The following is a 55,398-nucleotide window of genomic DNA, read 5'->3' as shown; positions in this document are numbered from 1 at the left end:
CGCGCGTCTACGACCAGCTCGCCCTCAGCGGCAAGGGCACGGCGACCATCTCCAACCCGGTCTCCACCAAGGGCCTGCGCAACCTCGACGGCTTCGGCGGCTACAAGGTGGTCGACGGCAAGCTCGTGAGCACGCTCAGCGTCGACGGCGAGCGCCGCGAGCGCTCCGTGAGCACGTACGACAAGGACCTCCCCCTCACGGTCGAGGTCACGTACACGCTCGACGGCAAGGCGGTCCAGCCGGGCGCCGTCGTCGGCAAGTCCGGCACGCTCGGCGTCCACTACAAGGTGACCAACACGACCGGCAAGACCCAGGACGTCACGTACGACGACGGCACGGGCACGCAGGCGACCGCCTCGGCCGAGACCGTCATCCCCATGATCGGGCAGCTGGTCACGGTCCTGCCGTCGACCTTCACCGACGTGCAGTCCGACGAGGCCGGCATGGCCGGCGACGGGCACGGCGGCACGCGGATGCAGTTCCAGATGACGCTCTTCCCGCCCATCGGCTCGGACACCGCGGAGTTCGGCTACACCGCGAAGGTCAGCCACGCAGTCGTGCCGAAGGCCAACCTCACGTCCATGCCGGTCTCGCCGCTGGACTACCCCTCGTTCAAGGGCGGCGCGCAGAGCTACCAGTCCGGCGCGCAGAAGGGCGTCGACCTCACCGGGGCCGGCCTGCTGCTCGACGACAGCGTGCTGCAGCTCCACGACGGCGCGGCCCAGCTGCTGGCGGGCCTGCTCCAGCTCCGCGACGGCGCGGCCCAGCTGGAGTCCGGGCTCAACGACTCCGCGGCTCCCGGCGCGGCCGAGCTCGCTGCCGGCCTGACCGGCGAGGCCGCACCCGGTGCCGCGCAGCTGGCGGCAGGCGCCAAGCAGCTCGACGACGGCCTCGCGCAGGCCCGCGCCAAGGCGCCGCAGCTGCTCGACGGCCTCGTGCAGGTGGACGGCGGGCTCGCCCTCGTCGATGCCGGCCTGGCCAAGCTGTACGGCGACATCGGCAACCTCGACAAGGACCCGGGCGTCGCCAAGCTCCACGCCGGCATCGCCAAGCTGCGCGACGGGATCGGCTCGACCACCACGCCGAACACCCTGCTCGCCGGCGTGGACCAGCTCCGGCAGCAGGTCGGCACCGGAGCACCGCAGCTGTTGAGCGTGCTCGCGGCAGGCATCTACAGCACCAGCCCCACGGCGCCCGGCGCCTACCAGCAGCTCGACTGTGCGATCGCGGTGCTGACCGACGTGCGTGACGGCGCGAGCGCGCTGGCTCCGGGCCTCCACCCGTGCTACCCCGGCGGGCGTCCCGCGATGCCGCCCGCCGGACAGCCCAATGCGACCGTGATCGGCGGCCTGATCACACAGCTCACGGCCGGCAAGGCCAAGTTCGCCGACCCGGCCAACCTCGGCAACCCGAGCTCGGCGGCGTTCTACGGCTCGGCGCTGCCCGCGACCGCCAACCTCCAGCAGGGCCTGACGTACCTGCAGGGTCGGCTCGCGAACATCGCGGGCCCCGGGCTGGCCACGGTCGAGTGCGGGCTGAGCTCCAAGTCTCTGCCGGGAGTCTGCGACCTCACGAAGCCGGGTCTGCTCGAAGGGCTCACGGCCACCGCGGCTGTCGACGGTTTCGACGGCGTCGACGCCGGCGTCTCGCTGCTGGTCAGCGGCGTGACCGCCAAGGTTCAGGCGGGAGTGGGTACGGCGACCGACACGAAGGCGAACGGCACGCTGCGCGGTGGCGTCCACTCGCTGCAGTCGGGCACCGACCAGCTCAGCGCGGGCGGCGACACCCTCTCCTCCGGCCTCGCCCAGCTCGGTGCGGGCGCCACGCGGCTCAACGACGGTGCGGGCAAGCTCTCGGCCGGCGTCTCCCGTGCGGCCGCCGGCTCGCGGGCGCTGTCCGAGGGCCTCGCCGCCGCGGCCGACGGGTCCACGCAGCTGTCCGACGGCCTCGACACGGCGGCCGAGGGTGCGCCGAAGCTGGTCGACGGCACGCAGCAGCTGTCCGACGAGGGCACCTCGCAGGTGGTGGTCAGCGGGCAGGACACCGCCGAGGACTTCGGCGTGAAGTACGCGGTGCTCAGCGCCGGCGCCGAGCGGGCGTCGACCGAGGGCATGGCGTACGGCGCACCGGAGGGTGCGGTGGGTGCGACGGCCTACTCGATCGACATCGCCGGGGCGGACGGCTCCGGGGTCAGCTCGCTGGGTCGGTTCATCGCGGCGATCGTCCTGTTCGCCGGCGGCGTCGGCCTGGCAGGGCTCGCGCGGCGGCGCTTCGCCTGACCTCACCCGAAGGACGCCGAAGGCGTGCGGCCCCACCCCCGGGCCGCACGCCTTCGGGCTGTCTAGCCTCCGAAGCCCTCCGCGAGGGTCGCGTCGATGGCGTCCTCCACCTGCTGGCGGTGCGGGGTGTCGAACAGCTCGACCCCGTGCGCGCGCCCGCTGAGCTCCAGGAACGTGCTCGGGTCGTCCTTGCGGGACACCGCCCGCGACGAGGACACGCCGACGTTCGGGTCGTCGGTCGACGCGATGACCAGCAACGGCCCGGTGTAGTCGCTCGACGCGGGCATGGCGTTGAGCCCCTCGAAGCTGGAGGGCGGCCCGAGGGCCACCACCGCTACGGGGTCGACGTCGTCGGCGAGGGCCGCCGCGTAGGTGCCGCCCTTGGAGGCCCCGACGAGCGCGACGTCCGTGGCGCCCAGGCTGCGCAGCACGTCGACGGCCGCGAGGAAGGACGCCTTGTCGTCGGCGGACCAGCTGAACGTGGCGACCACGTAGCCCTCGTCCGCGAGCCGCGGCAGCTGGCCGGCCCACTGGCACGGACCGCCCTCGCTCTGCGGCGCCAGCACCACGCCCTTGGTGCCGGTGCCCGCGTACGCGACGAGGGTGGCGTCGTCCTCGGGCCCCGTGGTCACGGCGGACGTGCCGTCCGGGAGGCAGGCCGGGGTGTCGGCCGGGCGCAGCTCGATCGACGCCCCGCTCGCCGTGGGGGTCGCAGGTGACGTCGACCCGGCGTCGTCGGAGCCCGACCCGGTGCAGGCGGCGAGGGAGAGCACGAGGACCGCGGCGGCCGCGGACGAGCGCAGTGTCGGCATCCCCCGTTCCTAGGGGTACGGAGCGACCCGGGGCAAGCCCCGTCCTCAGGTGGCGGCGTCGTACCGGTCGAGCACGATGTCGACCAGCCGGCCGTCGGGCGCGAGCGGCGCCGTCACGACGTCCGCGCCCGCCTCGAGCACGCGGTCGTAGAAGTAGCCGGGCGCCAGCAGGTAGGAGGCCACGACCACGCGGCCACCGGGCGGCAGGTCCGCGCGCGCGGTCGCCACCGCCGCCGGGACCCGCGGCTCGGCGCCGGCGCCGTACCCGATGGTCACGGGCTGCTCCAGCCGGTCGGCCAGGCCGGCCGCGACGGACTCCACCGCGAGCGCGGCAGCCGGGTCGGACGACCCGGCGGCGGCCAGCACCACCGAGTCGTCGTCGCCGAGCCCCGCCGTCCGCAGGCGGTCCACGAGGATGTCGACCAGCCGCAGGTCGGGGCCGAGCGGGGAGGCCGCCGTGGCGCCGGGCTGGTCCACGGCCTCGGCGATGTCGACCTTGACGTGGAAGCCGATCGACAGCAGCAGCGGCACCACCACGGCGCCGGACGCGTCGCTCTCCAGCGCGTGCGCGACGACGTCGGCGACCTCCGGCTGCTGGACGTCCACGAAGGCCTCGCGCACGTCGAGCTCGGGCCGGGCGGTGGCCACGCCGGTGAGGATCGACCGGACGGCCGCGCGGCCGGCCGGGTCGTCCGTGCCGTGGGAGCAGCCGACCAGAACGGGACCCTCGAGGTCCAGCGGCGGCACCGGACCACGGGCGTGCAGGGCGTTCGTCATCCGACCTCCTCCAGCTGGAGACGGTATCCCCTCTTGACCACCGTGCGGATGAGAAGCCGGCTCCCCGTGGCCTCGCGCAGGCGCGCGATGGCCACCTCGGCCGCGTGCGGGTCGCGCGAGTCGCCGGGCAGCGCGGCCAGCACCTGGTCGCGCGGCACCACCGCGCCGCCGGCCGCGGCGAGCAGCCGCAGGACCTCGAGTCCCGTCGGGGTGAGCGCGAGCACGTGACCGTCGAGCACGGCGGTGCCGCGGTGCACCTGCAGCGGGCCGGCCACGGTCTGCAGCGCCTGCAGCCCGCCGTAGTGGCCGACGAGCGCGCGGACCAGGGAGCCCAGCCGGCCGCGGTCGGGCACCAGCGGCTCGATCCCCCGCTCCTGCAGCGGCTTGGCGGTGATCGGGCCGACCGCGGCCATCACCACGCTGCCCCGCCGGGCGAGCGCGACGATCCGGTCGGTGACGCCGGCGCCGTCGGCGGCCGTGAGCCAGGCGGCCGCACCCGGCGCGGACGTGAACACGACGGCGTCGACCTCCCCGGCCGCGACCGCCCGGACGGACGCCTCCACGACACCCGGGTCGGGCGGCGGTCCCCAGCGGTAGACGACGAGGCTGCGCACGCGGGCGCCCGCCGCGGCGAACGCCTCGTCGAGCCCGTCGGCGCCGGCGCCGTGGTGCTGGACCGCGATGTCCCGCCCGGCGACGCCCTCGTCCAGCAGCACCTCGGCGATCTCCGCGCTGGTCTCCGACTCGGCCACCCAGTCGGCGGTCAGGCCCGCGGCCTGGATGGCGCCGCGCGCCTTGGGCCCGCGGGCGACGATCCGCGTGCCGCGCAGCATCTCGACCAGGGGCTCGTCGAGACCCGCGGCGTCCGCGGCCTCGATCCAGCCGCGGAACCCGATGCCCGTGGTGACGACGACGGTGTCCGGCGGGTCGGCGAGCAGGGAGCGCGTGCCCTCGAGCAGGGCCGCGTCGTCGGTGTGCGGCACCATCCCCAGCGCCGGCGCGTGGCGCACGGTGGCCCCGCGGCGACCGAGGGCTGCCGCGAGCTCGGCCGACCGGCGGTCGGCGGTGATGAGCACGACGAGGCCCGCGAGGGTCTGGTCGATGGGTTCGCTCACGGCGCCATTGTGACGGTCCCGGGGGCCGTTCGGTCGGCCGGACCGGTGGTGTGAGCCGCGTCACCAGGCTCGAGCAGGCCCGCGGCGGCCACCGCGCCCAGCACGATCACGGCGGGAGCGCGCACGCCGGCCGCCGCCGCGACGTCGACGACGTCGTCGAGCCGCGCGCGCGTCACGCGCTGGCCCGGCAGCGTCCCCTCCTCGACCAGCGCGACCGGCGTGGCCGGGTCGGCGCCGGCCTCGAGCGCCTCCGCCGCCAGGGCGGCCAGCGCGCTCACGCCCATGAGGACGACGACCGTGCACGACGCGTCCCGCAGGCCGGTGAGCGCTGCGGACGACCAGCCGTCGTGCCCGTTCATCACGTGCACCGCGCCGACGGTGCCGCGGTGCGTCAGCGGGATGCCCGCCGCGGCGGGCGCGGCGAACGCGCTGCTCACCCCGGGGACCACCTCGACGGCCACGCCGGCCTCCCGGCACGCGAGCACCTCCTCGCCGCCGCGGCCGTACACGAACGGGTCGCCGCCCTTGAGCCTGACGACCGTGCGACCGCGCTGCGCCTGCTCGACCAGGATCCGGCCGATCTCGTGCTGCGGCACCGGGTGGTGGCCCGGGGTCTTCCCGACGTCGATCACCTCGACGTCGGGCGCCAGCTCGTCCAGCACGGCGACGGGACCCAGGCGGTCGGTCACCACGACGTCGGCCTCGGCGAGCGCCCGGCGCCCGGCCAGCGTGAGCAGGCCGACGTCGCCCGGGCCGCCGCCGACCAGCACGACGCGCCCCTGACTGCTCCGGCGCCGGCGCAGGTCGACGCGCCCCTCGCGCAGCTGCTCGGCGAGGGCGTCGCGAACGGCGACGGTCCGGCGCGGGTCGGGCGCGCCGCTGGAGACCACCCCCACCAGCACGTCGCCCTGCTGGGTGGTCGCCGGCGTGCGGGCGGACCCGTCGGCGCCCGCGCCCGCGTCCACGCAGAACGTCTGCCGCGCCTCGGACCAGGCGACCACCGCGGCGTCCGTGGCCCGGTCGCCGGTGGCGGTGTGCACCAGCCACACGCCGTCGAGGTCGCCCTCGACCACCTCGCGCGGCCGCCACTCGACCAGCCCCCAGCGGTGCAGGTCGAGCAGGACCTCGCACAGCTGCGGCGCGACGACCACCACCCGCGCGGCGTCGGCCAGCAGCGACTGCACCCGCCGCGCGGCCACCGGGCCGCCGCCCACGACGAGCACGCGGCGGCCCGTGAGCTGGAGCCCGAGCATCGTGGTCATCGTCCGACCTCCACGAGCCCGTCGCGCACGCGGACCGGCCAGGAGCGCAGGTCGGGCGCCAGCCCCCGGGCGGGGACCTTGCCCGCGACGTCCAGGCAGCGCCCCGTCGTCAGGTCGAACACCTGCTTGTACATCGGGGAGGCGACCGTGGGTACCTCGGCGCCGTCGACGGACCGGGAGCCGACGATGCCGCGGGAGATCACGTGCGCGTCGCTGAACGGGTCGTGCTGCTGGACCGCCAGCACGCGGCCGTCGAGCAGCCGGAACAGCGCGACCTGCTCGCCGTCCAGCAGCGCGGCGGCCCCGCGCTCGGGGGCCAGGTCCTCCAGCCGGCAGACCGTGGTCCACACGGCCGTGTCGACGGCGGTCATGAGCGGACCTCCAGGGTGGTGCCGGCGACCAGGACGGGCTCCCCGCGCAGGGCGGCCGCCCGCTCGTCCGCCGTGGCGGGGCGGGACTGGCCCCGCTCCGGCACGTACGCCAGCGACGGGTCGGGGGTGTCGGGGGCGTTGACGAAGCTGGCGAACCGGCGCAGCTTCTCGGGGTCGTCGAGGGTGGCGCGCCACTCGTCTTCGTACTCGTCGACGTGCCGCGCCATCTGCTCGTCGAGGTCCGCCGCGATGCCGAGCGAGTCCTCGAGGACGACCGCGCGGACGCCGTCGAGGCCGCCCTCGACCTCCTCGATCCACGGCGCGGTCCGCTGCAGCCGGTCGGCCGTGCGCACGTAGTAGAGGAGGAACCGGTCGATGGTCCGCACCAGCGTCTCGGTGTCGAGGTCCTCGGCCAGCAGCTGCGCGTGCCGCGGCGTGAACCCGCCGTTGCCGCCCACGTAGACGTTCCAGCCCTTGTCGGTGGCGATCACGCCGACGTCCTTGCCGCGGGCCTCGGCGCACTCGCGCGCGCAGCCCGAGACGCCCAGCTTGATCTTGTGCGGCGAGCGCAGCCCGCGGTAGCGCAGCTCGAGCATGACCGCGAGCGCCACCGAGTCCTGCACGCCGAACCGGCACCACGTCGAGCCGACGCACGACTTCACGGTCCGCAGCGACTTGCCGTAGGCGTGGCCGGACTCGAACCCCGCGTCCACCAGGCGCTGCCAGATGAGCGGCAGCTGGTCGATGCGGGCGCCGAACATGTCGATCCGCTGGCCGCCCGTGATCTTGGTGTACAGCCCGAAGTCCTTGGCCACGGCCCCGATGGCGATGAGCCCCTCGGGCGTCACCTCGCCGCCGGCGATCCGCGGGACCACCGAGTACGAGCCGTCCTTCTGCAGGTTGGCCATCACGTGGTCGTTGGTGTCCTGCAGCGCGGCGCGCTCGCCCTCCAGCACGTGCGCGGGCGACGTCGTCGACAGGATCGAGGCCACCGTCGGCCGGCAGATGTCGCAGCCTCGCCCCTCGGCGCGCGTGCCGAACCGCTCGATGACCTGCGTGAACGACGAGACGCCCGACACCCGCACGGCGTCGTAGAGCTGCGCGCGGGACAGGGCGAAGTGCTCGCACAGCGCGGTGCTCACGGCGATGCCCTGCGCGGCCAGCTCGGTGGTCACCAGCTTCTTGACCAGCGGGAGGCACGAGCCGCAGCTGGTGCCGGCCTTGGTGCAGGCCTTGACCGCGCCGAGGTCCGTGCACGCATGCTCGGTGACCGCCCTGCGGATGGTGCCCGCCGAGACGTTGTTGCACGAGCACACGGCGGCGTCGTCGGGCAGCTCGAGGTCGGGTGCTCCCCCGCCGCCCTCCGGCAGCAGGTACGCGGCGGGGTCGCCCGGCAGCTCGCGGCCGAGCATCGGGCGCAGCCCGGCGTAGGCGCTGGCGTCGCCGACGAGCACGCCGCCGAGCAGCGTGCGGGCGTCGTCGGACATCACGAGCTTCTTGTAGACGCCGCCCACCGGGTCCGCCCAGACGATCTCGAGGGCGCCCGGCGTGACGCCGAACGCGTCGCCGAAGCTGGCGACGTCGACGCCCGAGAGCTTGAGCTTGGTCGCGGTGTCGGCGCCCGGGAACGTCGACGAGCCGCCCAGCAGCCGGTCGGCCGTGATCTCCGCCATCGCGTACCCCGGGGCCACCAGTCCGATGGTGGCGCCCTGGATGCACGCGACCTCGCCGACCGCGGAGATGTCCGGGTCGCTGGTCAGGCAGGTGTCGTCGACCACGACGCCGCCGCGCTCGCCGATCGCCAGCCCCGACGCCCGGCCCAGCTCGTCGCGCGGCCGCACGCCCGCGGCGATGACGACCACGTCCGCGTCGACCCGACCGCCGTCGGCGAGGTCCAGCCGGCCCACGCCGCCGCGGCGGTGCGGGCGGATGCGCGTGGTCATCGCGTTGAGCCGGACGCCGACGCCCAGCTGGTTGATGAGCCGCCGCAGGGCCTCGCCGCCGCCCAGGTCCACCTGCGCCGACATGAGGTGCGTGCCCACCTGCAGGACCGTCGTGCGGGCGCCGAGCGCCTGCAGAGCCCCCGCCGCCTCGAGCCCGAGGAGCCCGCCGCCGAGCACGGCACCCTTGACCACGCGGTCCTCGGAGAGCTTCTCGACGTAGCCGCGCAGCGCCGCGACGTCGTCGACCGTGCGGTACACGAACACGCCCGGCAGGTCGGCGCCCTCGAGCGGCGGGACCCACGCGGAGCTCCCCGTGGCCAGCACGAGGTGGTCGTAGTGCTCCACGCGGCCGCGGCTCGTGGTGACGGTCCGCGCCTCGCGGTCCACCTGCGTGACCGCGTCGTCGCGCACCAGCGTCACCAGCGGGTCCGACCAGAGCGCCGGGTCGCCCAGAGCGAGGTCGTCGGCGTCGCGGCCCGAGAAGTAGCTGGTGAGCGCGACGCGGTCGTACGGGCGGCGCGGCTCCTCGGCCAGGACCGTGATCCGCCAGGTGCCGGCGGTGTCCCGGTCGCGCAGCGCCTCGACCAGCCGCTGCGCGACCATGCCGCCGCCGACGACGACGAGGTGCTGGTTCATGGGGTGCTCCGTCGGGCTGGGGGCTGGGGCGCCTCCCACGGTAGGAACCGGTTGTTTCCAGCGGTGGTGCCCGTCCGTTACCCCGGTGGAACCTTTCCCGCACATGACGTTGGTCCTGAGTGTGAGAGTGACGTCATGAGCCCCGTCATCGCCCTCCTGCGGGCCGCCAACGTCGGCGGCCGGACCATCACGGCCGCCCAGCTGCGCGCCGCCGCCGAGGGCCTCGGCCACACCGAGGTCGCCACGTACGTCAACAGCGGGAACCTCGTCCTCGTGCCGGCCGGAGCGGCCGCGGCGGTGGGTCCCGGGCTGTCGGACGCGCTGGCCGCCGAGCTCGGCTTCGAGGTCCCGGTGCTCACGCGGACGCTCGCGCAGTGGCAGGCGATCGTCGAGCGCCTGCCGTTCCCCGACGAGGCCGCGTCCGACCCGGCGCACCTCGTCCTCTACTGCTGGGACGGCGCGCCGTCGACGGGCTTCGACCCCACGCCCTACGGCAACGAGCGGGTCGCGTTCGCCGGGCACGAGATGTATGCGTACTTCCCCGACGGCATCGGCCGCTCGAAGCTGACCCTCCCCCTGATCGAGAAGTCGACCGGCCGCCGCGGCACGGCCCGGAACTGGAACACGGTCCGCGCGCTGCTGCGGCTCGCGCGCGAGCGCGCCTGACTAGCGTGGGCGCATGACCACCCTGTTCACCAAGATCATCGACGGCGAGATCCCGGGCCGGTTCGTGTGGGCCGACGACGTCGCCGTCGCGTTCGGCACCATCGCCCCGATCACCGACGGACACGTGCTCGTGGTCCCCCGCGCGGAGATCGCGCAGCTCACCGACGCCCCCGACGACGTGCTGAGCCACCTGGTCCTCGTGGCCCGCACCATCGGGCGGGCGCAGCAGCGGTCGTGGTCCGCGCCGCGCGCCGCGCTGCTCGTCGCCGGGTTCGAGGTCCCCCACCTGCACCTGCACGTGCTGCCCGCCTGGGACGAGGCGAGCCTCTCGTTCCGCAACGCCCGCACGGACGTCCCGGCGGCGGACCTGGACGCGGCGGCGGAGCGGGTCCGCGCCGCGCTCGTCGACCTGGGCCACGGCGCCCACGTCCCGGCGTCGCTGGGCTCCCCGGCGCACTGAGCCTCCCGATGCGTCCGCACGATCGAGCGCCCCGGCGACCGAAAGCGCGGACATTGCGCACGGAGAATCGCTGCGTCCGCAGAATCGAGCGCGCCGACGACGGAAAGTGCGGACGTCCGAGGGGTGTGCGGCATCGGCGCGGTGCGCGCGGGCGTTGTGCCTGCAGAAGTGCACAGGCGGCGCGCGCAGGATGGGTGACGACAGCGGGGTCCGGGCGGGGCAGAGTCGGGGTAGCAGTCACCACGGGAGGCAGGCAGCGATGGCAGGTCGTCGGGACACGGGGCTCGCCGCGCTCGCGGGGGTCGCCGCGGGGGCCGTGACGCTCGGGGTCGGCGCGCTCGTCTCGCTGGTCACGGGCCCGACGTCGGACCCGCTGGTCGCGGTCGGCTCGGCGTTCGTCGACGCCACGCCCGCGTGGCTCAAGGACTTCGCGGCGTCGACGTTCGGCACCTCCGACAAGCTCGTGCTGGGCATCGGCGAGGTGGTCGTGCTGCTCGCGCTCGCGGCGCTCGCCGGGGTGCTGGCGGCACGGCGGTGGGCCTGGGGGGCCACCCTCGTGGTCGTGCTCGGCGCCGCCGCCGGGCTCGCGGCGATGGGCCGGCCCGACGCCGGCGCGCTCGCGGCGGTGCCCAGCGTCGCCGGGGCGGTCGCCGGGCTGATGACCCTGCGCGCCCTGGTGCGCCGGCTGCCCGGCCAGCCCCGCCCGCCCCGTCCGGTCCGGGCCGAGCGGCGCGCGTTCCTGCAGGCCACGGCGGCCGCCGGCGCGCTCGGGGTGGTCGGCGTGGTCATCGGGCGGGCGCTGGGTGCGGGGGCCCGCGGGGCCCAGGCCGCGCGCGCGGCGATCACGATCCCGCGCCCGAGCACGACGGCGGCGCCCGTGCCGGCGGGGGTGGACGTCGGCGTCGACGGCGTCGTCCCGTGGCAGACGCCGCCGGCCGAGTTCTACCGGATCGACACCGCCCTCGTGGTCCCCCAGGTCGACCCGAGCACGTGGAGCCTGCGGGTGCACGGCATGGTCGAGCAGGAGGTCACGCTCACGTGGGACGAGCTGCTGGCCGGGAACCTGGTCGAGGCCTGGGTCACGCTGGCGTGCGTGTCCAACCCGGTGGGCGGCGACCTCGTCGGCAACCAGAAGTGGCTGGGCCTGCCCATCCGCGAGCTGCTCGAGAGGGCGCGGCCGACCGGCGACGCCGACATGGTCCTGTCCCGGAGCATCGACGGGTTCACCGCGTCCACCCCCCTGGCGGCGCTGACCGACGGCCGCAACGCGCTGCTGGCCATAGCGATGGACGGCGAGCCGCTGCCGGTGGAGCACGGCTTCCCGGTGCGCATGGTGGTCCCGGGGCTGTACGGGTACGTGTCGGCGACGAAGTGGGTGACCGACCTGAACGTCACCCGGTTCGCCGACGCGACGGCGTACTGGACCGACCGTGGCTGGTCGCCGGAGGGTCCCGTCAAGACGCAGTCCCGCATCGAGGTGCCCAAGGCCGGCACGTCGGTCCCCGCGGGGTCGGTCGTCGTCGCCGGGACCGCCTGGGCGCAGCACCGCGGCATCGTGGGGGTGCAGGTGCGGGTGGACGACGGAGCCTGGAACAACGCGACGCTCGCCGACGACGGCGGTATCGACTCCTGGCGCCAGTGGTCGTGGACATGGGAGGCCGAGCCCGGCCAGCACGAGCTGTACGTCCGCGCGTCCGACCCCATGGGCCCGCAGACCGGCACGCCTGCGGACGTCATCCCGGACGGCGCCACCGGCTACGACACGGTCCGCGTCACGGTCTCCTGACGCAGGCGCGGCCGACGGGGCCGTCTCGGTCGACCATGCCATGAGTGCCGCCCGGGGCCCGTCCGACGGCTCTCAGGACATGGTCGGGGCGGCGGCCTTCTCGGAGACCGGGGCGGGCTGGTCGGGGTCGGAGCGGCGGAGCCAGTCGACGATGCCGCAGACCGCGTCCGCGCAGCCGCCGCAGCCGGTGGTCGCGCGGGTTTCGGCGGCGACGTCGGCGGCGGACCGGGCGCCGTGCCGCCAGCAGCCCACGATGTCGCCCTTGGTCACGCCGTTGCAGCGGCAGACGACGGCCCGGTCGGGCATCATCGTCGGGCTCGCGGCGGGCACGGCCACGCCCGCGACCGGCCGCACCAGCAGCTGAGCCGGATCCGCCGGCGCCGGCGTCCCTCGGGTGTAGGCCGCGACGAGGTCGGCCGCGACGGGTCCCGCGCCGACGCAGGTCGCGCCGACCACGCGCCCGTCGTCGACGACGACCTCGATGTGCCGCCCGCCGTCGGGGTCGCTGAGCCGGACGCGTCGACCGCCCGCGCGGGGGCCGCACACGCCCATCGCGACGACGTCGAGCCCCACGCCCTTGACCTTGACCACGTCGGTGCCGACGGTCGGCAGCGGGGCCTCGTCGCGGGCGGCCGCGGGCTCGGTGAGCAGGGTGGCCAGCCGCCGCGCCTGGTCCCAGCCCTGCGCGATGAGCCCCGAGCCGCCCTCGGGGGGCTCGGCGCAGTCGCCGATGGCGAACACCCGGGGGTCGGCGGGCGACGCCAGGTCGGCGCCCACGACGATGCCCCGCGCGACGTCCAGGCCCGCGCGCTGCGCCAGCCCGACCTCGGGGTACGTGCCCGCGGTGAGCACGAGCAGGTCGGTGGGCAGCACCTCGCCGCCCTCGAGCCGGACGCCGGTCACGCGGCCGTCGCGGACGAGCGCCTCCTCGGTGCGGGCGCGCACCCGGACCGCGACGCCGAGCGAGGTGAGCCGGGCCGTGGCGACCTCGGCGGCGGGGCCGTCGAGCTGGCGGTCCATGAGGTGCGCGCCGCCGTGCACCACGGTCACGGGGACGCCGCGGTGGGCGAGGCCGCAGGCGACCTCGAGGCCGAGCACGCCGCCGCCGACGACCACCGCGCGCGTGGCGTTGACGGTCGCGGCGACGATCTCGCGGGCGTCGTCGAGGGTCCGCAGCGCGTGCACGCCCGCGGGCAGGCCGTCGTCGTCGCGGCGGCCGAACAGGTCGGGGACGCGCGCCCGCGCGCCGGTGGCCAGCACGAGCACGTCGTACGGGTGCCGCTCGCCGGCGTCGTCATGGACCACGCGCGCGAACCGGTCCACGGTCACCGCGCGGGTGCCGGGGAGCACCTCGCTGGCCGTCCGGTGCGCCCCGCGCGGCAGGGTGATCGAGGCGACGTCGAGCTTGCCGGCGACCACCTCGGACAGCAGCACCCGGTTGTACGGCTCGTACTCCTCGGCGCCGAGCACCAGCGTGCGGAACCGGCCGGCCCGGTCGCGCTGGTGCAGGTCGTCGACGAAGCGGGCGCCGACCATCCCGTGGCCGACCACGACCACCCGGACCTGGCTCATGAGACCCCCAGCAGCGTCGCGTCCTCGAGCACGTCCGGCGACCCGTCCCAGCGCCGGACGTCGACCGCGCAGACCTTGAACTCCGGCATGCCCGAGACGGGGTCCGTGGCGTCGGTGGTCAGCCGGTTGGCGCTGCTCACGCCGCTCCAGTGGAACGGCAGGAACACCGTGTCGGTCCGCACCGCGTCGGTCACCCGCGCCCGGACCACCCCGCGCCCGCGCGCCGTGTCCAGCTGCACCAGGTCGGCGTCGGCGATGCCGAGCAGGTCCGCCAGCAGCGGGTGGATCTCGACGTACGGGGCCGGGGAGCTGCGCACCAGCTCGGGCACCCGCCGGGTCTGCGCGCCCGACTGGTAGTGGGCCAGCACACGCCCGGTGACCAGGAACAGCGGCGCGTCGCGGCGCAGGTCGTCCGACGGTCCGCGGTGGTCGACGGGGATCAGGCGGGCGCGGCCGTCCGGGGTGCCGAAGCGGTCGAGGAACAGGCGGGGCGTGCCCGGGTGCGGGGTCGGGCCGGCCGGGACCGGCCAGAACAGGCCGGGCTCGGCGTCAAGGCGCGCGTGGCTCAGGCCGCTGTAGTCGGCCCGCCCGCCCGCCGACGCCCGCGCGAGCTCGTCGAACACCAGCGCCGGCGTCGTGTCGAACCGGACCGTCGAGCCCAGCCGGTGCGCGAGGTCGGCGAGGATCTCGAGCTCGCTGCGCACCCCGGGCGGCGGCGCGAGCACCCGGCGCCGCCGGATCACGCGCCCCTCGAGCGAGGTCATGGTGCCCTCCTCCTCGGCCCACTGGGTGACGGGCAGGACGACGTCCGCCAGGAGCGCGGTCTCGGACGGCAGGAAGTCGCACACGACGAGCAGGTCGAGCGCGGCCAGCCGCTCGCGCACCCGGTCCGCGTCCGGCGCGCTGACCAGCAGGTTCGACCCGTGCACCAGCAGCGCGCGCGGCCCGTCGGGCGTGCCGAGCGAGCGCAGCAGCTCGATCGCCGGCATCCCCGTGCGGGGCAGGTCGGCGGGGTCGACGCCCCAGACGCCAGCCACGTGCGCCCGCGCGGCGTCGTCCTCGATCGACCGGTACCCCGGCAGCTGGTCGGCCTTCTGCCCGTGCTCGCGGCCGCCCTGCCCGTTGCCCTGCCCGGTGATCGCGCCGTAGCCGGAGCCCACGCGGCCGGGCAGGCCCAGCAGCAGCGCGAGCGTGATCGCCGCCGTGACGGTGTCGGTGCCCTGCGTGCTCTGCTCCACCCCGCGGCCGGTGAGGACGTACGCACCGGTGCCGCCGCGCGACGGCGAGGCGTTGGCCAGCAGGAACGCCGTGCGCCGCAGGGTCGCGACGGGGACGCCCGTGACCTGCTCGGTCCGCTCGGGCCACCAGAGCGCGACGGAGCGCCGGAGCTCGTCGAGGCCCGTGGTCCGCTCGGCGAGGTAGGCCAGGTCCGCGAGGCCCTCGGCGAGCACGACGTGCGCGAGGCCGAGCAGGAGCGCGAGGTCCGTGCCGGGGACGGGCTGCAGGTGCACGCCGCCCTCGTCGGCGGTGAGGTCCGCCGTCGCCGAGCGCCGAGGGTCGACCACCAGGACGCCGCCGGCGGCCCGCGCGTGCGCGAGGTGCTGCACGGCCGGCGGCATGGTCTCCGCGAGGTTGGAGCCGAGCAGCAGCACGGCCTGCGCGCCGCCGAGGTCGGCCAGCGGGAACGGCAGGCCGCGGTCGACGCCGAGCGTCCGGTTGGCGCCGGCCGCCGCGCTGGCCATGCAGAACCGGCCGTTGTAGTCGATGTTCGGCGTGGCCAGCACCGTCCGCGCGAACTTGCCCAGCGCGTAGGCCTTCTCGTTGGTCAGGCCGCCGCCGCCGAACACGGCGACCGACTGCGGCCCGTGGGCCGCGCGCAGGGCGGTCAGCCGCGACGCGACGAAGCCCAGGGCCTCGTCCCAGGAGACGGGCTGCCCGTGCAGCAGGGGCGTGGTCAGGCGGTCGGGCGCGCGCAGCAGGGTCGGTGACGTCCAGCCCTTCTGGCACATGCCGCCCTTGTTCGTCGGGAAGTCCCGGCCCGCGGCGGTGACGGCGAGCCCGTCACCCTCGGCGACAGCGTGCAGCGTCTGCGCGCACTGCAGCGCGCAGTACGGGCAGTGGGTGTCTGCGGAGACCGCCGCGGGCCGGGCCATCAGATGACCGTCGTGCCGTAGGACCCGGAGCGGCGCTGGTAGACGGCCCACGTGGTGGCGCCCATGACCAGGTACAGGCCCACGATCACCCAGAGGGCGGCCTGGATGTTGCCGGTCAGCGAGGTGGAGACCGCGAAGCCGCGCGGGATCAGGAACCCGCCGAACGCCCCGATCGCGCCGGCGATGCCGAGGCAGCCCGCGGCCGCCTTCGCGCGCCGCGCCCGGTCCTCGTCGTCGGTGGTGCCGAACCGGAAGACCGCGGGGATCATCCGGTAGACCGAACCGTTGCCGGCGCCCGTGGCCACGAAGAGCACGAGGAACGAGACGATGAACGGCCAGAAGGCGTGCGCCCGCAGGGCGAAGATGGCGCAGACCACGCCGACCGCCATGACCGAGAACGCGACGACCGTGACCCGGGCGCCGCCGAGCCGGTCGGCCAGCATGCCGCCGAGCGGCCGCGCGATGGACCCGACGAGCGCGCCGGCGAACGCGATGGTGATGGTGACCTCGGGGAACTGGTTCTTGAGCAGCGTGGGGAACGCCCCCGAGAAGCCGATGAACGAGCCGAAGGTGCCGATGTAGATGAACGAGATGATCCAGGTGTTGCGGGACCGGGCGGCCACGCCGTAGGAGCGCGGGTCGGCCTTGGCGTTGGACAGGTTGTCCATGAAGCGCCAGGCCAGCAGCGCCGCGACGAGCACCAGCGGCACGAACATCAGCCCGGCGCGCTCGAGCTCGACGCCGGCCGCGCCGACGATGACCAGCGGCACGGCGAACTGCACGGCCGCGGTGCCGAGGTTGCCGCCGGCCGCGTTGAGGCCGAGCGCGCGGCCCTTCTCCCGCTCGGGGTAGAAGAACGAGATGTTGGCCATCGAGGAGGCGAAGTTGCCGCCGCCGACCCCGGCCAGCGCCGCGACGGCCAGCAGGGCGCCGAAGCCGAGCTGGGGGTTCTGCACCGCGACCGCGAGCCCGATGGTGGGCACCAGCAGGAGCAGCGCGGAGACGATGGTCCAGTTGCGCCCGCCGAAGACCGGCACCGCGAACGTGTAGGGGATGCGCAGCGTGGCGCCCACCAGCGAGGGCACGGCGATGAGCCAGAACATCTGGTCGACCGTGAGGTCGAAGCCGGCCGCGGGCAGCTGCGGGACCACGATGCTCCAGAGCGCCCAGACGGCGAACCCGAGGAACTCGGCGAACACGGACAGCCCGAGGTTGCGGCGGGCGATCGCCCGGCCGACGGCAGCCCACTGGCCACCGTCCTCGGGGTTCCAGCCGTCGATCCACCGGCCGGGCCGGTGGGTGAGCTGGGCGGGGGCGGTGTCGAGGGCGGGGGCGGTGCCGGCGTCGGTCACGAGCTGGGTCGCCATGGGGACCTCCGGGAGGACGGATGGGGGGTCGGTCGACGACGACGCTAGGGAGCGGATGTTTCGCCCGACCTGCCCGGTCCGTTGCGCGTTCGGAACCATTCGCGCACCGGGTGCCGCGGGCGCCTGTGAGATCAGGCGAGCGCGCGGACCCGCACGTGCTCCGTGGGGACGCTCAGCCGGACGGTCGCGCCGACGTGCAGGCCGAGCACCGCGACCTGCGCCGGGGGCAGGTCCACGAGCACGTCACCCGTGGTCCGCAGGCGCACGCCCGTGGTGCCGGGCTCGAGGTCGACCACGCGCGCGGCCCACCCGTCGGCGTCCCCCACGACGACCGCCCCGGGCGGGAACGTCACCTGCGCCCGGCCGCCCGGCGCGGCGTCGCACGGCACGCGCAGCCCGTCGGGACCGGCCAGCACCGTCGCGCCGTCAGGCCCCTCGACGAGGGTGCCGACGACCAGGTTGACCCCCGCCAGCGCCGCCGTGAACGGGTGGACGGGGTCGGTGAGCACGTCGAGCGGCCGCCCCTGCTCGACCACCTGGCCGTCGTGCAGGACGACCACCCGGTCCGCCAGCGTCACCGCGTCGAGCACGTCGTGCGTGACCAGCACGGTGACCGTGCGGGTGCGGCGCACCTGGTCGCGCACCAGCTCGCGCAGCTCGGCGGCCGTGCGGACGTCGAGCTGGGCGAACGGCTCGTCCAGCAGCAGCACGTCCGGCCCGGCCGCGAGCGCCCGGGCCAGGGCCACGCGCTGCCGCTGGCCGCCCGACAGCGCCTCGGGTCGGCGGTCGGCCAGCCCGTCCAGCCCGACGGCGGTCAACCACTCGTCGGCGGCCCGGCGGGCCGCGGGCGCGGACACCCCGGTCGCGCGCGGACCGAACGCGACGTTCTCCCGCGCGGACAGGTGCGGGAACACGAGCGGGTCCTGGCCGAGCAGCCCGACGGACCGGCGCTCGGGCCGCACGGCCGTCTCCGCCCGGCCGTGCCACACGGCGGTCAGCGTCCGCTCCCCCACCCGCACAACGCCCTCGTGCGGGACCAGGTGCCCCGCCAGCACGGCGAGCAGCGTCGACTTGCCCGCACCGTTGGGGCCGAGCACGGCGACGATCTCCCCGGGGTGGGCGGCCAGGGTCACGTCGAGCACGAAGTCGCCCCGGCGGACCGCGACCTCGGCGTGCAGCGAGGTCATGCGGCCCGCCCGGGACGCCACGCGCGCGCCGCGAGCAGCACCGCGACCGCCGCGAAGACGAGCAGGAGCGACAGCGCGACGGCCGTGCCCTGCGTGACGCCGGCGCCGTTGAACGCCGAGTAGATGGCCAGCGGCATGGTCTGCGTGACGCCCGGGGAGTTGCCCGCGAACAGCGCGGTGGCGCCGAACTCGCCGAGCGCCCGGGCGAAGCAGAGCACCGTGCCGCTGACCAGCCCGGGCATGACGAGCGGGATCGTGATGCGGCGCAGCACCGTCCACGGGCCCGCGCCGAGGCTCGCGGCGACCACGTCGAACCGGGTGCCGGCGGTGCGCAGGGCCCCCTCCACCGACAGGACGAGGAACGGCATGGCGACGAACGCCTGCGCGATCACCACGGCCGCGGTCGTGAACGGGATCGTGAGGCCGAACCAGGTGTCCAGCGACTGCCCCACCAGACCGCGCCGGCCCAGCAGGTACAACAGCGCGATGCCGCCGACCGTCGGGGGCAGCACCAGCGGCAGCGTGACCAGCGCCCGCAGCACGTCGGCCGGCCAGCCCCGGGCCCGGGCCAGGACGATCGCGAGCGGCACGCCGAGCAGCAGGCAGACCCCCGTCGCCGCGACCGACGTGGTCAGCGACAGCCACAGGGCGTCGAGCGCCGCGGGGGTCGTGATGTCGGCGGGCAGGGTGGACCAGTCCGCCCGGACCACCAGGGCGACCACGGGCAGCACGAGCAGGCCGGCCGCGAGCGCCGCGGGCAGCCAGAGCAGGCCCGGGACGCGGCTGGACGTCACGGCGCCGTGAACCCCAGGCCCGTGAGGATCCGCCGGCCCTGGTCGGAGAGCACGAGGTCGACGAACGCCTGCGCGACGTCCGGGTCGGCGGCCCCCGAGAGCACGGCGATCGGGTACTCGTTGACCGCGGTGGCGGCCTCGGGGAACTCGACGCCCTCGACCGAGTCGCCGGCCGCGAGCACGTCGGTCCGGTACACCAGCCCGGCGTCGGCGTCGCCGGTCTGCACCTTGGTCAGCACCGCCTTGACGTTCTGCTCCTCGCTCACCGGCGTCAGCGTGAGGCCGGCGCCGTCGAGGACCTTGTGCGACGCCGACCCGCACGGCACCTCGGCGGCGCACAGCACGACCTTGCCGCCCGACGTCGAGAGCGCCGCCAGGTCGGCCAGCGAGCCGATCCCGAGAGGGTTGTCCGGCGCGACCACGATCTCGAGCGTGTTCGTGGTGAACACCGTCGGCGTGCCGACCGCCAGGCCCGCGTCCGTCACCGTGGCCATGTTCTTCAGGTCGGCCGACGCGAACACGTCCGCCGACGCCCCGCCGACCAGCTGCGTGGCCAGTGTGGACGAGCCGTCGTACGTCGCGGGGTGCACGGTGACCCCGGGGTGCTCCGAGGCGAACTCGGCGGCGAGGGCGTCGAACGCGCCCTGCAGCGACGCCGCGGCGAACACCGTCAGCTCGCCGGTCAGCTCGGGCGCGGTCGCGGTCGGGGTGGGCGTCGGGGTCGACGCGGTCCCGGGCGTCGACGCGCAGCCGACGAGCGCGAGCAGCACGGCGGCCGCACCGACGAGCGCGCGCCCCCTCACCGCTGCGTCCGGGGGGTCTCGACCAGGACGGTGGTGGCCTTGACGACGGCGGTCGCGCGCGAGCCCACCTCGAGGCCCAGCTCCCGGACCGCCTCGCTCGACATCAGCGAGACCAGCCGGAACGGGCCGGCCTGCAGCTCGACCTGCGCCATCACTGTGTCGGTGAGGATCCCCGTCACCAGGCCCGGCAGCCGGTTGCGCGCCGAGCTGGTGCCCGCGGCCGGGTCCTCCGGCGTGCGGGCGCGCTCGACGGCCAGCGCCGCGAGCTCGACCCCGCCGACCACGCTGCGGCCCGCCTCGTCGGTCCGGGCCGTCAGGGCACCCGACTCGACCCACCGTCGGACGGTGTCGTCGCTCACGCCGAGCAGCTCGGCCGCCTCGCTGATCCTGTAGTCGGTCACGAACGCGATCGTAGTGCCGCAGGTGCGGCTGTCCAGCGCTGTCCGTCCCGCGCCTGCGGAAGCCGGGCGGGCGGCCCCGCCGAACGGTACGTTCCCGTCATGGCGAAGAAGTCCGGCAAGAAGTCGAAGGGCAAGATCCCGAACGACGTGTACGAGGCCGAGCTCTTCCGCCTCCAGGCCGAGCTGGTCAAGGTCCAGCTGTGGGCCAAGGCGACCGGCGCCCGCGTCGTCGTGATCTTCGAGGGACGGGACGCCGCCGGCAAGGGCGGCACGATCAAGCGGATCTCCGAGTACCTCAGCCCTCGCGTCGTGCGCATCGCCGCGCTGCCGACGCCGACCGAGCGCGAGAAGACCCAGTGGTACTACCAGCGGTACGTCGCCCACCTGCCGGCCGCCGGCGAGATCGTCCTGTTCGACCGCTCCTGGTACAACCGGGCCGGGGTCGAGCACGTCATGGGGTTCTGCACGCCGCAGGAGTACAGCCGGTTCATGCGGCAGACGCCGATCTTCGAGCAGATGCTCATCGAGGACGGGATCCTGCTGCGCAAGTACTGGTTCTCGGTCTCGGACACCGAGCAGCTCAAGCGCTTCCGCTCGCGCCTGAACGACCCGGTGCGGCAGTGGAAGCTCAGCCCGATGGACACCGCGTCGCTCAGCCGGTGGGAGGAGTACTCCAAGGCCAAGGACGAGATGCTCGTGCACACCGACGTGCCGGTCAGCCCGTGGTTCGTCGTCGAGTCGGACATCAAGAAGCACGCGCGGCTCAACATGATCAGCCACCTGCTCTCGACCATCCCGTACACCGACGTGCCGCACGAGAAGGTCACCCTGCCGAAGCGGCCGGAGGCGTCCAGCGGCTACGTCCGGCCGCCGCGCGAGCTGTCGACGTACGTGCCGGACCACGTCGCGGCGCTGATGGGCGACCCGGAGAAGGACTTCTGACGCCGACGGCGAACGCCCGTTGCGTCGAGGCCGCCCACCTGCGACGTTGATCCGCATGTCGACGACCTCGACCTCCCCCGGCCCGGCACTGCGGGTCTCGCTGCCCGGCCTGCAGCCCTCGGTGAAGGACTTCCTCACCAACGAGGCGGGCAGCGCCGTCTACCTGCTGGCCGCCACGGTGGTCGCGCTGATCTGGGCGAACTCGCCGTGGGCCGACGTCTACGAGTCGATGTGGTCCACCAGCGCGGGGTTCCACATCGGCACCTGGGGCATCGACCTCGACCTGCACGGGTGGGTCAACGACGCCGCGATGGCGATCTTCTTCGCGGTCGTCGGGCTCGAGATCAGCCGCGAGGCCACCACGGGCGACCTGCGCGACAAGCGGACCGTCGCCGTTCCGGCCCTCGGCGCGCTCGGCGGCCTGCTGGTGCCCGTCCTCATCTACCTCGCGTTCAACGGCGGCACCGACGCGGCGCACGGCTGGGGCGTCGTGATGTCGACCGACACCGCGTTCCTCGTCGGCATCCTCGCCCTGTTCGGCCCCAAGTGCCCCGACCGGCTGCGGCTGTTCCTGCTCACGCTCGCGATCGTCGACGACATCGGCGCGATCACGGTGATGTCGGTCTTCTACACGTCCGACGTGGACATGACCGCGCTCGCCGTCGCGGGTGGGATCGTCGTCGGGATCCTCGTGCTGCGCTGGCTCAACGTCTGGCAGCTGGCGCCCTACGTGATCGCGGGGATCGCGCTGTGGTTCGCGGTGCAGGCGTCGGGTGTGCACGCGACCCTGGCCGGCGTGATCGTCGGCCTGCTGGTGCCGGCCCGGCCCGCCGACCGCGAGACCATCGAGGAGGTCGCCGGGTACGGCCGCAAGCTCATCGACGACGCCACCGCGGAGCGCGAGCACCTGGCCGAGCTGGCGGCCCGGGCCGCGGTGCCCACCAGCGACCGGCTGCAGCGCCTGCTGCACCCGTGGAGCGCGTTCGTCGTGGTGCCCCTGTTCGGCCTGGCCAACGCCGGGATCCACCTCAACGCCTCGTCGCTGCAGGCCGCGGCGCACTCCCGGCTCGCCGTCGGTGTGGCGGTCGCGCTGGTGCTGGGCAACGCGATCGGCATCACCGGCGCCGCCACGCTGGCGCTCAAGCTGGGCCTGGGCGAGCTGCCCGGCCGGGTGCGCTGGGGCCACCTGCTGGGCGGCGCCGTGCTGGCCGGCATCGGCTTCACCATCTCGCTGTTCATCGCCGGCCTGGCGTTCGACGACCCGGTGCACCTGGAGAACGCGAAGATCGGCATCCTCGCGGGCTCGCTCACGGCGGCCGTGCTCGGCTCGATCCTGCTGCGCTGGCTCGGCGAGAAGCTGCCGCTGTGCTCACCGCTGAGCGACGCGCCGCCACCGCTCCCGCCGCTGCCGTGGCGGGCGCCCGTCTAGGTCAGCCCCCGTCCGTCCCCTCCGTCGCGGACGGGTCGCCCGACGGCGCCTCGGCCGACGGCTCGGCAGAGGCGGCCGCCTTCGCGCTCGCCAGGGCGGCCTGGAACGCCGCGACGGTCGCGGCGTCGACCGTGCCCGTCACCGGGACCCCGAGGTCGGTCTGCGCCGCGCCGACGGCCGCCGTCAGCTCGTCCGACCACTGACCGTCGACGGGACCGTCCCAGTACCCCGCCAGGGCGAGCGTCTGCTGGAGCGCCGCCGTCGACGCCGTGGACGCGCTCGCCGCGGCGCCCCCCTTCGCCTCCAGCGCCGCCTGGAGCGCGGCGTCGGTCGCCTTGTCCACCGTCCCGGTCTCGGGCAGCCCGTTCGCCTTCTGCAACGCCTGCACGGCCGCCACCGTCTGCGGACCGTAGATGCCGTCGACCGCGGCCGTGTAGTACCCGGCGTCGGTGAGCGACTGCTGGAGCGCGGCCGTGTAGGCGCTCACGGTGGCGCTCGCCCGGGCCAGCTGCTCGTCGGAGAGGCACCCCGAGTCGGCGAAGAGTCGGAGCCAGGCCATCTCGAGCGCCACCGCGGCCGCGTTGAACTGCTCCGACGCCTGCACCAGCGGCGTCTCCTCCGTGATGCCCGCCCGGGCCGTCGCGAACTCGTCCTCGGCCTGCTGGACGCGCGACACGCTGGCCGCCGGGACGGTGGGGACGGGGGTCGGCGAGGACCCTGCCGGCTCCGGCGCGGGCTGCCCGGCGGCGGCCGCCTGCGCCGCGGCGAGCTCGGCCTGGGCGGCGGCGAGGTCGTCCTGTGCCGCGACCACGGCCTCCCGGGCGTCGACGGCGCCCTGCGCGGCGTCCTTCGACGTCTCGGCCGGCCTGGCGAGGTCGTCGCCCGCGACGCGGACGTCGCCGACGGTCACCGCCGTCTGGTTCAGCACGTCCCCGTAACGGTCCAGCGCCGTGATGTACGCGGAGCTCGCGTCGCAGAACGTCCCGGCGGCGGCGGCCGCCGCCTCCTCGGCGTCGGCCAAGGCCCTCTCCTTGGCCGACACCTCCGCCTGGGCGACCGTGACGTCGGACTCCTGCGTGCCCGTGCACGCGCAGAGCACCAGCGCGAGGCTCCCCCCGACGGCGACGGCGCGGTGCGCCCGGTGCCGCCGCGCGCCGGGGACGCCGCGGCTCACTCGACGACGTCGCGACCGTGAACCGTGAGGGCCCAGATCACGAAGACGTCCAGCGCGATGATGATCACGCTCCAGACCGGGTAGTACGGGAGCCAGGCGAAGTTGAACAGGATGCTGAGGGCGGCGACCAGCACACCGACGGTCCGCGCCCACACCGCGCCGCTGAGCACGAAGATGCCCGCGAGAGCGACGACGATGCCGATCACGATGTGGAGCCAGCCCCAGGTGGTGACGTCGAACTCGAACACCCACTTCTCGCCGACCACGTAGAACGTGTCGTTGACGATCGCGATCAGACCCTGCATCGCGTGCAGGACACCCACGATCATCATCATGATGCCGGCGAACACCGTCAGACCGACGGCCAGACCACTGCGGTTCTCAGCCATGAGAGACACCCCTTCGAGTCGCGGAGACGAGCGGGCGGGGTCGGGACATCTCCCCCAAACCGATCATTGCGGACATCGGGTGTCCACGACCAGCACCTTTGCGACTCCGGCGGTCGCTACCGGTCGTCGCCGGCCGAGCGCGCGACGAACGCGGCGTAGCGGTCGAGGATCAGCGGCCAGTCCGTGAACTTGTGCCGGTCCCCCGCGTTCCCCTCGTCCCAGCCGCCGTGCTCGAGCTCCACGCGCGTGCCGCCCTCGTCCAGGGGCACGAACTGCACGGAGAGCCGGCTCGGGTGCTCCCGCGTCTGCCCGAGGGTGGACGTGTGCACCACCAGCGCGCCGCGGGCGATCGCCAGCACCCGTCCCCACTCGACCTCCCCGAGCGCGGCGTCGACCAGGTACACACGCCCACCGACCCGGGGCTCGATCCCGGCGCCGCGGAAGCCCGCGGGGTCGGGCGTGTAGTCGGGGTGCCACCACTGCCCGATCCCGTCGACCCAGGCGTCGAACGCCTCGACCGGCGTGCACGCGACCACCAGCTGGTGGCGGATCGGCTCCATCAGGCCACCGGGTCGTCGTCGCCGAACGCGGACAGGCGCAGCGTGCGCGCGTCGGTCGCGAGGATCCGCGGCGCCGCGGCCAAGAGCGACTCGACCGTGTCGGTCCCGGCGCGCACGAACCGCCCCGACAGCGCGTCGAGCTCCCCGTCGCCGAAGGCCCGGACCAGCTCCGCGACGGCCTCGACCGGCGTCCACTGCGTCCGGCCGTCGTGCATCGGCATCGACCCGGTCATCGCGGTCTCCACCTGCCCGGGCGCGAGGTCGAGCACGCGGATCCCGCGGTCGCGGTACTGCGCGTCCAGCTGTGTGGTGAACCGGGCCAGCGCGCCCTTGCTCACGGCGTACCCGGTGTAGACGGTCATCGCCCGGTGCCCCGCGCCCGAGTTGAGGTTGAGCACGCGACCCTCGCCGCGCGCGAGCATGCCGGGCAGCACCGCGTGCGTCACCAGCATCGGCCCGCGCACGTTCGTCTCGACGACGCGCCAGGCGTCCTCGACGTCGTCCTCCGCGAACGGCACCTCCGCCCGCTCGATGACCCCCGCGTTGTTGACCAGCAGCCCGATCCCGCCCAGCTCCTCCTCCACGCGCGCGACCGCGTCGAGCACCGCCGTGCCGTCGACGAGGTCCGCCGCCGCCACGCACACCGACCCGCCGATCTCGTCGGCCACGGCGTCCAGGTACGCCCGCGTCCGGCCCACCAGCGCGACCGCGTACCCGGCGCGCGCGAGCCCGAGCGCGACTCCGCGGCCGATCCCGCGGCCCGCCCCGGTGACCAGCGCCGTCCTCATCGGACCGCCTCCACGGCCTCGCGCAGCCGGTCCAGCTGGACCTTGCCGTGGAACCGCGTCCCGCCGACGAAGATCGTCGGCGTCCCCCGCACCCCCGCCTCGACGCCCGCGGCGTAGTCGGCGGAGATGGCCGGGGCGAACGCCTGCGCACCGTCGCCCGCCACCTCGGCGGGATCGAGGCCCAGCGCCACGGCTGCCGCCCGCAGGTCCTGCTCGGCCAGGCGGTCCTGGTGGGCCATCAGCTCGTCGTGCATCTGCCAGAACTTGCCGTGCGAGCCGGCCGCCTCCGCCGCGAGCGCCGCCGACAGCGCGTATGGGTGCACCTCGAACAGCGGGAAGTGCCGCCACACCAGCCGCACCTGCCCGTCCGAGGTGTCCACCAGCTCGCGCAGCACGGGCGAGGCGGCCCGGCAGTACGGGCACTCGAGGTCGCCGAACTCGAGCACGGTGACCGGGGCGTCGGGGCGGCCGTAGACGTGCCGCTCGGCGGGGATGTCGTCCGTCATGCGGTCGAGGATGCCAGGTCAGCGCCTGCGCGGCCGCAGGGGCGGGCTCGCCGTCCCGGCGCCGGCGCCGATCCCGTCCACCAGGTCCCGCAGTGCGTCGACCGCGGAGCGGCGTGGCCGCCAGTCGAGCTCGCGCTCGGCGCGCGACGTGTCGAGCAGCGGCGCCGCGAGCGCCATGTCCAGCCACCCCGGCCCGACGGGCACCGCGCGGGCGTGCCACGCGACCGCGAGCACCGCGCGTGCCTGCGCGACCGTGACCTCGCGCAGCCGGCCCCGCGCGACGACGTCCGCCACCTCCTGACCGCGCAGGACGTCGGGCGCCGCCACGTTGAACGGCCCGCGCACCCGCCGGACGACCGCCTCGCGGAACGCCTCGGCGACGTCGTCGGCGTGCACGGCCTGCAGCCGCATGCCCGCCGGCCACGGAAGCGCCGGCAGGTAGCCGCGGATCGCGCGCTTCGGCGCCCAGGGCCCCAGGAAGTACCGCGAGACCTCCTGCCCGGCGGCGCGCTGGAACACCAGCGACGGACGCAGGCGGGCCAGGGCCAGGTCGGGGTAACGCTCCTCGGCCTCGTCGAGCACCCGCTCGACCGACGCCTTGTCCACGGAGTACGACGAGGACCGCACACCGTCGGTCGGCCAGGCCTCGCCGCGTGGGACGTCGTCGGGAGCGGGCGAGTAGGCGCCGACGCTGGAGGCCACCACGACGTGCGGGACACCTGCTCGACGGGCCGCCTCGACCACGTTCCGGGCGCCGTCGACGTTCACCTGGCGCAGCCGGCGGCGGTCGTGGCTGGGCTGCACGGCCCAGGCGAGGTGCACGACGGCGTCGGCACCGACCAGGGCCGGGACGAGGTCCTCGCCGGCCGTCGGGGACGCGACGTCGCACGCGACCCACGACGCCACGCCGTACGGCTCGGGGGGCGTCGTGCGCGGGATCCGCCGGGCGACGGCGACCACCGAGGTCACCGTGCCGTCGTCCGCGAACCGCCGCAGCAGCGCCGTGCCGAGGTTGCCACTGCCACCGACGACGACGACCCTCATGCGCACACGCTCGCAGGCGTGCCCCCGGGACGCATCCGGGGGGTCCCCTCAGCCGCCGGGGAGGACATCGACGACGTCGCTGGGACCCAGGTGCGTCGCGTCGTCGGACCGGACCCCGTCGACCACGAACGCGCAGCCCGCCATCACCTGCGCGAGCTCGCCGCCGTGCCGGGTGAGCACCTGCGCACGCAGCTCGCCGACCGTCGAGGCGGGGACCTGCTCGGCGGCGGTGCCGGCGGCCTCGGCGGCGGCCGCCACGTACCGGACGAGCGCCATGGGCCCATGGTGCCACCGGAGCCCGGGTCCGGACAGGACGAGAACCCCTCAGAACAGCAGGTGCTCGCGCGGCCGGCCCTTGGCCTCGAGCCCGAGCAGGAACCGCTTGCGGTCCAGCCCCGCGGCGAAGCCCGTGAGGGACCCGTCGGCGCCGATGACCCGGTGGCACGGCACCACGATCGCGATCCGGTTGCGCCCGTTGGCCGCGCCGACCGCGCGCGACGACGTGCGGGGGTCGAGCCCGATCTCGGCGGCCAGGTCGCCGTAGGACCGCGTCTGGCCGTACGGGATGCGCAGCAGCCCCTCCCAGACGCGGCACTGGAACGTGGTGCCGACGAGGTGCAGCGGCAGGTCGAACTCGGTGCGCGTGCCCGCGAAGTACTGGTCGAGCTGCGTGCGCACCCGGTCGAACTCGTCGTCCGCGCGCTCCCCGAACGGGCCCTGCACCGCCTCGTACTTGGAGTCCGGCAGCAGGAGCGCGCTGAGCGCCCCGTCGTGGGCGACCAGCGTGATGGGCCCGAGCGGCGAGGGCACCACCGTGTGCACCACGCGCACCTCGTCCAGGTACTCCAGGTCCGCCGCGAGCTCCCCCTGAACCGTCATGGTCGTCATCATTCCCCCACCCACTGACATCGCCCGCCCGCCGGGCGCCTCCGGAAGAAGACGCGCGGCGGGCGGGCGGTGTGAGGTGCGGTCAGTCGGTGCTGCGCAGCAGGGTCCGCACCCCGACCACCAGCCCGACCGCCGCCGTGAGCACCGCCGCCAGCCAGCCCGCCGCGACGGCGCCGCTGGTCAGGTCGCCCGCGAACAGGGCGCGCTCGGCCTCGACCACCCACCGCAGGGGGTCGAACGCGGAGGCCACCTTCATCCACTGCGGCCCGGACGCCAGGGGCAGGAGCATGCCCGACAGGATCAGCAGCGGGAACAGCACGGTCTGCTGCACGGCCCAGAACATCCACTCCTGCTTGCGCACGGCGATGGCCAGCGCGTAGCTGAGCGAGCCGAGCCCGACGCCGAGCACGGCCAGCATCGCCAGGCCGAGCACGGACCCGAGGGGATCGGCGCGGAAGCCGAACGGCAGCATGACCACGATGACGATCAGGGCCTGGGCCGCCAGCGGGACCATCTCCTTGAGCGAGCGGCCGACCAGCTGCGCCGACCGCGACAACGGCGTCACCAGCAGGCGCTCGTGCGCCCCGGTCTGCATCTCGAACTGCAGGTTGGCGCCCGTGGTCGACGTGCCGAACAGCGTGGTCATCACCAGCACCGACGGCACGAACCACTGCCACACCTCGGCGGAGCTCAGCCCGTCGGAGGTCCCCACCAGCAGCGGGCCGAACAGCCCCAGGAACACCAGCGGCTGGACCAGACCGAACACGACCGAGAACGGCTCGCGGACGACGGGGCGCAGCTCGCGGGTCATCACGAGCCGCACGTCGGAGAGCCACGGCCGGCGGACCGGCGTCGCAGCGAGCACGGGGGTCTCGACGGGGGTGGTGGTCGTGGTGGTCATGCTGCTGCCTCCTCGGTGGCGTCGGCGGACTCGCGCAGGCTGCGGCCGGTCAGGGCCAGGAACACGTCGTCGAGCGTCGGCCGGACGGCCAGCGCCTCGAGCAGCGGCGCACCGGCGGCCGAGGCCGCGAGCACCAGCTCCGGGACGGCCGCGGCGGCGTCGGCCACCCGCGCCTCGACCCGGGCGCCGTCGACCCGCACGTCGCGGGCCCCGGGCAGCGCCTCGACGATCGACGCCACCCGGGCCGCGGTCCCCGCGACGGCGGCCGTGAGCACCACGCGGTCACCGGCGAGCGTGCGCTTGAGCCCGTCCGCGGTGTCGTCGGCGATGACCTGCCCGTGGTCGACGACGACCACCCGCTCGGCCATGGTGTCGGCCTCGTCGAGGTAGTGGGTGGTGAGCACGATGGTCATGCCGTGCTCGGCGCGCAGCCGCAGGATGTGGTCCCAGAGGTTCGCGCGGTTCTGCGGGTCGAGGCCCGTCGACGGCTCGTCGAGGAACAGCAGACGCGGCGCGTGCACCAGGCCCAGGGCGACGTCGAGCCGGCGGCGCTGGCCGCCCGACAGGTCGGCGACCTTCCGCCTGGCCAGCGCGGTCAGGTCGAGCGCCTCGAGCAGCTCGCCCGTCCGGCGCCGGGCCGCGGCGCGGTCGAGCCCGTACACCTGGCCCTGCATCGTCAGCTCGTCAGCGCCCCGCTGCTGGTGCCCCGCGCCGTTGCCCTGCCCGACGTAGCCGATGTGCCGGCGCACGGTCGCCGGGTCCGCCACGACGTCGACGCCCGCGACGGTCGCCGTGCCCGAGGTCGGGCGCACGAGCGTCGTGAGCATGCGCATCGTGGTCGTCTTGCCCGCGCCGTTCGGCCCGAGCACCGCGACCAGCTCGCCCGGTGCGATGTCGAGGTCGATGCCGCGCACCGCGTGCACGGTCTGCGTGCGGGTCACCTCGAAGTCCTTCGTGAGTCCTCGTGCCTGGATCATGTGCTCTCCCTCGTGAGTGGGTACAGCACCCACCCTGGCGGCAGAAGCGGTCAGGTCCTGTCCGCCATCGGGTGCGATCCTGGGGACATGTCGACGCCGTCCTCCCGCCTCCTCGCGCTGCTCTCGCTGCTGCAGGCGCGCCGCGACTGGCCCGGCGGGGTGCTGGCCGACCGGCTCGGCGTCAGCCCCCGCACCGTGCGCCGGGACGTCGACCGGCTGCGCGAGCTGGGCTATCCCGTGCACGCGTCGAAGGGTCCCGACGGCGGGTACCGGCTCGACGCGGGCACCCACATGCCGCCGCTGCTGCTGGACGACGAGCAGGCCGTCGCGCTCGTCGTCGCCCTGCAGACCGCGTCCACGGGCGTCTCGGGGGTCGACGAGGCCGCGGTGCGGGCGCTCGCGACGCTCCGCCAGGTCATGCCGGCGCGGCTGCGGTCCGCTGCCGACGCCCTGCAGGTCACGGCCGTGACCCGGCGCGGCAACCGCCCCGAGGTCGACCAGCAGGTGCTGCTCGGCGTGGGGTCGGCCGTGCGCGCGCACGAGGTCCTGCGGTTCGACTACGAGGGCGGCAACGGGACCGGCCTCCCGCGCCGGGCCGAGGCCCACCACCTGGTCACGTGGGGTGGCCGCTGGTACCTCGTCGGCTTCGACCTGGACCGCGCCGACTGGCGCACGTACCGGGTCGACCGCATGACGCTGAAGACCGGCTCGGGACCGCGGTTCGCGCCGCGCGCGCTGCCCGCACCCGACGTCGCCGCGTTCGTCGCCGACCGGTTCAGCAGCATCGGCAGCCGCTGGCCCGCGCGCGGGGAGGCCGAGGTGGACCGTCCGGCCGCCGAGATCGCCCGCTGGGCGGGCCGGGACGCGCTGGTCGAGCCGCTCGGCGACGACCGTTGCCGCGTGGTGCTCAGCGCCTGGTCGTGGGACGGCGTCGCGGCCACGTTCGCGATGTTCGGCGCTCCCCTGCGCGCCGTCGGCCCGCCCGAGCTGGTCGACGCCATGCAGCGGCTGGCGGACCGGATGGAGGCGGCCGTCAGGGCATGAGCAGCGCGGGGTGCCGCGGGTCGTCCGCGTGCACGACGACGTCCGCCACCTGCGCGGGCAGCATCTCGGCCTCGTACCGCGCGAACGCCGGCAGCACCCACCGGTCCTCCGCCGGCGTCCGCCGCTCGAGGGTGGCCGGCCGGACCGTCAGGTGCACGGCGAGCTCGTGGTCGAGCCACCGGCCCAGCAGCAGGCTGCCGTCGAGCACCAGGACCGCACCCTCGGGAGCCAGGGCGTACCCCGCGCGGGTGGCCCGGTCGGTGACCGGGTCCCACAGGGTGGGCAGGTACCGGCCGGTGGCGACGAACGGGTCGAGCACCTCGCGGCCGAGCGCACCCAGGTCGAGCCTGTCCTCCAGGTAGGCGTCGGGGTCCTGCCGCCCGTGCTCGAACCGCACGGACGCGGGCCGCAGGAAGTCGTCGGCGCGCACGCGCACGACCGGCCGCCCCGCCGCCCGCAGGGGCTCGACGAGGGCGTCGGCCAGCTCGCCGGGCCGCGTCGCCGGCGCGCCGTCCACGAGCACCCGCACGCGACCGCCGAGCAGGCTCACCCGCCGGACGAGCAGCTCGACGACCGCGGCCGTCGTGGTGGGTCGGATCGGGCTCAGGGCTGGCGACCCTCGCCGTGCTCCTCGGCGGTCTGCTCGCGCTCGTCGATGACGTCCTGGCCCGGCCCCGAGAAGTTCCGGGACCGCTCCAGGGCCTCGATGCTGCCGGTGAACAGCCGGGAGTCCTGCCCACCCGTGCGGATGGTCTGCGTGTCGTCCGCGGACCAGCCCCCGGGGACGGGGAGCGTCGGGGTCGGCGTCGTCTCGGGCCGGGCGCGCCGGCCCGACGCGGCCGGGGGCGTGGCCGCCGGCGCAGGTGCGGGTGCGGCGCCCTCCCAACGGGTCCGGGGCAGGCCCTGCGGCGCCTCCCGCTGCAGCCAGCCCACGAGCCCCTCCCGCACGTAGCACCGGAGGTCGAACAGGGTCGGCGCGTCGACCGCGCTGGCCAGCGCGCGCACCCGCACGAGTCCCCCGACCGCGTCGGTGACCTGCAGGATCCCGACCCGGCGGTCCCACAGGTCGGTGTCCTGCAGCAGGCGCGTCAGCTCGGCGCGCATGGGCTCCACCGGCACCTCCCAGTCCACGTCGAGCTCGACCGTGCCCAACAGGTCGGCCGCGCGGCGGGTCCAGTTCTCGAACGGCGTCGTCGTGAAGTACGTGGACGGCAGGATCAGGCGGCGGTCGTCCCAGACGTGCACGACGACGTAGGTGAGCGTGATCTCCTCGATGCGCCCCCACTGCTCGCTGACGACGACCACGTCGTCCACCCGGATCGCGTCCGTGAACGCCAGCTGCATCCCCGCGAAGACGTTGGCCAGCGAGCTCTGCGCCGCCAGGCCCGCGACGATCGAGATCACGCCCGCCGACGCCAGCAGGCTGGCGCCGAGAGCGCGCGCCGAGGGGAACGTGAGCAGGATGGCGGCGATCGCGCAGACCACCAGGACCGCCACCGTGAGGCGGCGGAGCACCTGTACCTGGGTGCGGACGCGGCGCGCGTGCCGGTTGTCGGCCACGTCGATGCGGTACCGCTGCAGCGCGGCGTCCTCGAGCACGAACGCGAGGCTGCCGACGAGCCACGCCAGCGCGACGATGAACGCGATGAGCAGCACGTGCTCGGCCGTCCGCGTCCAGTCGGACGGGTCCGTGCTCAGGCGGAGCGCGATCCACACCGCGACCACCAGCAGGACCGCCCGCATCGGCGTCCGCGAGCGGCGCGTCAGGTCGGCGGCGACCGCGGACCGGCGCGCGACCCGCCGGACCAGCACGGCGAGGAGGGTGGCCACGAGGTAGGCGACGACGACGGCGCCGAGGATCGAGAGCGTCGGGACGACGAATCCCTGCACCTCGTCGGCCACGGTGGGGTCGGCTGCGGCCCGGATCGGGAGAAGGAGCACGGGGCCAGCGTACGTAGGTGCGCCCCGTCCCCGTTTCTCGGAGACGGGGCGCCACGGAGAGGCGTCTCGCCGGCACGAGGCTTGGCGCACTCCCTGAACCCTCACGGGCGGCCCGGCTCTCGCCGTGACCCTCGGCAACGCGGCCCTACTTGCGACCGGCTGGTCGCTCCGGTCACCCGGCGCGATCAGCTGAGTCAGTTCTAGCACTGTCACGGAAAGACCGCATCCCTTCCATGTGTCCATCTTGTGTTGGTAAAGGGAACCGGTCGGCCCCACCCGGTACGGTCGGATGGATTCGACCGGAGGACACCATCGCCACCACCCTCGTCGTGCGGCGCCCGTTCGACCCCGCGCCCGCGCTCGCGTCCCTCGTCGCCCACGCCGTCCCCGGCGTCGAGGTGGTCGAGGGGAACACGGTCCGACGCGTCGTCGGGCGCGGGGTCGTCGCGGCCACCCTCTCCCCCGACCGCGTCGAGCTCACCGCCTCCGGGGGCGATGACCCGGGTCTCGACGCCCTCGCCGACGCCTGGTTCGGGCTCGCCGACGACCTGGGCGCGGTCCGCGAGGCGTTCGCCGGCGACCCCGTGCTCGGGCCGCTCGTCCGGGCGCGCCCGAGCCTGCGCGTCCTCGGGCACCCCGACGGGTTCGAGGCGGCGGTCACCACCGTGCTCGGCCAGCAGGTGTCGCTCGCGGCCGCCCGGACGTTCGGCGGGCGGCTCGCCGCGGCCTACGGCTCGACGGGGCCGGACGGGCTGACCGTCTACCCGTCCCCGGCCGCGCTCGCGGCGGTCCACCCGGAGGACCTGCAGGCGACCGTGCGGATCACGCACTCCCGAGCCCGGACGCTGCACGCGCTGGCGCAGGCGTGCGCCGACGGCCTGACCCTGACCCCCGGTTCGACGGACGCCCGCGAGCGCCTGCTGGCCCTGCCCGGCATCGGTCCGTGGACGGCCGACTACCTGGCGCTGCGCGTGCTCGGCGACCGGGACGCCCTCCCGGCCGGCGACCTGGTGCTGCGCCGCGCGCTCGGGGTGGGAGCGGCCGGGGAGGTCGCCCGGCTGGCGGAGCCCTGGCGGCCGCTGCGGGCGTTCGCGGCCGTGCACCTGTGGACCGCGACGGCATACACGCTCTGAGCAGGGACGACGCGGAGCGGTGACGGCCGGGTCACGATTCGGCCCCGCGGGTGGTACCCCCGTCACAGTTGAGTCACAGGCGGCCCACCGCGGCGGCGGCGGCCCTACGGTCACGCCCATGAACCCGACGACGAGCCGCCCCACCCCGAAGGTCCGTGCCCGCGCCACCCGCCTGGCGGTGGCGGGCGTCCTCGCACTGAGCGCGGTGCTGACCGCCTGCTCCGGCGGTGGCGCCGACAGCGGGACCAGCAGCGCCGACAACGGGTCCGCGGCGGGGGCCGTCGGCGCCGACCAGGGCGGCGGCACCGCCGACGGTGCGGCCGTCGAGCCCGCGGCGAGCTCGCCCGACGCCGACCGCCAGGTGATCCAGACCGGCGACGTCCGCATGACGGTGAAGGACCCGCGAGCAGCCGCGGACGCGGTCGTCGCGCTCACGGAGGACGCGGGCGGCCGGGTGGACGACCGCTCCGAGCACGCGGCGACCAAGGACGACGTCGGCACCGCCGAGCTGACGCTCCGGCTGCCGGCCGACCAGGTCAGCGCCGCGGTCGACGGGCTGCGCGCGCTGGGCACCATCGACCAGATCGACCTCAAGAGCGAGGACGTCACGGGTGCGGCGCAGGACCTCGACGCGCGCATCCACGCCCTCCAGCTGTCGGTCGCCCGCATGGAGGACCTGCTCTCGCGGGCCACGTCGAACGAGGAGCTCATCGCCGCCGAGAACGCCCTCACGGAGCGCCAGGGCAACCTCGAGCAGCTGCAGTCCGAGCGCGCCCGGCTGGCCGAGAAGGTGGCCCTGTCGACCATCCACGTCGCGCTCTACGGTCCCGACCTGGCGCCCGTGGAGCCCGTCGTCGAGCCCACCGGCCCGCAGTCGTTCCTCGAGGGTCTGGCCACCGGGTGGAACGCGCTCGTCGACCTCGCCGCGGGCCTGGCGATCGTGGTCGGCGTGCTGCTGCCCTGGCTCGCGTTCGGCGGCGCGGTGGCCGCTCTGGTGGTCGCCCTGGTCCGCTGGAACCGGCGTCGCCGCGGCGACCGCGCCGTGCCGGTCGGCCCGCTGGCTCCCGCCGGCGTCGCCCCGAGCGCGTCCGCTCCCCCGGCGGCCCGGCCCGTCGACCCCGACCCCGACCTGCACCAGCCGCGCTGAGCCTGGGTCAGGTCGACGCCGCCCGGCGGACGGCGTCGACCGACCGGGCCACGTCCTCGTCGTCGGTCGACCAGTTGCTGACCGAGACCCGCAGCACGTCGCGGCCCTGCCACCGCGAGCCCGACATCCACGTGACCCCGTCCGCCAGCACGCGCGCCGTGACCTCCCGGGTCCGCTCGTCGCTGCCGAACGCGACGCTGACCTGCGTGAACACGACGTCGTTGAGGATCTCGGCGCCGTCGACCGTCGCGATCCCGTCGGCGATCTGGTGGGCGCGCTCGACCAGGGTGTCCACCAGGTCCGCCACCCCGGACCTCCCGAGCGACCGCAGCACGGCCCACACGGGCACCCCGCGGGCCCGCCGCGAGAGCTCGGGCACCTTCTCCATCGGGTCGCCCGACCCCTGGAAGGTCGCGAAGTAGTCGGCGTGCATGCCGAAGGCCCGCCGCAGCGGCTCGGGGCGCGCGACGATCGCGAGCCCGCAGTCGTACGGCACGTTGAGCGTCTTGTGCGCGTCGGTGCCCCACGAGTCGGCCCGCTCGTAGCCGGCCAGCAGCCCGCGCAGCCGCGGCGAGGCCGCCGCCCAGAGCCCGAACGCCCCGTCGACGTGCACCCAGGCCCCGTGGGCGTGCGCCGCGTCGATGGCGTCCGCCATCGGGTCGGACGCGCCCGAGTGCAGGTTGCCCGCCTGCAGGCACACGATCGTCGGGCCGTCGCCCAGGGCACGCTCCAGGTCGCCGACGACCAGCCGCCCCTGCCGGTCGGCCGGCACCACCGTCGGCGCGCCCAGCCCCAGGTACCGCAGGGCGACGTCGACGGTCTCGTGCCGCTCGGCCCCCACGAGCACGCGGACGCGCGGCGCACCGGCGAGCCCGTCCCGGTCGAGGTCCCAGCCCACGTCCGTGAGCACCTGCTGGCGAGCCGCGGCGAGGCCGGTGAAGTTCGCCATGGTCGCGCTGGTGACGAAGCCGACGTCGGCGCCGGCCGGCAGCCCGAGCAGGTCGAGGGCCCACGCGGCGGCGGCCTCCTCCACGGCCACGGTCCCCGGGGTCGAGACCCGCAGCGCGGTGTTCTGGTCCCACGCGCTGGTGAGCCAGTCCGCGGCGAGCGCCGCCGGGTGCGTGCCGCCGATGACCCACCCGAAGAACCGGCCCGACGGCATCCCCATCAGCCCGGGCTCGATGCCCGCCGCCAGCTCGTCGACGACGACCTCCGGGGCGGTCGGTCCCTCCGGCAGCGGGCCGCCGAGCACCGCGGCGAGCGCGTCGGCGTCGGCGCTCGGGCGCACGGGCCGTTCGGGCAGGGACAGCAACCACTCGCGTGCGTGGTGCACCGCGCGCTCGAGCGCCGGGGCGAAGGCCGGCCACCGTGCCGTCATGCGGTCAGCCTCCCAGACTGGTGCCCGTGAGGGCAGAGGAGTGCAGGCGCCGGTTCGTCGACGCCGAGCGCGCGGTGCTCGCCACCACCGGCGCCGACGGTCGCCCGCACCTGGTGCCGGTGACGTTCGCGGTGCTCGGCGACGTCGTCGTGGTGAGCGTCGACCACAAGCCCAAGCGCTCCACCGACCTGCGCCGCCTGCGCAACATCCGGGAGAACCCGTCGGTCGCGTTCCTCGTCGACCACTGGGCCACGGACTGGTCGCGGCTGTGGTGGGTCCGCGCCGACGCCACGGCCGAGGTGGTCGACGGGCCGCCCTCGGCGGCCGAGCTCGCGGCGCTGCAGGAGCGCTACCCGCCGTACCGGCAGGTGCCGCCCCCGGGGCCGGTCATCCGGGCGCGCGTGGAGCGCTGGACCGGGTGGCGCGCAGACGGGTGAACGGGAGGCGCCGGACAACCGGTCGCGGGGGCCCTGTGCGGCGGATTCACCCGGTCGATTCGTCCGGCGGTGTCGGCTCACGCGTAGATGCGCAGGCCCGGTCACCCAGATGGCCCAGGACGCCCGGTCCGGGCCGTCAATACGGTCAGGATCGGCATCTGACCGCTCTCGTCCCGGTGAGCGCAGATCCGGTCCAGGAACGGCCGGCGGCCCAGGAGGATGGACGTGAGCGCAGCGGGCAAGGACCCGCAGTGGCGGGATGCGGAGCGGTTCGCCGAGAGGCACGCCCGCACCGTCCTCGCGCGCACGGACGTCCGGGTCACGCCGAGCGGCACCGCGACCGAGCTCGACCTGCTGGGCAGCGACTTCGCCGGCCGCGTCGAGCACCGGCGCAGCCCCGTCGAGCGCGACGACCTCGAGGACCTGCGGTCCGCCGCGGGGGCGTCGGTCGCCGTGTTCTACTCCCGCTCCGGGTACACCAAGACCGCGGTGCTGTGGGCGGAGGAGCACCGGATCGCGCTCTTCGGCTACACCGGGACCGGGTACGCCGCCCCCATGAACCAGTGCGCGGTCGAGCTGGTGCGCCGCGGGGAGACCGAGAGCGAGCAGCACGTGCGCGCGGCGACCGAGCTGGTGGCCCGGCGCGCGACCGCGGCGCGGCAGGAGGCCGAGCGGCGTGAGCGCGAGGCGCACGCCCAGGAGCTGCGCGCCGAGAACGAGGCGCGCGAGGTGGCGGAGCGGCGGCGCGTCGAACGGCTGCGCTCCGAGACTCTGCTCGGCCGCACCGTGGTGCTCCTGCTCGCCATCCAGCTGGACCCCGACGCGCTGCGCTCGACCGTCGAGCGGCTGGCCCAGTCGACGCTGGTGCACGCGGTGGCGGACGCCGCCCCCCGCATGCCCATGAACGACCGTCCGCACGCCGTCGCGCTGGTGCGCTCGTTGTTCGACGACGGTGCCGCGGCGCTCGACGTGCTCACGCCGCCCGCGTCGCGGGACGGCACCCCCTACCGCGCGGCCCGGCAGGTGGTCGAGCGCGCCCTCGACGCGCTCGACCAGGCGGGCGGTGCGGGCCGGGTCGGGCACGTGGCGCCCGAGACCGTGGCGGTGCAGCTGCGGCAGGTGGAACGCTGCTGGCGGGCGCTGGTCGACGAGCTCGAGCGGGTCGTCCCCGCCACCCCGAGCTCGCTGGTGCCGTCCCAGCGCCGCCCGCGGCACCTGTCGCCCACCTACTGACCCGCGTCGGAGACCGGCGCCGTGGGCGCCGGGACCCAGCGCTCGCCGGGCATCAGGATCCACAGCACGGGGTAGATGATCAGCTGGCTGCCGGGCAGCACCAGCAGGACCAGCACGAACAGGAGGCGCGCCGGCCACGGGTCGATGCCGAACCGTCGGCCCAGCCCGGCGCAGACGCCGCCCAGCACACGGCCGTCGATCGGCCGGACCAGGCCCTCGCGAGCCATGCTGTCGTGGATGCTGCCCATGGTCGTGCTCCTCTCGCGCCGGCCTCGGTGACCGGGCTCCCCCAGGATGCACCGGGGGCTCGGGCGGGCGCATCGGTGATCGCCCGGAGCCGGCCCCTGATCGCGGGACCTTGTGCCCTGGTGCTCGCTCGGGGTGGGGCGCACGCTCGCAGTAGCTGCCGAGGCGGTCCCGACGGCTCCGCGGGTCGCAGCGACGACGGGCGAAGGAGGCCGGCCGTGACCGAGACCTGGAACGTGGCGATCTACCTCGTCGACTCCCCCGACGACCCGACCACACGCGCGCACGCGGTCCTCACGACGACGACGGGGGCGACCCTCGACGGCTACGGCCGCGCACGCTTCACCGCGTACGACCTCGACGTGCCGGAGGTGGGCACCGAGGTGGCCGCGGCCCGCGCCCTGCGCAACCTCGCGGACCGTCTGCTGCAGGCGTCGTCGGACGACCTCGACGACCTCGAGTCGCACGAGATCCACCTGGTGCGATGAGCCGGGTGCCGGCCCCCGCCGCGGCGCCCGGCGCCGTGCGCGTGGCCCCCGCCGGCCGCCGGTGGGCGCTCGCCCTCGAGGGCGTCACGGTCGTGGGCGCGGTCGCGGGCGTCCAGGGGTTCCTGTCCGGCCAGTTCGGCCCGCTCGTCGACCAGCTGACGTTCGTCGACGGACCGGCGGTCCCGGCGCTGGCCCTGGGAATCTGCGTCGGCCTCCCGCAGGCGACCGCGCTGGTCCTGGGGCTGCGGCGCCACCCGCGCGCCGCGCTCGCGAGCCTCGGCGCCGGCCTGCTGCTGACCGGCTGGGTGCTCGCGCAGCTGCCGCTCATCGGGTGGGGCTCCCCGGTGCAGTGGGCGTTCTTCGCCGTCGGGCTCGGCGAGTCGGCGGCGGCCGCGCGCTGGTGGTCGACGACCCGTGGGTGAGCTGGTGGTCGACGGCGGTCAGGGCCGCGACGCCGCGAGGCTGAACTGGCTGCGCGCGGGCGTGCTGGGCGCCAACGACGGCATCATCTCGACCGCCGGCCTGGTGCTGGGCGTCGCGGGCGCCACCTCGGCGATCGGGCCGATCCTCACGGCCGGCATCGCCGGCCTGGTGGCGGGCGCCGTGTCGATGGCGCTCGGCGAGTACGTCTCGGTGAGCAGCCAGCGCGACGCCGAGCGGGCGCTCATCGCGACCGAGCGCGCCGAGCTGCGCGACGACCCCGAGGGCGAGCTGGCCGAGCTCGCGGCGATCTACGAGGCGAAGGGCATCTCGGCGGACACCGCCCGCACGATCGCGGCCGAGCTCACCGCCCACGACGCCGTGGCTGCGCACCTGGACGCCGAGCTCGGGCTGGACCCGGACGCGCTGACCAACCCGACGCACGCCGCCATCTCGTCGGGCGTCTCGTTCACGGCCGGGGCGGTGCTGCCCGTCCTCGCCGTCGCGCTCGCGCCGGCGGGCGTGCGCGTGCCGGTGACGTTCGTCGCGGTGCTCGTCGCGCTCGTGCTCACCGGACGCATCAGCGCGTGGCTGGGCGGCGCCCCGCCCGGGCGCGCCGTGCTGCGGCTGGTGCTCGGCGGCGCCGCGGCGATGGCGGTGACGTACGCGATCGGGCAGCTGCTCGGTGTCAGCGGCCTGTAGCTACTTGCCGTTCTTGTTCTTGTCCTTGTCCTTGTCCTTGCCCTTCGCCGGAGGCTCGGGCGCGGGCGCCGGCGTCGTCGCGGTCGGCGTGGCGGCCGCCTGCTCCGCGGCCTGGGCGGCGGCGACCCGCTCCTTCTCGGCGGTGATCTCCGCCGTGACGCGGTCGAGCGCGGCGTCGACCTCGCGGTAGCGCGCCGTCGACACCTCGCCGGCGTCGACACCGGCGTCGAGCTCGGTGCGCGCCTCGTCGAGCTGCGCGAGCGCGTCGTCCCAGCGGCTCTCGGCCGCGGCCTGGGTGACCGCGAGCACCGTCTGCTGGAGCGTGTGCGCGCGGTCGGGCGCGAGGTCGGTGCTGCCGCCGCACCCGGCGAGCACCAGCACCGCGGCCAGGGCCAGACCGGCCGCCCGCCTCACGGCTCCACGCTCCCCTGCAGCTCGGTGAGCGACTCCCCGATCGTGCCCGGCACGGCCGGGTAGGACGGCGGGGCCGTCGGGTCGGGGCCGCCCGACGCGAGCTGCCCGACGAGCACGGCGCCGCCCGCCAGCAGCACGACGGCCGCCGCGGCAACGGCCCAGCGCGCGGAGCGGACGCGGGCCCGCCAGCCGGCACGCGCCGCGACCGGCTCGGCCCGCACGGCCGGCGCCACGCGCGTGGGCGGCAGCTCGCCGACGGGCAGGACCAGGGTGGCGTCCGACGGGGTGCCCGCGAGCGCGGACAGACCGGCCGCGACCTCGTCCGCGGTGGGTCGGTCCTCGGGTGCCAGGCGCGTCATCCGCACGAGCATGTCCGACAGCTCCGGTCCCAGCTCGTCGGGTACGTGCGGCGGGGAGGTCAGCCGGGCGGTGGCCACCTCGGCCGCGGTGCCGGTGAAGGCGGGCCTGCCCGTCGCGCACTCCAGCAGGACCAAGCCCAGGGCGTAGACGTCGCTGGCCGGACCGAGCGCGCTGCCGGTCGCCTGCTCCGGGCTCAGGTAGCTCACGGTGCCCAGGGTCATCCCCGTCATCGTCAACCGCGTCGCGCCCGCCAGCCGGGCGATGCCGAAGTCGGCGAGCTTGACCGCCGGGCGGCGGGACCGGGCGTCGTCGTCGAGCGCGTCCGGCGCCGTGAGCAGCACGTTCGCGGGCTTGATGTCGCGGTGCACGATCTCCTGCGCGTGGACCACCGCGAGCGCCTCGGCGACGTCGCGGCCGACCATCGCCGTCTGCTCGGGCCCCAGGGCTCCGCGGCGCAGGCGCTCGGCGAGCGTCGGGCCCGCGACCAGCTCCATGACCAGGTACACCTGGTGGGAGTCGTCCGCGCCGTACACGGTCCCGGCATCGTGCAGCGTGACCAGGCCAGGGTGGCTCAGGGTGGCCAGCACCCGGATCTCGGCGCGGTTGCGCAGCAGGTCGTCGGCGTCCTCGTGCACGGGCGGGAACACCTTGACGGCGACGTCGCGGTCGAGCAGCAGGTCGTGCGCCTGGTGCACGGTCGCCATGCCGCCCCGGCCGAGGACGCGGTCGAGCCGGTACCGGTCGTCGAGCACCGTGGCCGGGCCGCCGTCCGACGGCTCCGGTCGCGACTCCTCGACATGTCCCAGCACGTCGCCCGACGCTAGGCGCTCCCACCGGTCCCCGCACCCCGGGTCCGGGCGAACCTGCACGACGGGCGCGCGGGGGACCGTACGGTCGGTGCCATGGACCACCTCGCCCCCGTCGACGACCCCGCCGCGTTCGCCGCGGCCTGGGCCGCCGCCTGGAACGCCCACGACCTCGACGCCGTCCTGTCCCACTTCCACGACGACGTCGTCTTCACGTCGCCCGTCGCCGCGCGGCTGTTCCCCGAGTCCGGCGGCGTCCTGCGCGGCAAGCAGGCCCTGCGCGCGTACTGGGCCGAGGGCCTGCGACGGATCCCCGACCTGCGCTTCACGGTCGAGCGCGTGTTCGTCGGCGTCGGCGTGCTGGTGATCAGCTACCGCAACCAGCGCGGCAACCTGGTCGACGAGGTGCTGGTGCTCGCCGACGGGTTGGTGGTCGAGGGCCACGGCACGTACCTGACGGGCGACGACAACCCGGCGGGTACGTCCTGACGATCCGGACGCAGATCGTCCGGAACCGGCCGTACGGTCGCCGCATGACGAAGATCGCACCCTGGGAACCGCCCCTCGCCAGCACCGAGCTCGACCACCTCGTGGCCTCGCTCGACCGGCTCCGCACGACGTTCCGGTGGAAGGCCGACGGGCTCGACAGCGCCGGCCTGGCGCAGCACGTCGGCGTCTCCGCCCTCACGCTCGGCGGCCTGCTCAAGCACCTCGCCGCCGTGGAGGACACCACGTTCCGCTGGAAGCTGGCCGGCCAGCACCCCGGCGAGATGTGGCAGCCCGAGACGTGGCGCGAGAACGACACCGAGCTCCTGTCCGCGGTGGACGACACCCCCGAGCAGCTCTACGCGGCCTGGGACGGCGCGGTCGCCCGGTCGCGCGAGCGGCTGGCGGAGGCGCTGGAGGCCGGCGGGCTGGACCAGCCCGGCAACGACGGCGACGGAGACGGCCACCACGTGTCGCTGCGCCGGCTGCTCTTCGACCTCATCGAGGAGTACGGGCGGCACACGGGCCACGCCGACCTGCTGCGCGAGGTGGTGGACGGGCGCGTCGGCGAGGACCCGCCGCTCGACTGGCGGCCCGTGTCCGGGGCACCGCTCACGTGGATCAGGCAGTGGTGACGGCCGGCTCCTGCGTCGCCGCGAGCATCCGGCTGCCGAGCGCACGGACGGTCGCCCGCAGCTCGGGTCCGCCCACCACCCGGTAGTCCACGGGCACCGGCGCGAGCCGCTCCGCGTACCAGTACGGGTTGCTCGTCGTGCCCACCAGGCGGCACGACGAGCCGTCCAGGGCCTCGAGCCGGCCCAGGCCGGGTGGGAGCCAGTGCTGCGCGCGGTGCGCCGGGGCCTGCAGGACGACGTCGACGGCGAACTCCCACCCCGTGGCCAGGTGCGCCTCGAGCTCCGCGACGGGGTCCAGGTCGACGGGCGGGGTGAACGTCTCGGCGAGCACGTCGACCCGCTCCACCCGGTCCACGCGGTAGGCGCGGCGGGCGTCGGAGGCGACCGAGTGGCACAGCAGGTACCAGCGGCCGTGCCGCACGACGACCGCCCACGGCTCCACCTCGGTGTCCCAGGCGTTCCCGCTCTCCGACCGGTAGGCCACCCGGACGCGCCGGTGGGCCGCGCAGGCCTGCACCAGCGCCGTCGCGGTGACGGGGTCGGGCCGCGCCGCCGCCCGGTCCGGGGCCGGCGCGGCGACGTCCCGCACGGCCCGGACCGGCGCTGCGACCGACTCGGGCAGCGACCGGACCACCTTGCCGATGGCGGTGGCGACGGGCTGCGTGGCGTCGTCGAGGTCGTGGTGGCCGTCGAGCACGGCCATGACCAGCGCCAGCGCCTCGGCCGCCGTGAGCATGAGCGGCGGCGGCCGCAGCCCTCGCCCGACCCGGTACCCGCCGTAGGGCCCGCGCACCGACACGATCGGGATGTCGGCGTCGCGCAGGTTCCCGACGTAGCGCCGCGCGGCCCGCTCCGAGACGCCGAGGGTGTCCGCGAGCCGCTCCGCAGTGATCCCCGGGCTCGCCTGGATGAGCTCCAGAGTGGTGAGTGCGCGCGCGGTCGGGTTGCGGTCGCCGGCCATGACCCCTCCGTTCCGGACGCCCTCCGTCCGGAACCGACCCTACGAGGCCGGGGCGACGTCGGCCACGACCCGCTGACGCTGCAGGACGACCGCGACGACGGCGGCGAGCAGCGCCGCGCCGGCGCACATCGCGAAGAGCTCGCGGTACGCACTCAGCGACGGGACGGCGAACGCGCCGACCGCCACGACGCTCGAGGCCAGGATCGCGCCGCCGAGCGCGCTGGCGAGCGAGCTGCCGACCGACCGGATCAGGGTGTTCAGGCCGTTGGCCGCCGCGATCTCGCCGGCGGGCGTGTGGGCGTTGATCAGCGACGGCATCGCCGCGTACCCGATGGCGGTGCCCAGGCCCACGACCGTGGTGCCGACGACGACCTCGAGCAGCGAGCCCGTGAGCAGGATGCGCATGACCCAGCCGAGCGCGACGACGACGGCGCCGACCGCGAGCGTGAACGGCGCGCCGCGGCGGACGATCAGGCGGGCGGACACGGGGGCGAGCGCCAGCATGGCCAGGCCGCTGGGCAGCATCACCAGGCCGGACACGAGCATCGTGCTGCCGAAGCCGTAGCCGGTGGACTCGGGCGCCTGGACGTAGGACGCGGTGCCGATGAGCGACGCGAAGAGCGCGAACCCGAACAGCAGCGAGGCGATGTTGGTGAGCACGATCGGGCGGCGGCGCAGCGCGGTCAGGTCGATGAGCGGGTCCGACGTGCGGTGCTGCCACCAGCCGAGCGCGGCGAAGAACAGGGCGGAGGCGACGAGCAGGCCGATCACGCGCGCCGAGCCCCAGCCCCACTTGGAGGACTCCGCCAGGGGCAGGAGCAGCGACACCAGGGCGCCGGCCAGCAGGACCGCGCCGAGCACGTCGACGCGACCGCCGCTGCGGCCGGCCTTCTCCGGGACGAACAGCCGGACGCCCGCGAACGCGACGAGCGCCCCGACGGCCGTCACCCAGAAGAGCACGTGGAAGTCCGCGTGCTCGGCGACGAAGCCGGCCAGCGGCAGGCCGAGCGCTCCGCCCACGCCGAGCATCGCGCTGACCGCGGCGATCGCCCCGCCGGACCGCCCCCGCGGCAGCACGCCGGCGAGCAGGCTGATGCCCAGCGGGATCGCGCCGGCCGCGACACCCTGGACCGCCCGGCCGACGATCAGGACCCCGAGGCTGTCGGACAGCGCGCACACCAGCGAGCCGACCACCATCGCGCCGAGCGCGACGAGCAGCATCCGGCGGGTGCCGAACATGTCGCCGAGCCTGCCCAGCAGCGGGATCGAGACCGCGGACGCCAGCAGCGTCGCGGTCAGGAGCCAGGCCACCTGGTCGGACGAGGAGTCGAGCAGGCCCGGGAGCGTCGGCAGGACCGGGATCAGCAGGGACTGGGCGAGCGAGACGACGAGCGCCCCGAACCCGACGAAGACGATCCAGAGGCCGAAGCGGCCGGTGGCGGCGCGCGGGTCGGCGGGCGCGCTGATGGTGTCGGTGGTCATGCTGTTCCCTCGGGATTTCCTCGGTGGCGGTCGGACGGCTGACCCGGCAGCACCGGCGGGACGAGCAGGACTCACTTAGTCAACGCCGTTGACAGTCAGATTGTCAACAGTGTTGACCAGGATGCGGGATGATCGTCGCGTGACCACGACCGAGACCGGGCGCGAGGCCGTCGAGCGCCACGCCCGCACGATGTTCGAGCAGCAGGGCTACGCCGGCACGTCCGTGCGCGCGCTCGCCACCGCCGCCGGCGTCGACCCCGCCCTGGTGATCCGCTGGTTCGGCTCGAAGGAGGAGCTCTTCCTGCGGGTCATGAGCCTGGCCGAGCGGCCGCTGCCCGACCTCGGCGGCCCGACCGGGTCGCTCGGGGAGCGGCTCGTCGAGTTCGCGCTCGCCCCCGACCAGATCTCGGTGCGCCGCGACCTTACGGCCCTCATCCGGGCGTCCGACTCCAGCAGCGTCCGCTCGCGGCTGCGCCACGTGACCCGGACCCTGTTCGTCGAGCGGCTGGTCGACCGGCTCGAGGGCCCGCACGCCGAGCTCCGCGCGCACCTCATCGCCTCGCAGCTGGGCGGTCTCCTGCAGTCGTGGGACGTCGCCGAGGACGAGAGCCTCCTGGCGGCGTCGCGCGAGCGGATCGTCGCGCTCTACGGCCCGGCCGTCCAGGCGCTGATCGATCCGCCGACGAGCACGAGCCCGGACGCCTGAGCCGTGGCGCCGCGGCGAACGCCCGGCGTACCGTCGCAAGAGCAGGATCACCGAGTCGCGACGACAGTGGGAGAGCAACCATGAGCATGATGGCGGACATGATGAAGTCGATGCCGATGGGCACGACGGGCATGCAGATGCCGATGATGCAGGACTGCATCGAGGCGTGCTCGGCGGCGTCGATGGCGGCCACGATGTGCGCGGACGCCGACGGCGGCGAGGGCATGGGCCGCTGCGCGTCGATGTGTATGAACACCGCGGACGTCGCCACGGCGATGATGCGGATGATGATGCGCCCGACCGGCTACGACATGGGCGTCATGACCTCGATGATGACCGCGTGCATGACGATGGGCGAGGCGTGCGCGGCCGAGTGCTCGATGCACGCCGAGATGTCCGAGCACTGCCGCATCTGCGCGTCGGCGTGCACGGCCATGGTCGCCGCGTGCAAGGCCGCGATGGCCTCGATGCAGACGGCCTAGCGGACGACGGGGCGGGCGGCGTACCACGCGCCGCCCAGCGCGACGATTTCGGCGACCAGGTGCACCGCGACGGGCTCGCCGACGGCGGGCGCCGCCCGGGTCCCCAGCACGGCCTCGTGACCGTCCAGCAGGGCCACGGTGACGGTGTCGGCGTCGCGGGCTGCTACGAGCCCGTCGCGCCAGGCGCCCGGGGACGCCGTCGCCACGGCCTCCTGGATCGGCAGCAGGTCGATACGGGTACGGTTCGGCACGGGTCTTCTCCATCGATCGTCATGCGATGTCACTGTGTGGTCCGCACCGCGCCGGCGGGGAAGACCCCGGGCGGGCGGTGACGGGCTGCGCCGCGGTGCGGCGGGACTGATCCCTGCCCACGGACCAGGCGGGACGCCTGCGGGGAGCTCCTCAGAGCTGCGGGGACCGGTACGACAGGGTCGTCAGCGACACATTCGACAGAGACACCGGCGCGTCGACGGCACGTCGACGGATCCCGCGTGGCGGGACGCCACGGGCACGGTGCGGTCGATGGACATGCGACGAGTGTGCGGGCCGGTCCACATGCTGTCAAGGCATCTCAAATGTCGGACCGCACCGTACCGGCGTCGCCCGGTGGTCCGCCGGGTGCACGTCACAGGGGGTGGCCGAAGCCTCGTGCACGTGCAGACCGCGGCGGCTACTGCCCTGAGTCGTCACCGCCCTGCTTGCCGCCTCCGGTGCCGGAGTCGGGAGAGTCGTCACCCGTCGGGTCTCCGCTGCCGGACTCGCCAGACGACCCCCTCGTGCGCTGCTCGCTCGTACCGTCGCTCGACGTGCCCTGCTGGACGGTCCGCGCCCCGCCTGCCGGGTCGTCGGAGGGGTCGGTCTGGCCGCCCTCCTGGTCCTGGCTGCCGCTGTCGGCGCCCCCAGCAGGGCCGTTCTGCACGGGGTCGCTGCGGCCCGGTTGGTCACCCTGTCCGGGATCATCGCCGTTCTCGAGGTTGGAGTCGGTCTGGTGCTCGACCGGCCCCTGCTCGTCCGGGTTCGGGATCTCCAGCGGGGTGAGGGTGGTGATCACCCGGGAGACGACACGCTGGGCCGGGGCAGGCAGCTCGTTGGCTGCGGCGGCCGCGGTGACTCCGCCGGCGAGGATTCCCGCCGTGACCAGGCCGATGACGGCCGACTTGGCTGCCCGGTTTCGACGACCAGGCGCGACGGTCAGCGGAGTTGCGCCGGCAAGGAGGGCGGCGAGCTCCTCACCGATCGGCGGCGTCGGACGGTCGGCGAGGGCGCTCAGCTCGGCGAAGAGATCGCGCAGGGCCGGGTCACCCAGTGCGGTGTCGCTGATCATGGGTGCGTCCTCGTGGTGGTTGTCGTGCTCGGTCATCGGAGTCCCTCCGACGCGGCCGCGCTACCGGGGCCGGATGGCTCGGTGCTCAGCAACATGCGGAGACTGCCCAGCGCCTTGCTCTGGAGCTTCTTGACGGCGACCTCGCTGCGTCCGATCGCCACCGCCGTCTCCTTGACGGTCAGCTCGCCCAGCACGCGCAGCGTCACCACAGCGCGCTGGTCCTCCGGCAGCAGGTCGAGCACGGCGAGCGCGTCGCTGCCGCCGGCACGATCGAGGGCCTGGTCCTCGGCGGAGGCATGCGTCCGCGGGTCGGAGTCCGCCTCGTACTCGAGGTGGACCGGTCTGCGGTGCCGACTCCGAAGCTCGTCGACGAGCTTGCCGTGGGCGACGGTGAACACGTAGGCCCGAAAGCCCGGCCAGCCCCCGGTGACCTCGGCCATCCGGGCCAGGACCCGGACGAACACATCGTTCGTCATGCCGGCGGGATCTTCTGCGCCCCGGAACTCCAGGTAGCCGGCGACCCGGGAAGCGAGCGCCTCATAGAGCGTGCGCATCGCGTCGCGGTCGCCGGCCGCGGCAGCGGCCACCGCCAACTCGAGCTCTTCGGTCACCGACTGATTCCTCTGGGACAGGATGGTGGGGCGGGCAGGACTGCCCGCCCTACCGACGAGCATGGTCTCAGCCGTGGGAATCGTCGCCGGTCGCGCCGTCACCGGCGTTGTCCTGGGTGTCGCCGGCGGTGCCGGCGGTGCCGGCGGTGCCGGCGGTGCCGGCGGTGCTGCCCGTGTCGCCCTCGTTGTCGTCGGCAGCCGCGCCGTCGTCGTCGGCGTTCTGGTTGTCGCCGTCGTCGACGTTGTCGTTCTCGCCGTTGTTGTCGCCCTCGCTGACGTCGCCCCCGTCGGTGTTGCCGTCCTGCACATCACCCTGCGCGGCGTCGTCGGTGTTTGCGTCCTGGGTGTCGCCCTGCGTCGCGTCGTCGGCGTCCTGGTTGTCGCCGTTGTTGTCGCCATCGACCGTGTCCGTCGACTGCGGGGCCGGCGTGCTCGGGGCGTCGACCACGGTCGTCGCCGGGGCCGGTGCCGGTGCGCTGGTGGCCGCGTGGGCTGCGACGCCGATCCCGCCGATCGCGAGGGCGGCGATGCCGGTGGCGGCGATGGTGCGCATCTTGGTGAGCTTCACGGTGCTGTCTCCCATGGTCGTGGACGCGGGCGTCCTTGTCTGATGGGATAACCGCGCGGCGCCGATCCGGCGGTACCCCGGTGTCCATCAGATGAGATGCGCCCCAGGCGAGGTCAAGCGCGATGTGCCGCGAGCACGCGCCTGCCGCGCCCGTGCACCTCGCTCACCAACGTTCAGCTCTCGGTCGTCTCAGGTCAGCGCGGTGTGCATGGGGAGCTGCGTGGGCAGCCGAGCCCGTCGATCGTCGAGCCTGAGGCTGTCGACGGCCGTGATCGCCACGGAGAGCAACCCCCGGTGTCGAGCGCGATCGTGGTCCGGCCGGAGGCGCGGACCGTCGACCGCTGACCGCGCCCGTCCGCTCGATGGGGTCCGCCCTGCGGTCGCGGAGGCACGCCGCGCGCTTGAATGAGGCATGGCCCCGGAACACTCACCTGCCGTGGAGCTCGAGGTCGGGTCCCGCACCGTGCGGCTCTCCAACCCCGACCGCGTCTACTTCCCCGCCAGCGGGGCGACCAAGCTCGACCTCGCGAGCTACTACCTCGCGGTGGGTGACGGGATCGTGCGTGCGCTGCGGGAGCGCCCGTGCATGCTGCACCGCTACCCGACGGGCGTCACCGGGGAGAAGGTCCACCAGAAGCGGTTGCCGCGCGGGGCCCCGCCGTGGATGGAGACGGTGGAGCTCTACTTCCCGCGCTACGGCCGGACCGCCGACGAGCTGTGCGTGACCGAGCTCGCCCACGTGATCTGGGCGGTGCAGATGTCGACCGTCGAGTTCCACCCGTGGAACAGTCGCCGGGCCGACACCGAACGCCCCGACGAGTGGCGCATCGACCTGGACCCGATGCCGGACTGCCCCTTCGACCGGGTGCGGCGGGTGGCCCACGTGGCGCGGGAGGTCCTGGACGAGCTGGGCGCCGTCGGCTGGCCGAAGACCTCCGGCGGGTCCGGCCTGCACGTCTATGTCCGGGTGAAGCCCGAGCACGAGTTCGCGGACGTGCGGCGAGCGGCGCTAGCGTTCGCGCGGGAGGTGGAGCGCCGCGCACCGGACGACGTCACCACCACGTGGTGGCGGCGCGACCGGGATCCCTCGCTCGTGTTCGTCGACTACAACCAGAACGCCCGCGACCACACGATCGCCTCGGCCTACTCGGTGCGCGGAACCCCGGAGGCCACCGTGTCGACGCCCCTGCGCTGGGACGAGATCGACGACGTCGACCCACGCGACTGCACGCTGCGCACCGTGCCCGCGCGCTATGCCGAGCTCGGCGACCTCCACGCCGGCATCGACGACGCGGTGTTCGACCTGGCTCCGCTGCTGCGCTGGGCGGAGCGCGATGAGCGCGACGGCGCGGCGGCACCCCCGGACGACGACGGGTGATCGGACGCGGACCCGTCACACGACGAAGGCCCGGACCATCAGGTCCGGGCCTTCGATTTCTTGTAGCGGGGGCAGGATTTGAACCTGCGACCTCTGGGTTATGAGCCCAGCGAGCTACCGAGCTGCTCCACCCCGCGTCGGTGAGTACAACCTACCTCACGCCCTAGGGGCCACCAAATCGCGAGCCCCCGGACCGGCGGTGTCGTGCGTCACCACCGCCGGCCCGGAGCGCGTCACTGGCCGAGCCTGGCCTCGGCGTCGACGGCGTTCTGCACGGCCGTGTCGAGGCGCTTCTGCGCCTCGCCGTAGGCCCCGAAGTCGCCGATCGCCAGGGCGGCCTCGCTGTCGGCGATGGCCTGCTTGGCCTGCTGCAGCGCGCGGTCGAGGTCGGCCCGCGCGGTCGCGTCGGTCCCCGTCGCAGGCGGCGTCTCGGTGCCGGTCCCCGTCCCCGTGTCGGGCGGTGGCGTGCCGGTGTCGGGCGAGGTCCCGGCGTCGCCGGCGCTGGCCCCGGAGTCGCCGCCGAACACCTGGTCGAGCGCGCCGTCGAGCGTGTCCGCGAACCCGATGTCGTCGCCGAACGCCACGAGCACGCGCTGCAGCAGCGGGAAGGTTGTCCCCGTGCGCGCCTGGACGTACACGGGCTGCACGTACAGCAGGCCGCCGCCCATCGGCAGGGTCAGCAGGTTCCCGCGCACCACCTGCGAGTCGCCGCGGCCCAGGATGTTGAGCTCGTTGGACACGGTCGGGTCGGCGACGAAGTTGTTGTTCACCTGGCCGGGTCCGGGCACGGTCGAGTCGCGTGGCAGCTCGAGCAGCCGCATCTTGCCGTAGTCGGCCGAGGGTTTGCCCGCCTGGTTGCCCGCGTCCGCGTCGACGGCGAGGTACCCCGTCAGCACGTTGCGCGCGTTGGTGCCGGTCGGGATGAACGTCGACATCAGCGAGAAGCTGGCCGAGTCCTGGTCCGGCATCTTGAGCGTCAGGTAGTAGGGCGGCTGCGGCACGGCCACGCTGCTGGTGGGGTCGTTCGGGTTGGCCCAGAAGTCGTTGCCGGAGAAGAACTGGCCGGCGTCCGTCACGTGGTACCGGGCCAGCAGGTAGCGCTGCACCTTGAACAGGTCCTCGGGGTAGCGCAGGTGGCTCATGAGGTCGCCGTCGATGGACGAGAGCGGCTCGAGCGTCGAGGGGAACGTGCGGGCCCACGCCTTGAGGATCGGGTCCTCGGCGTCCCACGCGTACAGGGTCACCGAGCCGTCGTAGGCGTCGACTGTGGCCTTCACCGAGTTCCGGATGTAGTTCACGGTCTTGGGCTGCAGCGCCTGCACGGTCTCCGAGGACTCCGTGAGCGAGTCCGTCGTCGCCTCGTCCAACGGGCGCGAGGCCGAGTAGGGGTACTGGTCGGACGTGGTGTAGCCGTCGACGATCCACTTGACCCGGCCGTCGACCACCGCGGGGTACACCCGGCCGTCGAGGGTCAGGTACGGGGCGACCTTCTGCACGCGCTCGCGCGGGTCACGGTCGTAGAGGATCTGCGAGTCGCTGGTCACGCGGTCGGAGAACACGATCTGCTCGGAGCCGAACTTGAGCGCGTAGAGCAGCTTGGTCAGCGGGTTCCCGATCGACGGGCCCGCGGACACCGTCTGCGTGGGGAACGTGCTGTTCACCGCGCCGCCCGAGGCGTCGTCGGGGTAGTCCAGCTCCCACGGCTTGGTGCCCTCGGGGGCGCCGACGATCGAGTACGTGGGGGCCTTGGGGCTGAAGTAGATGCGCGGCTCGTAGTTGCCCATCGAGCCCGTCGACGGGATGCCGCCCTCCCAGAAGGCCGGCGCGCCGCGGACCGCGGTGGTGTTGCCGTAGGCGGCCACGACGCCGAAGCCGTGCGTGTACACCGTCGAGTCGTTGGTCCAGTTGCGCTGCTGCGCGTCGAGGCCCTCGAGCGAGAGCTCGCGCACGGCGATCACGGTGTCGCGGCTCTGGCCGTCGATCGTGTACCGGTCCACCGACAGCGAGTCGGGGAAGTCGTAGAACGCACGGATCTGCTCGAGCTGCTTGAACGAGGGGCTGACGATCTGCGGGTCGAGGAGGCGGATCGACGCCGTCGTGTCGGCGTCCGCGCGCAGCGCGCCCGCCTCGGCGGTGACCTTCGCCTTGTAGTCGGTCTTCTCGACGTCGTCGAGGCCGTACGCGTCGAGCGTGGCGCCGATGTTGCGCTGGATGTAGTCCGCCTCGGCGTCCTGCTGGTTGGGCTGCACCTGGAAGCGCTGCACGACCGCCGGGTAGATGCCGCCGACGGCGATCGCGGCGACGATCATGAGGCCGACGCCGATGGCCGGCAGGCGCCAGTTGCCGCGCACCGCGGTGACGATGAACATCAGCGCGACGAAGATCGCGATGCCCGCGAGGATCGCCTTCGACGGGATGACCGCGTGCACGTCGGTGAACGAGGCGCCTGCGAACTTCTGGTCCCGCTTGGTGTTCATGAGGATCGAGTACCGGTCCAGCCAGTAGCTGGCGGCGATCAGCAGCATGAGCACGGCGGCGATGATCGACAGGTGCACGCGCGCGGCGCGCGTGGTGCGCGGCGCTCCCCCGCGCTGGCCGCCGATCCGCAGGCCCCCGTACAGGTACTGCGTGGCCACGCCGCCGATGCCCGCGAGCACCGTCACGGCCATGAGGAACGACACGACGAAGCGCAGCCCGGGCAGCGTGAAGAGGTAGAAGCCCAGGTCGATGCCGTACTGCGGGTCCGTCTTGCCGACGGGCGCGCCGTGCATCCACAGCTGGATCGTCTGCCACTGCTGCGACGCGGCGGCGCCGGCGAAGAGGCCGAGCACCGCGGGGCCGACGATCATGACCAGCCGCCGCAGCGGCTCGATCGCCTCGCGGTACTGGTCGAGGTTGGCCTGCTCCTGCGTCGACGGCGCGTAGACGGGCCGCGAGCGGTACCCGAAGCTCAGGCTCCAGAACACCGCCCCGGCCATCACCGCGAAGCCGAGCACGAACAGGATGGCGCGGGTGCCCCACTCGGTCGCGATCACGTTGGTGAACCCGAGCTGGCGGTACCAGAGCACCTCGGTCCAGACCTGCGCGAGGATCAGCACGAGGATCACGAGCACCCCGAGGACGACGAGCGTCGGGGCGAGCGCTCCACGCCGACGCGGGGGCGCCGTGCGGGGGCGGGGCGGGCTTCCGAAGGTCACGGCGTGGCGGTCCTCGTCGTCGGCAACAGGTCTGGGCGCACAGGATGCACACCACTCGCACGGTGAACGTGCCGGTCGAGGCACAGGTTCCCACACGGATGCGACCATGAGCCTGTGTCCATCGACCCTGCCGTCCCGGTGCCCGCCGTCTCCCCCCAGCTCGCCGCCCTGGCCGACTCGGTCCGGGAGATCGAGCACCACGTGGCCGCCGCGGGCTGGGACGGTCCGGTCCGGGTGTTCGCGCTCGTGCGCACCCAGCACATGCTGCGCACCGAGCCGGGCCTCGCGAGCCAGCTGGACTCCGCGGTCCTCGACGCCGCCCGGGCGGAGCCGTGGCACCTGACGTCGGTCGAGCAGGAGGAGCTGCCCGCCGCGCCGGACCTCGAGACCCTGCTGGCCGGCCTCTCGTGGCCGTCGACGGTCGACGGCATGGCCGTGACGGTCGAGCGCGTGGTGCTGCCGCCCGCCGCGGAGGAGGCGATGCCGCAGGACACCGAGGCCGCGCTCGAGTACCTGCTGGCGCACCCCGAGCGCCAGGACGTGCGGCTGGTCGTCGGCGCCCTGCGCGACGGCCCGGCCTGGTGCGCGGTGCGCACGCGCGCGCACGACGACGACGAGCAGGTCGGTCAGGGACCGGACCTGGTGCCCGGGCTGGTGTCGGCGGTGCGCTCGACGCTCGAGTAGCCGCTAGCTCGTGCAGGTGGGCAGGTCGGCCGCCGTGCCCGAGCCGATCGCCGTGATGGCCTCACGGGCCTCGTGCAGGGTCGAGATCTTCACCACGCGCAGGCCCTCGGGCACGTGGCCGACGACCTCGTCGCAGTTCGATGCCGGCGCCAGGAACCAGGTCGCGCCGTCCCGCTTGGCGCCCGCGAGCTTCTGCCGGATCCCCCCGATGGCCCCGACCTCGCCGGTGACGTCGATGGTGCCCGTGCCGGCGATGTCCTTGCCGTTCGCCTCGTCCTCGGGCGTCAGCTTGTCGATGATCCCCAGCGCGAACATCGTGCCGGCGCTCGGGCCGCCGATGTCGTCGATGCTGATGGTCACGTCCACGGGCAGGTCGAAGGACGGGTCGATGTACACGCCGATCTGCGCGTGACCGTCCTCCTTGGTGCCCGTGACGATGGGCACGTCGACCGCCTGGCCGTTCCGCTTGACCGTGAGCGTGACGGTCGAGCCCGGCTCGACCCCGTCGAGCTGCTCGATCAGCCCCTGGTAGTCGGGCACCGCGGTGCCGTCCAGGGCGACGATGACGTCCCCCTTCTCCACCTTGCCCGCCGCGTCCGACCCCTCGACCGTGCCGGCGACGACGAGGGTGGCCGGCACCTCGTACCCCAGCTCGGTGAGCGCGGCGACCGTCGCGTTCTCCTGCGACGACACCATCTCGGCCGTGTTGGACTGGTCGATCTCGTCCTGCGTCTGGTCGGGCGGGTAGAGCAGCTCGACGGGCTGGACCACGGTGAACTTCGAGAGCCAGCCCTCCAGCACGCCCACCGCGCTCGACGGGAAGCCGGGTCCCCCGGTGCCCGACACGGTGGTCAGGCGCAGCTCGCCGGTCGAGTCGAACGTCTCGGCGCCGGAGATCGTGATGAGCGGCGTGCCGTCGTGCTCGCCCAGCACGTCCCGCGTCGGGCCCGGGCTGTTCACCGCGTACGGCACCGGCAGCACCACGAGCACGGCCAGCAGCACGGCCGTCGCCAGCATGCCGACGGACAGGACGATCGAGCGAGGGCTGACGCGGTCGGGCTCGAGAGCCGTGTCGTCGGACGGGGGCGGGGTCTCCTCCAGCACGCGCACATCATCCCCCGTCGGGCTCACGGGCGCCGACGCGCCCGCGCCT

General features: G+C 74.7%; 57 protein-coding genes and 1 tRNA gene (1 of these 58 only partly in view). 20 read left to right on the top strand and 38 right to left on the bottom strand.

The genetic code is table 11. The features are described from left to right. Positions 1 to 2,279: the 3' portion of a hypothetical protein gene (locus AB5970_RS13885; protein ID WP_370504543.1), read on the top strand. 163 nt of this gene lie to the left of the window's left edge; only the last 2,279 of its 2,442 coding nucleotides appear in the window; the start codon falls outside the window, past its left edge; it ends in the stop codon at positions 2,277 to 2,279. Positions 2,280 to 2,341: 62 nt separating this feature from the next. On the opposite strand, the gene AB5970_RS13880 is transcribed toward AB5970_RS13885, so the two are convergent. Genes AB5970_RS13880 through nirB form a run of 6 tightly spaced genes read right to left on the bottom strand, consistent with a single transcriptional unit; the run spans position 2,342 to position 9,195 of the window. After that, entirely contained in the window at positions 2,342 to 3,091 is a 750-nt protein-coding gene (locus AB5970_RS13880) for a hypothetical protein (RefSeq protein WP_370504542.1), read from the bottom strand. A 45-nt stretch (positions 3,092 to 3,136) separates the two neighbouring features. Continuing rightward, positions 3,137 to 3,868 (bottom strand): sirohydrochlorin chelatase, encoded by a 732-nt coding sequence (locus tag AB5970_RS13875; RefSeq protein WP_370504541.1) that lies wholly within the window; start codon positions 3,866 to 3,868, stop codon positions 3,137 to 3,139. Next, positions 3,865 to 4,983 (bottom strand): uroporphyrinogen-III synthase, encoded by a 1,119-nt coding sequence (locus tag AB5970_RS13870; RefSeq protein WP_370504540.1) that lies wholly within the window; start codon positions 4,981 to 4,983, stop codon positions 3,865 to 3,867. The genes AB5970_RS13875 and AB5970_RS13870 overlap by 4 nt, the downstream gene beginning before the upstream one ends. Next, positions 4,980 to 6,245 carry a uroporphyrinogen-III C-methyltransferase gene (cobA, locus tag AB5970_RS13865; protein ID WP_370504539.1) on the bottom strand — a complete coding sequence of 422 codons (1,266 nt, stop codon included), beginning with the start codon at positions 6,243 to 6,245 and terminating at the stop codon, positions 4,980 to 4,982. The genes AB5970_RS13870 and cobA overlap by 4 nt, the downstream gene beginning before the upstream one ends. After that, the gene (nirD, locus tag AB5970_RS13860; protein ID WP_370504538.1) at positions 6,242 to 6,616 is read right to left on the bottom strand and encodes a nitrite reductase small subunit NirD; all 375 of its coding nucleotides are present in this window, start codon (positions 6,614 to 6,616) and stop codon (positions 6,242 to 6,244) included. The genes cobA and nirD overlap by 4 nt, the downstream gene beginning before the upstream one ends. Beyond that, a complete protein-coding gene (gene nirB, locus AB5970_RS13855; RefSeq protein ID WP_370504537.1) occupies positions 6,613 to 9,195 on the bottom strand; it encodes a nitrite reductase large subunit NirB in 2,583 nt (860 codons plus the stop codon). The genes nirD and nirB overlap by 4 nt, the downstream gene beginning before the upstream one ends. A 135-nt stretch (positions 9,196 to 9,330) precedes the next feature. Between nirB and AB5970_RS13850 the strand changes: the two genes are divergently transcribed. The 3 genes from AB5970_RS13850 (at position 9,331) to AB5970_RS13840 (ending at position 12,107) form a co-directional block, all read left to right on the top strand. Beyond that, complete coding sequence (locus AB5970_RS13850; RefSeq protein WP_370504536.1) at positions 9,331 to 9,861, top strand: DUF1697 domain-containing protein; 531 nt, start codon at positions 9,331 to 9,333, stop codon at positions 9,859 to 9,861. Positions 9,862 to 9,874: 13 nt separating this feature from the next. Next, the gene (locus AB5970_RS13845; RefSeq protein ID WP_370504535.1) at positions 9,875 to 10,321 is read left to right on the top strand and encodes an HIT family protein; all 447 of its coding nucleotides are present in this window, start codon (positions 9,875 to 9,877) and stop codon (positions 10,319 to 10,321) included. Positions 10,322 to 10,580: 259 nt separating this feature from the next. Beyond that, entirely contained in the window at positions 10,581 to 12,107 is a 1,527-nt protein-coding gene (locus AB5970_RS13840; protein ID WP_370504534.1) for a molybdopterin-dependent oxidoreductase, read from the top strand. A gap of 72 nt (positions 12,108 to 12,179) precedes the next feature. Here the strand turns inward: AB5970_RS13840 and AB5970_RS13835 are convergent, their stop codons facing one another. The 7 genes from AB5970_RS13835 to AB5970_RS13805 all read right to left on the bottom strand — a co-directional run bounded on the left by AB5970_RS13835 (position 12,180) and on the right by AB5970_RS13805 (position 20,384). Further along, positions 12,180 to 13,679 (bottom strand): FAD-dependent oxidoreductase, encoded by a 1,500-nt coding sequence (locus AB5970_RS13835; protein ID WP_370504533.1) that lies wholly within the window; start codon positions 13,677 to 13,679, stop codon positions 12,180 to 12,182. After that, on the bottom strand, positions 13,676 to 15,832 hold the full coding sequence (locus tag AB5970_RS13830; RefSeq protein WP_370504532.1) for a molybdopterin oxidoreductase family protein: 2,157 nt from the start codon (positions 15,830 to 15,832) through the stop codon (positions 13,676 to 13,678). The genes AB5970_RS13835 and AB5970_RS13830 overlap by 4 nt, the downstream gene beginning before the upstream one ends. Beyond that, the gene (locus AB5970_RS13825) at positions 15,832 to 17,199 is read right to left on the bottom strand and encodes an MFS transporter (RefSeq protein ID WP_370504531.1); all 1,368 of its coding nucleotides are present in this window, start codon (positions 17,197 to 17,199) and stop codon (positions 15,832 to 15,834) included. The genes AB5970_RS13830 and AB5970_RS13825 overlap by 1 nt, the downstream gene beginning before the upstream one ends. A gap of 131 nt (positions 17,200 to 17,330) precedes the next feature. Then, a complete protein-coding gene (locus AB5970_RS13820) occupies positions 17,331 to 18,386 on the bottom strand; it encodes an ABC transporter ATP-binding protein (protein ID WP_370504530.1) in 1,056 nt (351 codons plus the stop codon). Then, positions 18,383 to 19,180, bottom strand: coding sequence for an ABC transporter permease (locus AB5970_RS13815; RefSeq protein ID WP_370504529.1), 798 nt, complete (start codon positions 19,178 to 19,180; stop codon positions 18,383 to 18,385). The genes AB5970_RS13820 and AB5970_RS13815 overlap by 4 nt, the downstream gene beginning before the upstream one ends. Next, complete coding sequence (gene modA / locus AB5970_RS13810) at positions 19,177 to 19,983, bottom strand: molybdate ABC transporter substrate-binding protein (RefSeq protein ID WP_370504528.1); 807 nt, start codon at positions 19,981 to 19,983, stop codon at positions 19,177 to 19,179. The genes AB5970_RS13815 and modA overlap by 4 nt, the downstream gene beginning before the upstream one ends. Continuing rightward, positions 19,980 to 20,384: a TOBE domain-containing protein gene (locus tag AB5970_RS13805; protein WP_370504527.1), complete on the bottom strand. Its 405-nt coding sequence runs from the start codon at positions 20,382 to 20,384 to the stop codon at positions 19,980 to 19,982. Before AB5970_RS13805 ends, modA begins: the two co-directional genes overlap by 4 nt. A 99-nt stretch (positions 20,385 to 20,483) precedes the next feature. Here AB5970_RS13805 and ppk2 point away from each other — a divergent pair, with 99 nt between their 5' ends. Next, on the top strand, positions 20,484 to 21,326 hold the full coding sequence (ppk2, locus tag AB5970_RS13800; protein WP_370504526.1) for a polyphosphate kinase 2: 843 nt from the start codon (positions 20,484 to 20,486) through the stop codon (positions 21,324 to 21,326). 55 nt (positions 21,327 to 21,381) lie between these two features. Then, entirely contained in the window at positions 21,382 to 22,755 is a 1,374-nt protein-coding gene (gene nhaA / locus AB5970_RS13795; RefSeq protein WP_370504525.1) for a Na+/H+ antiporter NhaA, read from the top strand. A gap of 1 nt (position 22,756) precedes the next feature. On the opposite strand, the gene AB5970_RS13790 is transcribed toward nhaA, so the two are convergent. The 10 genes from AB5970_RS13790 to AB5970_RS13745 all read right to left on the bottom strand — a co-directional run bounded on the left by AB5970_RS13790 (position 22,757) and on the right by AB5970_RS13745 (position 29,982). Continuing rightward, positions 22,757 to 23,929, bottom strand: coding sequence for a peptidoglycan-binding domain-containing protein (locus AB5970_RS13790; RefSeq protein ID WP_370504524.1), 1,173 nt, complete (start codon positions 23,927 to 23,929; stop codon positions 22,757 to 22,759). After that, complete coding sequence (locus AB5970_RS13785; protein ID WP_370504523.1) at positions 23,926 to 24,318, bottom strand: DUF7144 family membrane protein; 393 nt, start codon at positions 24,316 to 24,318, stop codon at positions 23,926 to 23,928. Before AB5970_RS13785 ends, AB5970_RS13790 begins: the two co-directional genes overlap by 4 nt. A gap of 116 nt (positions 24,319 to 24,434) precedes the next feature. Then, positions 24,435 to 24,878: an SRPBCC domain-containing protein gene (locus AB5970_RS13780; RefSeq protein WP_370504522.1), complete on the bottom strand. Its 444-nt coding sequence runs from the start codon at positions 24,876 to 24,878 to the stop codon at positions 24,435 to 24,437. Continuing rightward, positions 24,878 to 25,666, bottom strand: a complete 789-nt coding sequence (locus tag AB5970_RS13775) for an SDR family NAD(P)-dependent oxidoreductase (protein ID WP_370504521.1) — start codon at positions 25,664 to 25,666, stop codon at positions 24,878 to 24,880. Before AB5970_RS13775 ends, AB5970_RS13780 begins: the two co-directional genes overlap by 1 nt. After that, a complete protein-coding gene (locus AB5970_RS13770) occupies positions 25,663 to 26,172 on the bottom strand; it encodes a DsbA family protein (protein ID WP_370504520.1) in 510 nt (169 codons plus the stop codon). Before AB5970_RS13770 ends, AB5970_RS13775 begins: the two co-directional genes overlap by 4 nt. A gap of 18 nt (positions 26,173 to 26,190) precedes the next feature. After that, positions 26,191 to 27,216, bottom strand: coding sequence for an NAD-dependent epimerase/dehydratase family protein (locus AB5970_RS13765; RefSeq protein ID WP_370504519.1), 1,026 nt, complete (start codon positions 27,214 to 27,216; stop codon positions 26,191 to 26,193). 48 nt (positions 27,217 to 27,264) lie between these two features. Next, positions 27,265 to 27,492, bottom strand: a complete 228-nt coding sequence (locus AB5970_RS13760; RefSeq protein WP_370504518.1) for a MoaD/ThiS family protein — start codon at positions 27,490 to 27,492, stop codon at positions 27,265 to 27,267. Between the two features lie 48 nt (positions 27,493 to 27,540). Next, positions 27,541 to 28,095, bottom strand: a complete 555-nt coding sequence (locus tag AB5970_RS13755) for a methylated-DNA--[protein]-cysteine S-methyltransferase (RefSeq protein WP_370504517.1) — start codon at positions 28,093 to 28,095, stop codon at positions 27,541 to 27,543. A gap of 91 nt (positions 28,096 to 28,186) precedes the next feature. Beyond that, positions 28,187 to 29,005, bottom strand: a complete 819-nt coding sequence (locus tag AB5970_RS13750) for an ABC transporter permease (RefSeq protein ID WP_370504516.1) — start codon at positions 29,003 to 29,005, stop codon at positions 28,187 to 28,189. Further along, positions 29,002 to 29,982 (bottom strand): ATP-binding cassette domain-containing protein, encoded by a 981-nt coding sequence (locus AB5970_RS13745; protein WP_370504515.1) that lies wholly within the window; start codon positions 29,980 to 29,982, stop codon positions 29,002 to 29,004. Before AB5970_RS13745 ends, AB5970_RS13750 begins: the two co-directional genes overlap by 4 nt. A gap of 87 nt (positions 29,983 to 30,069) precedes the next feature. On the opposite strand from AB5970_RS13745, the gene AB5970_RS13740 reads away from it, so the two are divergent. Next, complete coding sequence (locus tag AB5970_RS13740) at positions 30,070 to 31,026, top strand: helix-turn-helix transcriptional regulator (RefSeq protein ID WP_370504514.1); 957 nt, start codon at positions 30,070 to 30,072, stop codon at positions 31,024 to 31,026. On the opposite strand, the gene AB5970_RS13735 is transcribed toward AB5970_RS13740, so the two are convergent. Both AB5970_RS13735 and AB5970_RS13730 read right to left on the bottom strand, forming a co-directional pair. Continuing rightward, positions 31,016 to 31,576, bottom strand: a complete 561-nt coding sequence (locus AB5970_RS13735) for a uridine kinase (protein ID WP_370504513.1) — start codon at positions 31,574 to 31,576, stop codon at positions 31,016 to 31,018. The two genes, AB5970_RS13740 and AB5970_RS13735, sit on opposite strands and share 11 nt — an antisense overlap. Before the next feature lie 53 nt (positions 31,577 to 31,629). Continuing rightward, positions 31,630 to 32,916 (bottom strand): mechanosensitive ion channel family protein, encoded by a 1,287-nt coding sequence (locus tag AB5970_RS13730; protein WP_404990723.1) that lies wholly within the window; start codon positions 32,914 to 32,916, stop codon positions 31,630 to 31,632. A 380-nt stretch (positions 32,917 to 33,296) separates the two neighbouring features. On the opposite strand from AB5970_RS13730, the gene AB5970_RS13725 reads away from it, so the two are divergent. After that, complete coding sequence (locus AB5970_RS13725) at positions 33,297 to 34,100, top strand: DNA-3-methyladenine glycosylase family protein (protein ID WP_370504511.1); 804 nt, start codon at positions 33,297 to 33,299, stop codon at positions 34,098 to 34,100. Between the two features lie 118 nt (positions 34,101 to 34,218). Next, positions 34,219 to 35,247, top strand: a complete 1,029-nt coding sequence (locus AB5970_RS13720) for a DUF4349 domain-containing protein (RefSeq protein ID WP_370504510.1) — start codon at positions 34,219 to 34,221, stop codon at positions 35,245 to 35,247. 7 nt (positions 35,248 to 35,254) lie between these two features. Here the strand turns inward: AB5970_RS13720 and AB5970_RS13715 are convergent, their stop codons facing one another. After that, complete coding sequence (locus AB5970_RS13715; protein ID WP_370504509.1) at positions 35,255 to 36,625, bottom strand: pyridoxal phosphate-dependent decarboxylase family protein; 1,371 nt, start codon at positions 36,623 to 36,625, stop codon at positions 35,255 to 35,257. Between the two features lie 26 nt (positions 36,626 to 36,651). Here AB5970_RS13715 and AB5970_RS13710 point away from each other — a divergent pair, with 26 nt between their 5' ends. Further along, positions 36,652 to 37,062 (top strand): TIGR03668 family PPOX class F420-dependent oxidoreductase, encoded by a 411-nt coding sequence (locus tag AB5970_RS13710; RefSeq protein WP_370504508.1) that lies wholly within the window; start codon positions 36,652 to 36,654, stop codon positions 37,060 to 37,062. A gap of 225 nt (positions 37,063 to 37,287) precedes the next feature. After that, positions 37,288 to 38,295, top strand: a complete 1,008-nt coding sequence (locus tag AB5970_RS13705) for a hypothetical protein (RefSeq protein ID WP_370504507.1) — start codon at positions 37,288 to 37,290, stop codon at positions 38,293 to 38,295. Here AB5970_RS13705 and AB5970_RS13700 read toward each other — a convergent pair. Then, positions 38,289 to 38,543, bottom strand: coding sequence for a PspC domain-containing protein (locus AB5970_RS13700; RefSeq protein WP_370504506.1), 255 nt, complete (start codon positions 38,541 to 38,543; stop codon positions 38,289 to 38,291). The genes AB5970_RS13705 and AB5970_RS13700 overlap by 7 nt on opposite strands. Positions 38,544 to 38,759: 216 nt before the next feature. On the opposite strand from AB5970_RS13700, the gene AB5970_RS13695 reads away from it, so the two are divergent. Genes AB5970_RS13695 through AB5970_RS13685 form a run of 3 tightly spaced genes read left to right on the top strand, consistent with a single transcriptional unit; the run spans position 38,760 to position 40,151 of the window. Further along, positions 38,760 to 39,029 (top strand): dsRBD fold-containing protein, encoded by a 270-nt coding sequence (locus tag AB5970_RS13695; protein ID WP_370504505.1) that lies wholly within the window; start codon positions 38,760 to 38,762, stop codon positions 39,027 to 39,029. Further along, positions 39,026 to 39,451: a hypothetical protein gene (locus AB5970_RS13690; RefSeq protein WP_370504504.1), complete on the top strand. Its 426-nt coding sequence runs from the start codon at positions 39,026 to 39,028 to the stop codon at positions 39,449 to 39,451. Before AB5970_RS13695 ends, AB5970_RS13690 begins: the two co-directional genes overlap by 4 nt. Then, entirely contained in the window at positions 39,444 to 40,151 is a 708-nt protein-coding gene (locus AB5970_RS13685; RefSeq protein WP_370504503.1) for a VIT1/CCC1 transporter family protein, read from the top strand. The genes AB5970_RS13690 and AB5970_RS13685 overlap by 8 nt, the downstream gene beginning before the upstream one ends. On the opposite strand, the gene AB5970_RS13680 is transcribed toward AB5970_RS13685, so the two are convergent. Both AB5970_RS13680 and AB5970_RS13675 read right to left on the bottom strand, forming a co-directional pair. Next, on the bottom strand, positions 40,152 to 40,565 hold the full coding sequence (locus tag AB5970_RS13680) for a mucin-associated surface protein (protein WP_370504502.1): 414 nt from the start codon (positions 40,563 to 40,565) through the stop codon (positions 40,152 to 40,154). It lies immediately after the preceding gene. After that, positions 40,562 to 41,734 (bottom strand): serine/threonine-protein kinase, encoded by a 1,173-nt coding sequence (locus tag AB5970_RS13675; RefSeq protein ID WP_370504501.1) that lies wholly within the window; start codon positions 41,732 to 41,734, stop codon positions 40,562 to 40,564. The genes AB5970_RS13680 and AB5970_RS13675 overlap by 4 nt, the downstream gene beginning before the upstream one ends. Positions 41,735 to 41,827: 93 nt before the next feature. Between AB5970_RS13675 and AB5970_RS13670 the strand changes: the two genes are divergently transcribed. Together AB5970_RS13670 and AB5970_RS13665 are read left to right on the top strand one after the other, a co-directional pair. Continuing rightward, positions 41,828 to 42,220 (top strand): nuclear transport factor 2 family protein, encoded by a 393-nt coding sequence (locus AB5970_RS13670; RefSeq protein ID WP_370504500.1) that lies wholly within the window; start codon positions 41,828 to 41,830, stop codon positions 42,218 to 42,220. Positions 42,221 to 42,264: 44 nt separating this feature from the next. Further along, positions 42,265 to 42,852 (top strand): DUF664 domain-containing protein, encoded by a 588-nt coding sequence (locus AB5970_RS13665; protein WP_370504499.1) that lies wholly within the window; start codon positions 42,265 to 42,267, stop codon positions 42,850 to 42,852. Here the strand turns inward: AB5970_RS13665 and AB5970_RS13660 are convergent. Both AB5970_RS13660 and AB5970_RS13655 read right to left on the bottom strand, forming a co-directional pair. Further along, a complete protein-coding gene (locus tag AB5970_RS13660) occupies positions 42,839 to 43,813 on the bottom strand; it encodes a helix-turn-helix transcriptional regulator (RefSeq protein WP_370504498.1) in 975 nt (324 codons plus the stop codon). The genes AB5970_RS13665 and AB5970_RS13660 overlap by 14 nt on opposite strands. A gap of 39 nt (positions 43,814 to 43,852) precedes the next feature. Further along, complete coding sequence (locus tag AB5970_RS13655; RefSeq protein WP_370504497.1) at positions 43,853 to 45,295, bottom strand: MFS transporter; 1,443 nt, start codon at positions 45,293 to 45,295, stop codon at positions 43,853 to 43,855. 139 nt (positions 45,296 to 45,434) lie between these two features. Between AB5970_RS13655 and AB5970_RS13650 the strand changes: the two genes are divergently transcribed. Both AB5970_RS13650 and AB5970_RS13645 read left to right on the top strand, forming a co-directional pair. Next, the gene (locus tag AB5970_RS13650) at positions 45,435 to 46,001 is read left to right on the top strand and encodes a TetR family transcriptional regulator (protein ID WP_370504496.1); all 567 of its coding nucleotides are present in this window, start codon (positions 45,435 to 45,437) and stop codon (positions 45,999 to 46,001) included. 80 nt (positions 46,002 to 46,081) lie between these two features. Then, positions 46,082 to 46,483, top strand: coding sequence for an aldehyde dehydrogenase (locus tag AB5970_RS13645; protein ID WP_370504495.1), 402 nt, complete (start codon positions 46,082 to 46,084; stop codon positions 46,481 to 46,483). On the opposite strand, the gene AB5970_RS13640 is transcribed toward AB5970_RS13645, so the two are convergent. The 4 genes from AB5970_RS13640 to AB5970_RS13625 form a co-directional block, all read right to left on the bottom strand. Beyond that, positions 46,480 to 46,734: a nuclease gene (locus tag AB5970_RS13640; RefSeq protein ID WP_370504494.1), complete on the bottom strand. Its 255-nt coding sequence runs from the start codon at positions 46,732 to 46,734 to the stop codon at positions 46,480 to 46,482. The two genes, AB5970_RS13645 and AB5970_RS13640, sit on opposite strands and share 4 nt — an antisense overlap. Positions 46,735 to 47,153: 419 nt before the next feature. After that, positions 47,154 to 47,843 carry a hypothetical protein gene (locus AB5970_RS13635; RefSeq protein ID WP_370504493.1) on the bottom strand — a complete coding sequence of 230 codons (690 nt, stop codon included), beginning with the start codon at positions 47,841 to 47,843 and terminating at the stop codon, positions 47,154 to 47,156. Continuing rightward, entirely contained in the window at positions 47,840 to 48,418 is a 579-nt protein-coding gene (locus AB5970_RS13630) for an RNA polymerase sigma factor (RefSeq protein WP_370504492.1), read from the bottom strand. The genes AB5970_RS13635 and AB5970_RS13630 overlap by 4 nt, the downstream gene beginning before the upstream one ends. A 67-nt stretch (positions 48,419 to 48,485) precedes the next feature. Beyond that, positions 48,486 to 48,986, bottom strand: coding sequence for a hypothetical protein (locus tag AB5970_RS13625; protein WP_370504491.1), 501 nt, complete (start codon positions 48,984 to 48,986; stop codon positions 48,486 to 48,488). Positions 48,987 to 49,398: 412 nt separating this feature from the next. On the opposite strand from AB5970_RS13625, the gene ligD reads away from it, so the two are divergent. Continuing rightward, positions 49,399 to 50,364, top strand: coding sequence for a non-homologous end-joining DNA ligase (gene ligD / locus AB5970_RS13620; protein ID WP_370504490.1), 966 nt, complete (start codon positions 49,399 to 49,401; stop codon positions 50,362 to 50,364). A gap of 63 nt (positions 50,365 to 50,427) precedes the next feature. Here the strand turns inward: ligD and AB5970_RS13615 are convergent. Both AB5970_RS13615 and AB5970_RS13610 read right to left on the bottom strand, forming a co-directional pair. Further along, positions 50,428 to 50,501: transfer RNA gene (locus AB5970_RS13615), tRNA-Met, on the bottom strand. Between the two features lie 96 nt (positions 50,502 to 50,597). After that, complete coding sequence (locus AB5970_RS13610) at positions 50,598 to 53,561, bottom strand: UPF0182 family membrane protein (protein ID WP_370504489.1); 2,964 nt, start codon at positions 53,559 to 53,561, stop codon at positions 50,598 to 50,600. Between the two features lie 114 nt (positions 53,562 to 53,675). On the opposite strand from AB5970_RS13610, the gene AB5970_RS13605 reads away from it, so the two are divergent. Continuing rightward, entirely contained in the window at positions 53,676 to 54,245 is a 570-nt protein-coding gene (locus tag AB5970_RS13605; protein ID WP_370504488.1) for a PPA1309 family protein, read from the top strand. A gap of 3 nt (positions 54,246 to 54,248) precedes the next feature. Here the strand turns inward: AB5970_RS13605 and AB5970_RS13600 are convergent. Next, on the bottom strand, positions 54,249 to 55,398 hold a 1,150-nt coding region (locus tag AB5970_RS13600), incomplete at its 5' end, for a YlbL family protein (protein WP_432205896.1).

The organism is Cellulomonas sp. ICMP 17802, assembly GCF_041295535.1.
Lineage (GTDB): Bacteria > Actinomycetota > Actinomycetes > Actinomycetales > Cellulomonadaceae > Cellulomonas.
This window is presented reverse-complemented; position numbering and strand designations above follow the sequence as displayed.

Coding starts and splice junctions, on each gene's coding strand:
- AB5970_RS13820 (WP_370504530.1), bottom strand. CDS start 18,386: ATGACCTCGCTGCACGCCGAGGTCGCGGTCCGCCGGGGCGACTTCGTG.
- AB5970_RS13645 (WP_370504495.1), top strand. CDS start 46,082: ATGAGCATGATGGCGGACATGATGAAGTCGATGCCGATGGGCACGACG.
- AB5970_RS13880 (WP_370504542.1), bottom strand. CDS start 3,091: ATGCCGACACTGCGCTCGTCCGCGGCCGCCGCGGTCCTCGTGCTCTCC.
- AB5970_RS13745 (WP_370504515.1), bottom strand. CDS start 29,982: ATGATCCAGGCACGAGGACTCACGAAGGACTTCGAGGTGACCCGCACG.
- AB5970_RS13845 (WP_370504535.1), top strand. CDS start 9,875: ATGACCACCCTGTTCACCAAGATCATCGACGGCGAGATCCCGGGCCGG.
- AB5970_RS13715 (WP_370504509.1), bottom strand. CDS start 36,625: ATGACGGCACGGTGGCCGGCCTTCGCCCCGGCGCTCGAGCGCGCGGTG.
- AB5970_RS13720 (WP_370504510.1), top strand. CDS start 34,219: ATGAACCCGACGACGAGCCGCCCCACCCCGAAGGTCCGTGCCCGCGCC.
- ppk2 (WP_370504526.1), top strand. CDS start 20,484: ATGGCGAAGAAGTCCGGCAAGAAGTCGAAGGGCAAGATCCCGAACGAC.
- nhaA (WP_370504525.1), top strand. CDS start 21,382: ATGTCGACGACCTCGACCTCCCCCGGCCCGGCACTGCGGGTCTCGCTG.
- AB5970_RS13765 (WP_370504519.1), bottom strand. CDS start 27,216: ATGAGGGTCGTCGTCGTCGGTGGCAGTGGCAACCTCGGCACGGCGCTG.
- ligD (WP_370504490.1), top strand. CDS start 49,399: ATGGCCCCGGAACACTCACCTGCCGTGGAGCTCGAGGTCGGGTCCCGC.
- AB5970_RS13635 (WP_370504493.1), bottom strand. CDS start 47,843: ATGACCGAGCACGACAACCACCACGAGGACGCACCCATGATCAGCGAC.
- AB5970_RS13825 (WP_370504531.1), bottom strand. CDS start 17,199: ATGGCGACCCAGCTCGTGACCGACGCCGGCACCGCCCCCGCCCTCGAC.
- AB5970_RS13785 (WP_370504523.1), bottom strand. CDS start 24,318: ATGGCTGAGAACCGCAGTGGTCTGGCCGTCGGTCTGACGGTGTTCGCC.
- AB5970_RS13760 (WP_370504518.1), bottom strand. CDS start 27,492: ATGGCGCTCGTCCGGTACGTGGCGGCCGCCGCCGAGGCCGCCGGCACC.
- AB5970_RS13850 (WP_370504536.1), top strand. CDS start 9,331: ATGAGCCCCGTCATCGCCCTCCTGCGGGCCGCCAACGTCGGCGGCCGG.
- nirD (WP_370504538.1), bottom strand. CDS start 6,616: ATGACCGCCGTCGACACGGCCGTGTGGACCACGGTCTGCCGGCTGGAG.
- AB5970_RS13835 (WP_370504533.1), bottom strand. CDS start 13,679: ATGAGCCAGGTCCGGGTGGTCGTGGTCGGCCACGGGATGGTCGGCGCC.
- AB5970_RS13840 (WP_370504534.1), top strand. CDS start 10,581: ATGGCAGGTCGTCGGGACACGGGGCTCGCCGCGCTCGCGGGGGTCGCC.
- AB5970_RS13780 (WP_370504522.1), bottom strand. CDS start 24,878: ATGGAGCCGATCCGCCACCAGCTGGTGGTCGCGTGCACGCCGGTCGAG.
- AB5970_RS13875 (WP_370504541.1), bottom strand. CDS start 3,868: ATGACGAACGCCCTGCACGCCCGTGGTCCGGTGCCGCCGCTGGACCTC.
- AB5970_RS13665 (WP_370504499.1), top strand. CDS start 42,265: ATGACGAAGATCGCACCCTGGGAACCGCCCCTCGCCAGCACCGAGCTC.
- AB5970_RS13670 (WP_370504500.1), top strand. CDS start 41,828: ATGGACCACCTCGCCCCCGTCGACGACCCCGCCGCGTTCGCCGCGGCC.
- AB5970_RS13770 (WP_370504520.1), bottom strand. CDS start 26,172: ATGACGGACGACATCCCCGCCGAGCGGCACGTCTACGGCCGCCCCGAC.
- AB5970_RS13655 (WP_370504497.1), bottom strand. CDS start 45,295: ATGACCACCGACACCATCAGCGCGCCCGCCGACCCGCGCGCCGCCACC.
- nirB (WP_370504537.1), bottom strand. CDS start 9,195: ATGAACCAGCACCTCGTCGTCGTCGGCGGCGGCATGGTCGCGCAGCGG.
- AB5970_RS13740 (WP_370504514.1), top strand. CDS start 30,070: ATGTCGACGCCGTCCTCCCGCCTCCTCGCGCTGCTCTCGCTGCTGCAG.
- AB5970_RS13750 (WP_370504516.1), bottom strand. CDS start 29,005: ATGACCACCACGACCACCACCCCCGTCGAGACCCCCGTGCTCGCTGCG.
- AB5970_RS13700 (WP_370504506.1), bottom strand. CDS start 38,543: ATGGGCAGCATCCACGACAGCATGGCTCGCGAGGGCCTGGTCCGGCCG.
- AB5970_RS13690 (WP_370504504.1), top strand. CDS start 39,026: ATGAGCCGGGTGCCGGCCCCCGCCGCGGCGCCCGGCGCCGTGCGCGTG.
- cobA (WP_370504539.1), bottom strand. CDS start 6,245: ATGACCACGATGCTCGGGCTCCAGCTCACGGGCCGCCGCGTGCTCGTC.
- AB5970_RS13660 (WP_370504498.1), bottom strand. CDS start 43,813: ATGGCCGGCGACCGCAACCCGACCGCGCGCGCACTCACCACTCTGGAG.
- AB5970_RS13775 (WP_370504521.1), bottom strand. CDS start 25,666: ATGAGGACGGCGCTGGTCACCGGGGCGGGCCGCGGGATCGGCCGCGGA.
- AB5970_RS13755 (WP_370504517.1), bottom strand. CDS start 28,095: ATGACGGTTCAGGGGGAGCTCGCGGCGGACCTGGAGTACCTGGACGAG.
- AB5970_RS13830 (WP_370504532.1), bottom strand. CDS start 15,832: ATGGCCCGGCCCGCGGCGGTCTCCGCAGACACCCACTGCCCGTACTGC.